This window comes from Larkinella sp. C7, from assembly GCF_006149005.1.
Lineage (GTDB): Bacteria > Bacteroidota > Bacteroidia > Cytophagales > Spirosomataceae > Larkinella.
The window spans coordinates 1-40,426 of sequence record NZ_VBSL01000026.1 but is presented as its reverse complement, the minus strand read 5'-3'; the positions used below and the strand labels follow the sequence as shown (position 1 = coordinate 40,426).

Annotated in this window: 33 protein-coding genes and 1 pseudogene; 7 read left to right on the top strand and 27 right to left on the bottom strand. The window is 47.4% G+C overall.

Annotated features, from left to right (window positions below; genetic code table 11):
* Window positions 1–1,792 (top strand): multicopper oxidase domain-containing protein (locus FH871_RS30395; protein WP_171063007.1); only part of this gene is annotated, 1,792 nt, incomplete at its 5' end.
* 610 nt (window positions 1,793–2,402) lie between these two features.
* On the top strand, window positions 2,403–2,555 hold the full coding sequence (locus FH871_RS33330) for a hypothetical protein (protein ID WP_165841019.1): 153 nt from the start codon (window positions 2,403–2,405) through the stop codon (window positions 2,553–2,555).
* 71 nt (window positions 2,556–2,626) lie between these two features.
* Here FH871_RS33330 and FH871_RS30390 read toward each other — a convergent pair whose 3' ends face one another.
* Window positions 2,627–3,238: a DUF305 domain-containing protein gene (locus FH871_RS30390; protein ID WP_114408576.1), complete on the bottom strand. Its 612-nt coding sequence runs from the start codon at window positions 3,236–3,238 to the stop codon at window positions 2,627–2,629.
* Between the two features lie 164 nt (window positions 3,239–3,402).
* Complete coding sequence (locus FH871_RS30385) at window positions 3,403–4,107, bottom strand: hypothetical protein (protein ID WP_229312284.1); 705 nt, start codon at window positions 4,105–4,107, stop codon at window positions 3,403–3,405.
* Window positions 4,108–5,201: 1,094 nt separating this feature from the next.
* On the opposite strand from FH871_RS30385, the gene FH871_RS30380 reads away from it, so the two are divergent.
* Both FH871_RS30380 and FH871_RS34240 read left to right on the top strand, forming a co-directional pair.
* A complete protein-coding gene (locus FH871_RS30380) occupies window positions 5,202–5,843 on the top strand; it encodes a DUF305 domain-containing protein (RefSeq protein WP_114408577.1) in 642 nt (213 codons plus the stop codon).
* Between the two features lie 34 nt (window positions 5,844–5,877).
* A complete protein-coding gene (locus FH871_RS34240) occupies window positions 5,878–6,219 on the top strand; it encodes a four-helix bundle copper-binding protein (RefSeq protein WP_114408578.1) in 342 nt (113 codons plus the stop codon).
* Between the two features lie 1,166 nt (window positions 6,220–7,385).
* Here FH871_RS34240 and FH871_RS30370 read toward each other — a convergent pair.
* From FH871_RS30370 to FH871_RS30360, 3 genes are all read right to left on the bottom strand, one after another.
* The gene (locus FH871_RS30370) at window positions 7,386–9,581 is read right to left on the bottom strand and encodes a heavy metal translocating P-type ATPase (protein WP_138995094.1); all 2,196 of its coding nucleotides are present in this window, start codon (window positions 9,579–9,581) and stop codon (window positions 7,386–7,388) included.
* 326 nt (window positions 9,582–9,907) lie between these two features.
* A complete protein-coding gene (locus FH871_RS30365; protein ID WP_138995092.1) occupies window positions 9,908–10,300 on the bottom strand; it encodes a hypothetical protein in 393 nt (130 codons plus the stop codon).
* A gap of 56 nt (window positions 10,301–10,356) precedes the next feature.
* Window positions 10,357–10,941, bottom strand: coding sequence for an AraC family transcriptional regulator (locus tag FH871_RS30360; protein WP_138995091.1), 585 nt, complete (start codon window positions 10,939–10,941; stop codon window positions 10,357–10,359).
* A 942-nt stretch (window positions 10,942–11,883) separates the two neighbouring features.
* Between FH871_RS30360 and FH871_RS30355 the strand changes: the two genes are divergently transcribed.
* Window positions 11,884–13,812 carry a copper-translocating P-type ATPase gene (locus tag FH871_RS30355; protein WP_229317723.1) on the top strand — a complete coding sequence of 643 codons (1,929 nt, stop codon included), beginning with the start codon at window positions 11,884–11,886 and terminating at the stop codon, window positions 13,810–13,812.
* Between the two features lie 412 nt (window positions 13,813–14,224).
* Here FH871_RS30355 and FH871_RS30350 read toward each other — a convergent pair whose 3' ends face one another.
* From FH871_RS30350 to FH871_RS34040, 4 genes are read right to left on the bottom strand one after another with little or no spacing between them, the layout of a single operon-like run.
* Window positions 14,225–15,400 (bottom strand): efflux RND transporter periplasmic adaptor subunit, encoded by a 1,176-nt coding sequence (locus FH871_RS30350; RefSeq protein WP_138995090.1) that lies wholly within the window; start codon window positions 15,398–15,400, stop codon window positions 14,225–14,227.
* A 17-nt stretch (window positions 15,401–15,417) separates the two neighbouring features.
* On the bottom strand, window positions 15,418–16,671 hold the full coding sequence (locus FH871_RS30345; protein WP_138995089.1) for an efflux RND transporter periplasmic adaptor subunit: 1,254 nt from the start codon (window positions 16,669–16,671) through the stop codon (window positions 15,418–15,420).
* Window positions 16,672–16,720: 49 nt separating this feature from the next.
* Window positions 16,721–18,652 (bottom strand): efflux RND transporter permease subunit, encoded by a 1,932-nt coding sequence (locus FH871_RS34045; RefSeq protein WP_138995088.1) that lies wholly within the window; start codon window positions 18,650–18,652, stop codon window positions 16,721–16,723.
* A gap of 17 nt (window positions 18,653–18,669) precedes the next feature.
* The gene (locus FH871_RS34040; RefSeq protein WP_138995087.1) at window positions 18,670–19,959 is read right to left on the bottom strand and encodes an efflux RND transporter permease subunit; all 1,290 of its coding nucleotides are present in this window, start codon (window positions 19,957–19,959) and stop codon (window positions 18,670–18,672) included.
* 611 nt (window positions 19,960–20,570) lie between these two features.
* Between FH871_RS34040 and FH871_RS33325 the strand changes: the two genes are divergently transcribed.
* Window positions 20,571–20,747: a hypothetical protein gene (locus tag FH871_RS33325; protein WP_171063005.1), complete on the top strand. Its 177-nt coding sequence runs from the start codon at window positions 20,571–20,573 to the stop codon at window positions 20,745–20,747.
* A gap of 125 nt (window positions 20,748–20,872) precedes the next feature.
* On the opposite strand, the gene FH871_RS30330 is transcribed toward FH871_RS33325, so the two are convergent.
* The 8 genes from FH871_RS30330 to FH871_RS30295 all read right to left on the bottom strand — a co-directional run bounded on the left by FH871_RS30330 (window position 20,873) and on the right by FH871_RS30295 (window position 32,195).
* A complete protein-coding gene (locus FH871_RS30330; protein ID WP_138995086.1) occupies window positions 20,873–21,304 on the bottom strand; it encodes a 5-fold beta-flower protein in 432 nt (143 codons plus the stop codon).
* Window positions 21,305–21,538: 234 nt separating this feature from the next.
* On the bottom strand, window positions 21,539–22,615 hold the full coding sequence (locus FH871_RS30325; protein ID WP_138995085.1) for a class I fructose-bisphosphate aldolase: 1,077 nt from the start codon (window positions 22,613–22,615) through the stop codon (window positions 21,539–21,541).
* 65 nt (window positions 22,616–22,680) lie between these two features.
* Window positions 22,681–24,504 (bottom strand): efflux RND transporter periplasmic adaptor subunit, encoded by a 1,824-nt coding sequence (locus FH871_RS30320; RefSeq protein WP_138995084.1) that lies wholly within the window; start codon window positions 24,502–24,504, stop codon window positions 22,681–22,683.
* 2 nt (window positions 24,505–24,506) lie between these two features.
* Complete coding sequence (locus tag FH871_RS30315; protein ID WP_229317722.1) at window positions 24,507–25,871, bottom strand: efflux RND transporter periplasmic adaptor subunit; 1,365 nt, start codon at window positions 25,869–25,871, stop codon at window positions 24,507–24,509.
* A gap of 19 nt (window positions 25,872–25,890) precedes the next feature.
* Complete coding sequence (locus FH871_RS30310) at window positions 25,891–27,228, bottom strand: TolC family protein (protein ID WP_114408591.1); 1,338 nt, start codon at window positions 27,226–27,228, stop codon at window positions 25,891–25,893.
* Window positions 27,215–29,158 carry an efflux RND transporter permease subunit gene (locus tag FH871_RS30305; RefSeq protein ID WP_114408592.1) on the bottom strand — a complete coding sequence of 648 codons (1,944 nt, stop codon included), beginning with the start codon at window positions 29,156–29,158 and terminating at the stop codon, window positions 27,215–27,217. Before FH871_RS30305 ends, FH871_RS30310 begins: the two co-directional genes overlap by 14 nt.
* 2 nt (window positions 29,159–29,160) lie before the next feature.
* Window positions 29,161–30,513, bottom strand: coding sequence for an efflux RND transporter permease subunit (locus FH871_RS30300; RefSeq protein ID WP_229312286.1), 1,353 nt, complete (start codon window positions 30,511–30,513; stop codon window positions 29,161–29,163).
* Between the two features lie 605 nt (window positions 30,514–31,118).
* A complete protein-coding gene (locus FH871_RS30295) occupies window positions 31,119–32,195 on the bottom strand; it encodes a ferredoxin--NADP reductase (protein WP_114408593.1) in 1,077 nt (358 codons plus the stop codon).
* A gap of 163 nt (window positions 32,196–32,358) precedes the next feature.
* Between FH871_RS30295 and FH871_RS30290 the strand changes: the two genes are divergently transcribed.
* On the top strand, window positions 32,359–33,414 hold the full coding sequence (locus tag FH871_RS30290; protein WP_229312287.1) for a sialidase family protein: 1,056 nt from the start codon (window positions 32,359–32,361) through the stop codon (window positions 33,412–33,414).
* Between the two features lie 98 nt (window positions 33,415–33,512).
* Here FH871_RS30290 and FH871_RS30285 read toward each other — a convergent pair whose 3' ends face one another.
* The 10 genes and pseudogenes from FH871_RS30285 to FH871_RS30240 all read right to left on the bottom strand — a co-directional run.
* Window positions 33,513–33,725 carry a heavy-metal-associated domain-containing protein gene (locus FH871_RS30285; protein ID WP_114408594.1) on the bottom strand — a complete coding sequence of 71 codons (213 nt, stop codon included), beginning with the start codon at window positions 33,723–33,725 and terminating at the stop codon, window positions 33,513–33,515.
* Window positions 33,726–33,912: 187 nt separating this feature from the next.
* Window positions 33,913–34,515, bottom strand: a complete 603-nt coding sequence (locus FH871_RS30280) for an AraC family transcriptional regulator (protein ID WP_114408595.1) — start codon at window positions 34,513–34,515, stop codon at window positions 33,913–33,915.
* Window positions 34,516–34,835: 320 nt separating this feature from the next.
* Entirely contained in the window at window positions 34,836–35,402 is a 567-nt protein-coding gene (locus FH871_RS30275) for an AraC family transcriptional regulator (protein WP_114408596.1), read from the bottom strand.
* 62 nt (window positions 35,403–35,464) lie between these two features.
* Window positions 35,465–35,929: a DUF3347 domain-containing protein gene (locus tag FH871_RS30270; protein WP_114408597.1), complete on the bottom strand. Its 465-nt coding sequence runs from the start codon at window positions 35,927–35,929 to the stop codon at window positions 35,465–35,467.
* A gap of 74 nt (window positions 35,930–36,003) precedes the next feature.
* Window positions 36,004–36,873: a DUF2911 domain-containing protein gene (locus FH871_RS30265; RefSeq protein WP_114408598.1), complete on the bottom strand. Its 870-nt coding sequence runs from the start codon at window positions 36,871–36,873 to the stop codon at window positions 36,004–36,006.
* A 10-nt stretch (window positions 36,874–36,883) separates the two neighbouring features.
* Window positions 36,884–37,960 (bottom strand): YncE family protein, encoded by a 1,077-nt coding sequence (locus tag FH871_RS30260; protein WP_114408599.1) that lies wholly within the window; start codon window positions 37,958–37,960, stop codon window positions 36,884–36,886.
* Window positions 37,961–38,125: 165 nt separating this feature from the next.
* A complete protein-coding gene (locus FH871_RS30255) occupies window positions 38,126–38,572 on the bottom strand; it encodes a hypothetical protein (RefSeq protein WP_133299932.1) in 447 nt (148 codons plus the stop codon).
* Window positions 38,573–38,826: 254 nt separating this feature from the next.
* Window positions 38,827–39,042, bottom strand: a complete 216-nt coding sequence (locus FH871_RS30250; protein ID WP_114408601.1) for a hypothetical protein — start codon at window positions 39,040–39,042, stop codon at window positions 38,827–38,829.
* A 30-nt stretch (window positions 39,043–39,072) separates the two neighbouring features.
* Window positions 39,073–39,261: a hypothetical protein gene (locus FH871_RS30245; RefSeq protein WP_133299933.1), complete on the bottom strand. Its 189-nt coding sequence runs from the start codon at window positions 39,259–39,261 to the stop codon at window positions 39,073–39,075.
* 375 nt (window positions 39,262–39,636) lie between these two features.
* Window positions 39,637–40,426: pseudogene (locus FH871_RS30240) on the bottom strand (hypothetical protein); the annotation flags it as partial.

The following is a 40,426-nucleotide window of genomic DNA, read 5'->3' as shown; positions in this document are numbered from 1 at the left end:
CTTTATTATCACTGTCCCAAACGGTGGCGCTTTTGAAGTTCGGGCGTCGGCACAAGACGGTTCTGGTTACGCAACGGCTTTGCTGGGAAAGGGCAAGGCGAAGTACGCTCCCACTGTTCCCCGCCCCGATCTGTATAAGTTAACCGCCAACATGAGTCGAATGGGTGGGATGGGCATGGGTACGATGAATATGGGCAAAACCGACACAACTGCTCAGACTAACTCCGACATGAACGGCCCTATGTTGCACAATATGGCCGGGATGAATCATGGGGCTAGCCAGCAACCCGTAAATCCAGCAAAACCGAACACGAAAGAACCGACCACGGGGACCATGGACCATAGTCAGATGCAGATGGGACAGGATAAGCCAGCACATGCCGTATCTATCAAACCAAAAAAGCAGGATTCGATGGCTGGGATGGACCACAGCCAGATGGATATGGGTGGAAAGCCGACTGCCAAGCAGCCGATTCCGGCAAAAAAGGCCTCAAAGCCGTCCAAACCGGTGGGATCAATGGCTGGGATGGATCATCGTGGTATGAACATGGATGGCATGAAAACGGCCAAAGATGGTAAGATGGACATGACGGAGCTGGACCATGGACAGATGGACCACTCCTCCATGCCGGGCATGGATCATAGTAAAATGGGCATGAAAATGGATTCGATGCCCAATACGAAAACGGACGGCAACAAGCCGGATAACATGGCTGCCATGGATCACAGCAAAATGAACATGGACAGTAAATCCGGTACTATGGCCGGTATGAGTATGATGGACGAGCAGAATACCATCGACTATAGCATTCTCAAATCTCCCGAACCCATTGTGTTTCCGGCAAATCATCCGGTTCGGGAAATACCACTCACGTTGACGGGAAATATGTTTCGCTACATCTGGGGCTTCAATGGGCAGCCTCTGTCACGGGCGGATATGATTCAGATTCGGCGGGGCGAAATTGTGCGTATCCGCATGATGAACAACACCATGATGATGCACCCGATTCACCTGCACGGGCATTACTTCCGGGTGCTGAGCGGGCAGGGCCAGTATTCACCCCTGAAGCACACGGTGAACGTATCGCCGATGGAGAACATCACAATTGAGTTTATGGCTGATGACGAGAAAGACTGGTTTTTTCACTGCCACCTGCTCTATCATATGCTTAGTGGCATGGCTCGCGTGGTTAGCTATGGCGATAAGCCAGATTCATCCATTGCTAACATTCAAAAGCAGCACCTGCGCGATATGCGCGACAACCAGCCGTTTGTCTGGGGCTTTCTGCAACCCGGTTATCCGATCAATTACTTTAATCTGAATGTCTCCAATAATAAAAACGCCATCGTTGCCGGGGGCGATCACGACTGGCGCACGAATCGGTTCGAGTTCGACCTAGACTATGAACGCTACCTCGGCGACTGGTTTCGGGTGTTTGCCGGGGTTGACGGCGGTAATGAGGAATTCCTGCGCCGGATACGGCCCGAAGAAGCACAGCCAACGGGAGATCGGCGCATCGTCCGGGCCGTGGCGGGTATTCGGTATATGCTGCCGTTTTTGATTCAGTCAGAGGTAAAACTCGACACACGCGGCAACGTTCGTTTCCAACTTACCGGGCAGCAGATGTTGTTTCCCCGTTTAGATTTCCAGTATCAGACTCAGTGGCTGGTAGGAGGCTATGTGCGGGCGCACATTGAGCTGCAATATACGGTAAGCAAGAACCTTTTTCTACACACAGATTATGACACGCGGTACCGCACTGTCGGGGGTGGGCTGGGGTATAATTTCTGATCGGACAATTTCGCAAGTAGCCGAATGACCAACGTCAGCATTAGCAGGTTGGGTAGTCGTGTCGGTGGCCAAGCTAGCATAGACAGTGGGCTCGTACAATAATAGTTTTATGCCCTTTAGCCGCCCATTTCCTGTTGTTTCCTGCTGGACTGCCCGGTTGAGCGGGACACCAAATCGGTGCTCCTTTTTCAGTATTGTAGTTGCAACCCGCGAGGGCCACGCACACAATGGCGAGGCAGCCTACGATGCCGGACTACAGGGTAATCCCGGTTTTTAGTGTGGCAGGTTGCAGGCAGGGGAGCTACTACCGTTTGCTGCTAAGAAAAAAGATTCGTTCATGATCGCCTGAGTTTATACCTGACCGACTGAGGACTCTGCTACATGAACTCGACTTCCGAACAATCGGGCGAAATGGGGCTTGTAATAGTTAGTAATATCGTTACAGAACTTCCAGAATATCAGACAAATAGCCATCTCATGCTTCTGGAACGTGTATTATTTTACGGGCCTTGCCCGATTTTCCTCCCAGACAGGCTGTTGCTAAACTATTCACCTTACCCGCTGTTTTGATATTGTTGGTTCATATGAGCGACGGAAAACTCAACTAATAATGAAAAAGTCACTGATTACCCTGGCTCTCTCACTACTGCTACTTGGTGGAGTTTTTGCTCAGGACGCCAAACAGGTGAAAACTCCAAAAAAGTCAACGAAGGCGGCTAAAAAAATGGATCACAGCAAAATGAAGACGAAAAAAGATTCGTAATCAAACCGTTGGCTACCGCATCAAATAGCATCAGCTGACCGGAGCATTTGCTGGTTGATGCGGCTTAATTATTAACGTAGGCTTGCTTCCAGCCGCTTTAATTCGTCAATCTCTTTGGTCTGCATCTTAACAACGTTGCTGGCCATCGTCTGCATTTTCTCTGTCTTCCCTTCTTTCAGGAATGCACGGGCCATGTCAACGCCCTGCTGGTGATGTTGCGCCATCATACTAGCAAAGTCATGATCGACTTTGCCGTTCATCGTGTGATTACCGCTGTGCATAATTTTCATCGCGTCCTTTCCGAATGCCGAGGAAGCTGATTGGGGTTTATGGCTACCAATGAATTGGGTCAGATTCTCGATCTCTTTTTGATTGGCAGCTTTTATTTTACTGGCCAACATTTTAACCTGCGTGTTCTGGCCCTTCTTAAGCTCCAAATCTGCCATGTCAACCGCCGATTGATGGTGCAACAACATCATCATAGCGAAATCGTGATCGGGATCGCCCGTCATTTTCATGCTCATCATTTTATCCATTCCCGATTGCATCGCCTTCATCAGAGTGTTGCCACTCGCCGGGCTAGTTGTTTTATGACCAGCATGTTGTCCCTGTTGGGCCACCGCTGGATGCGCTAGCACCAAGGCCAAGCTAATACCCGCTGCCGCAAAAAATCTTTTTTTCATCTGTTTCGTAATTGATTAGACTTCAGTATAACTACGGACCTAAACCGAGGGTTATTACAAGATTTTCCAGAAATGTTATAGAATTTTTGGGTATTATCTTGCTCAAATATTGATGAAACTCTAAAAGCCGTTTTTATTTAAAACTTTCCGTCTTTTCCTAGTGGCTACTGCGTTGCTTTTGGGTGCGCGTGTTCATGACCATTTGCGTGGCCTTCCCCGTGTTGTTCCAGGTAAGCCCCCCGAGGACCGATACCATACTGATAAGTTAAAACACCTCCCTGATGACCGGCTAGCCCAACGGCTATTCCGGCGCACACCAGAGCAGCCGCTGTCACCGTTTCAAGCCACTTTAGCGGTTGCCAGAACGTGATTGCTTTGAACAGTGTTCCGAATCCCCCCAACCAGAGGGAATAGTCGGCATACATCTCATGGGCTTCCAGAACCAGTTGCGCGGCCTGGCTGATGCCTGATGTATGGGGATGAACTAATGTACTGGCAACGTAGGCTCCAACCGTTCCCCCGGCAGCCAGCAAGAGCGTCAACACATGCACAGGGCGCGATGGTTTGACCAGAGCGATCAGCTGTAATAGCCCCGCCAGGATTAGTAACATGATGGGGACATGGACCACCATGGGGTGATAAGTCGGGTAGTCGGCTAAGGGAGCGGGCATCGAAGCGATTGACTGAACCTGCTTTCTGGTGATCGTGTCGGTAACTCGATCACCAGCCGGATAGGCTGGATTCATGTCCGAATTTAGGCGGGTTGTATCTGGTTGTGGTTTCTTTTTAGGATGACCCGGATGAGCGTAACTTATGTGAAAGCTTACCAGCAAGAAAACCAATAATCCTAGGGCTTGGAGTTGTTTCATGATAGAGCACTATAAAGGACCAGTATGCCCAATGGCGAGTTAATCCGGTCAGTCTGAAAAATACGTTTAAGTCTAATTTAAATGCAGGTAAGGGATGTGTCCCTACAGGGGTCGAAGAGCTGAAGTCCGTAGAACAACAGACATATCAGCCTATTTCCAAACTGCGACCAGACGCTGGTAGTAATAGCCTTACAGCCTCCAGTGGGTCGTTCTTGGCAAGATGGCTCAAACCAGCCAAATACTGAGGAATATTAACCTGAAACGCGCGGAATGGATAAGCGGATCATCCAGCAGGGGTGCCGCAAAAGCGATTCCATTCATGGGAAACAACACGGCCAACCACCGCCTAAAATCATAAGGTAATACGTTGACCTTCTTTGGGCATCAGCTGAACTTTCACTTGCTCCCCATGCATCAAACACCAATGGTCAACCACAACAAATCCACTACTCCCCAGCAGCACTGACACCGCCAGCCATAAACACAGCTGGCGGGTTAAAAAGGAGAGATGAGTAGCGGAACTTTTCACATTACAAACTTAATAGAATACGATTGCTTAGGTATTGTAATATTTTTCAGCGGGTTTATAAAACTTTTCGTTTCCGCATATTCTGCTTCCATCCTTCCCTAGGGCCGCCCTTTCTTTTGGTGACTTCGCCCGAAAAGAAAGGAGGTTTACTTCCCAACCCATTCGAGGCTTCTCTTTTCCTACGTAATCCCCAAAAGTCCGTCGTTCGGAAAAACACCCGTGTTACGGTGCTTTAGTGAGAAGCGGTAGAAAAAAGGGGGACCAAAATTTTGTAACTTCCTGGATGAATATTGCAAAAACACGATCGGGTTTTAGGAGTTATACTCTTTACAGGCTGTCGTTTCACAAACTGTATGCAAAGCACGCTCTTCCGTATGAGCCTCTGATCCAGATTTATAGCCAATCTTTGGTAATAGTATAGGGATGGTTAACGGAAAAAGTAGTTTTCATGGCGACCTCAGGTGCAGTTGGAATGAATCGAATGGCTAACTAGCCCTGCAGAACGATTGATAAAAGCCATTCATTATCCGTAGCAGTAACACATCCTTTATAATAAATTTTAATCATGAATAAAATCTATCGTAGGCTGTATCCGTACACCTTTCTGGGCGCTTTTTTCTTTTTAGTAAGTTGTTCCGATCACCGCGATGATGCGGTCTGTCTGGAAATCCAACCGCATGATGAGAACGTACTGATGCAAATCAACCACCGCATGATGGAGGAAATGGACCAGATGACACACACCAACGATCCGGATCACGATTTCGCCATGATGATGTCCATGCACCATCAAAGTGCCATTGATATGTCCCAGGAGGAACTCAAGAGCGGAGATGATCCCCAGATGAAAGAGATGGCGCAGCAGGTAATTAACGCCCAACAGGCGGAAAAGGCCATGCTCCAGCAATACCTGCAGTCCCACACCCCGGTCGTGGAGCCCGATGGTCCCACGTTTAATTCCGAATCGATGATGTCCATGGACAAAATGATGAAGGCCCAGGACATCCGGGTGCTCTCCGAAGATAGCGACGTAACGTATGCGCAGCTACTGATCGATCACCACCAAAGTGCTCTGGAGATGGCCATGGCCGAATTGGCCTACGGGGATGATCCAATGATACGGGAGATGGCCAGCAAAATGATTGAAGACCAGCGAAAAGAGATCATGGAACTTCAGGATTGGCTCATCAAAAACAAACCATTCTAATAGACTTTTTCATCTTAATTCGAAAACCAAATCCATGTCACACGAAAAATTTCTAGGCTGCATCGAAGCCTGCCAGGCCTGCGCCGTTGCCTGTGACCATTGCGCCAATGCCTGTCTGATGGAACCCAACGTTCAAATGCTGGTGGAGTGCATTCGCCTGGATCGGGCCTGCGCCCTCATTTGCCAGACTGCCGTAACCTTTATGGCTTCCAATAGCCCCTTGACTACGCAGGTTTGTGAACTTTGTGCCCGTATTTGTGAAGCCTGTGCGGCCGAGTGTGAAAAGCACGCCCACCATCATGAACACTGCCGCCAGTGCGCTGAAGCTTGCCGCAGGTGCGCTGAAGCTTGCCGGAACCTAAGCATAGCGGTGTAATGCAAAACAACGAATCCTTATAACATCGTCTGTCGGGAAGTAAGTGGGCTCAGAAAGATCCCTTTCCTCGGTAGGAAAGGTTAATCTGTAAAAGTGGTACAAAACTTTTACCTTCACTAATTAACTACCTAATCATCAGGTACTTGTTTTCGTATTTTTGTTCCCTTTAATTAGATTGAGGAGTTTATAGACCGTAGCGGAGGAAGGAATGGAGAAAGCCTACATGTTGTCCCGAATGGTCAGGCCTTCCTGATAAGCACTAAAAACCATCGGTGCGATTTTGGGTATATTTGCAGAAACGTAGGCCATGGCGCGATAAATCATCACCAGTTGCTATTGCTGAGTCTGACAGTGGCTTTTACGTGGATAGTATCCAACTACATAGGGGCAAAAATCCAAATCATTTTGTAAGAGCTACTTTTGCTTTTCGTTAACATTGTTTTATAAGCCCCGAACCAGATTCCAGCAAAAAAACGTGTAGGTTTGTTGAAATCCTTTGGTGACAAAAAGAAAAAATGATGAAACACATACCTGCATCCGCTTTATTGATTTTTCTTTTTTGCACTTCCCTTTTCTTCTGACTTGTCAGAAGAAAAGGGAAGTGAATCATAAATAATAGCTGCCGGGCAACCAAAACTGATAAAAACTCAAGGCTCACAACCCGCTGACAATGTTCTTTGTAGTCTACAGGACTAAGCAGGTAACCTTTGGTTCGGCACAAAGGACGACGGTGTTTATAAATATGACGTGAAATCGTTTAGCCAATTTAATTTGATCCATCACACCGTGTTGGTTTGAATGACCCATATCTGCCGAACTCGTATCCCGGGGCAGATTTTCCACGGTCTGTTCTTCCTTTTATTGAGCGGGTCGTGTCGGTTGGAGCGGTACCCTGTGGGTGATGCTGATACTGCCCAAAAGAGAAGTTGACCAAACCTCACTGAGTCAGAATAAGGAGTAAGATTATTTTCATCATGCCAATTCAAACTATAAAATAAAAAAGCAGCACAGGCTTCTTGTGATCAGCCCGTGCCGCTTCTATGTAGTAAATAAGCCGGTTGATTCGTACCCTACCTAATCAGAACAGTAGGATAACCCAGCTGATTAAAAAGTGTCCTGCTAAACGGCTTGTAATATTTAGCGTTAAAGATTACAAAATTACTCCCTTATAACTTAGTTACCTTAAGTCTTAGACTGTTGGTAACCACCGAAACGGAGCTTAAAGCCATAGCTGCCCCGGCAATCATGGGGTTGAGCAAAAAGCCATTAAACGGAAAAAGGAGACCAGCCGCGATAGGAATGCCAATCACGTTATAGATAAAGGCCCAAAATAGATTTTGCCGAATGGTCTGCACGGTTTTTTTCGAGAGTTGTAATGCCTTTGGGATACTTCCTAAATCGGACGTAATCAACGTCATCTTGGCGACATCCATGGCAATATCTGATCCGCGTCCCATCGCGATACTCACATCCGCTTGCGCCAGTGCCTGGGAGTCATTAATGCCATCCCCAACCATCGCCACCACTTTTCCTTGGCTTTGTAGCTGTTTGACAAATTCGGCTTTATCATTCGGTAAGGCTTCAGCACGGAAGTCTGTAACACCTACTTCCTGCGCCACAGCCGATGCCGTTTGCCGATTATCACCCGTCATCATATAGACCTCGATACCACGGCGTTGCAAGGTCTGAATGGCTAACCGGGAAGTCTCTTTGATGGGATCGGCGATCGCAATGATGGCTTTGACGGAGGTTTTATCGAAGAAATAAACGACCGTTTTTGCCTGATTCTGCCAGCGATCAGCCAACTCATTCGCCTGCGGAATCGTCTTAATTCCTTCCTCTGCCAGCAAGCGGGGATTGCCAACGAAGTATTTCTCTCCCTGATAATAACCCGTGACACCGCGACCCGTTAGGCTCTCAAAGCCATCCAACTGAGCTCCTTTGATGCCATCCGCTTTCAATCTTTCCAGTACCGCTTCCGCAAGCGGGTGTTCCGATTGAGCTTCCAGGGCGAACAATACTTCATGAAGGTAAGTAGTGGTTGTTTTGGGCATAAACCATTCCAGATCGGTTACTTTTGGTCGGCCTTCCGTGATGGTTCCCGTCTTATCTAGAATCACGGCATTTACTTTATAGCCTAGTTCGAGGCTTTCTGCATCTTTAATGAGGATGTTGTTTTCGGCTCCTTTGCCAACACCAACCATGATGGCCGTTGGAGTAGCCAGCCCCAGGGCACATGGGCAGGCAATCACCAGGACCGTGACTGACGTTAGTAAAGCATGGGTAAACGCATTATCACCACCAACAATCATCCAGGTGACAAATGTTAGGAGCGCAATTCCAATCACCACCGGAACAAAGATGCCTGCGATTCGGTCTACCAACTTCTGGACCGGGGCTTTACTACCTTGCGCTTCCTGAACCATTCGAATGATTTGGGCCAGTATGGTATCGCCACCTACCTTTTCGGCTTGGAATCGGAAAGCCCCTTTTTGATTGATGGTTCCGGCAAAAACCTTTTCACCTTCCTTTTTTTCGACGGGTACCGGCTCGCCGGAAATCATGCTTTCGTCAACATACGAGTAACCTGAATAAACGACGCCATCCACCGGAATTTTTTCGCCGGGTCTCACAATTACGATTTGTCCAACCCGGACCTGGGCAATCGGTATTTCGCGCTCGGTCCCCTCTTCGATAATACGTATCGTTTTAGGTTGCAGGCCCATGAGTTTCTTCAAGGCCGATGATGTATTGGATTTGGCTTGTTCCTCCAGTAACTTTCCCAGTGAGATAAAGGCAATGACGACCGCTGCCGCTTCATAATAGACGTGTGGATGGACTCCGCGGCTATGCCAGAAATCAGGATTGACAGTGTTAAAAACACTAAACAGAAAAGCGATTCCGGTTGAAAGGGCGACCAGCGTATCCATATTGGCCTTTCCGTGACGAGCCTGTTTCCAGGCATTGACAAAAAACGGGCGGCCCAGGTAGAATACCACTGGTGCTGATAAGGCCATCATGATCCAGTTGGCATAGGGCAGCGATCCGGAGTCCCCGTCCATAAAGAACATACCAATAACGACAACCGGAATCGAGAGGATAACCGCCCAAAGAGTTCGTTTTTTTAAGGCTTTATAGTTTCGCTGCTGGGCTTCTTGTTGTACCTGCTGGGGATTTTCCTCATCAATAATAAGATCATAACCGATTGATCGAATGGCATTCTGTAACGTCTGCTGAGTCACCGCTTTGGGGTCATACTCCACTGTCGTTGACTGGTTAGCATAGTTTACCGATGCATCAACGACGCCTGGCGTATTTTTAAGCATCGATTCCACACTGATGGCGCAGGCGGCACAGGTCATTTCAAGTACCGGATAGTTTTTTTTCACAACTCGACCCCCTCGGTTTTTGACCGGTGAGGGAGCTATATCTTCAGGATTGACTTTCATAGCTGTTCACTTTTAACCTTTATGAGGCAAAATTACTAAGCTGGCCAAGTGGGGACGTTATATAATACCGGGAGATATTTTGTAATATTTAAGTATTGATCGAGGCATTTATCCAAAATTGAGATGAGCCCTTCCAGGTATTTTAGTCACCGGCTTACGTTTTCGACAAATAAGTATGAATGGTATCATAATCGAAAGTGTGAGATTAAATACAGGTTGCCCGGTTTATAGAATAGGTTTCATTTGCCAACCAGTTGTAAGAATTGTGCTAAATCAGCTCCGGTCATATCGGCAACTTTCATTGAAAAAAACTTCTCTTTGACCGCATTTCGTTCGGCAAGCCTGTATTGGCTGACTAGCTCCTGAATCATTTGTGGGTTATTAATAGCAAGGCCAAGTAGTAACATGGGGTTGCTTTCGCCATTGGTGCGATACAATTTATAATCATCGGCCCTGTTTTTTATCTGCTTCTCACCAAATTCCAGCAGTTTTCGAATAGCGGATAGAACCGAATCACTATCTGCTTGCGAATAATGGCCTTTTTGAACCTGTTGTTGCAATTCGCCATGGTTAACTTTAACAATAAATTTTTCAATACCTTCTAATTCTTCTCTGCTGATCTGAGGTTCCATTTTATTTTCAGTACGGTTGGTCTGTATTGGATAGTAAGCTCTTATTGGTGATAATCCTAAGAGTTCATGTGTTCCGCTATTCGATGGCGAATTTCATCGCGTTCTGCTTTAATCATTTTAAAGTGAGAAGGAGACAATCCCGTGAGTTGTTTAAATTGGTTTGACAAATGCTGGAGACTACTGAAACCGGTTCGATAGGCAATTTCCGATAGGGTCAGGTCAGAGTAAACCAGCCATTCTTTTACTTTGTCAAGTCTTTTTTCAATGGTGTATTTTTCAATTGTAATCCCCTCATACCCAGAAAATAGCGAGCTTAATGTGTCGTAGTCCACACCCGCTTTCTCTTCAAGCAGGTCGGAATAACGGACTTTATTGTCACCTAAATCATATCGTTGCAAGGTTTCTTGGATGAGGTCTTTTACCAGTTGAATGAGTTCAGCCTTCCGATCAACCAATAAGGAAAATCCCAAGGTCTCTAATCGCTTACTGAGTTCGTGTAACTGCTTCGTATTGATAGAGGAGACGGTTGCCACACCTAGTTGAACGTCGGTTGGTACCAACCCCAAGGCCTTCAATTCCCCTTCGACGGCTTGGATGCATCGTCCGCAAACCATACCCCGTATCCGCAATTCTGTATTCATCCCCTTTAATTTTAAGCCAAGTCTACGTTGAAGAACTGCACATTAATCGGTAATAAGAGTTGCCATCTGGCATAGCTATTATCAAGCAATTGTCTGATCTTGAAATTGGGCCATAGAACTCATTCAAAATGCTTATATCAAGGGCAACAGTGGCTGATATGCTGCATGGTTTTGAAGCTGGTTTGCCACTACAAATGTATACCGACCTAGTTTATGTACTGTTGTAAAATTTTGTGTGTAACTTATAAGATTATAGCTACTTGATACGATAAGCTATTTTGAATTACAAGGATGTAGGTCGTCGAAATAAAAAACATAGGCAAAAATTTTATAAGTGAGAGCCCGAACCTTGTAAAGCAATTGGCCCCTCTTTCGAGTTACTTTGTATATCGAATCATTGTCATACTCGATTCCAAGATGAAACTTCAACATCACTATTGGTTGCATGGCTTGTCCAAACCCCATGAAGTGGAAGCAGTTCGGGTTGCTCTCCAAAAACACCCCGACATACTGGATGCGGAGGTTACGTTAAATCCGCCCCAGGTATTCGTTACCGTTGAAAAACATCCCATCTTGGCGGAACTTCAGCAGGTAGTTTCTACTGTAGGGTCATTTCATCTGATGGAAGTCGAAAAGGGGAATGAAACGACCACGCACCCCCATCATGGCTCGCATCACCAGGCCGCGGAGGGAGAAGCACCAGTTGCCCACGATACTCGGAAAAATAATCCAAACCAAACACCCGATCACCTCAAGGAGCCGCCCGCTGTGCAGCAGTCCCAACAGCATATTGGGCATGATGATCACAGCGGTCCGATGGACACGGACCCTGGTAGCGTAGGGAAAGTCGACGTGATGAATCATGATCACCACCAGAGTCATTCCCATTCCCATGGGAGTTCAATGAATCATGAGGGACATACCGGCCATGATCACGGTGCCATGATCGCCGATTTTCTGCGTCGATTTTGGGTATGCCTGGTTCTTTCTGTACCCGTCATTGCCTTTTCCATGATGTTTCAGGAAGTGGCGGGCTATCACCTGGATTTTCTCTATCGCGACTGGATCGTCATGAGCTTGGCAACGATCATTTATTTTTACGGTGGCTGGCCGTTTCTGACCGGTTTGATCAGTGAGATCCGCAGGCGTCAACCCGGAATGATGACCCTGGTAGCGGTCGCTATAACCGCAGCCTACACCTACAGCATGGTGGTCGCCCTGGGTATTCTGCCGGGCATGGATTTCTTTTGGGAGCTGGCTACCCTGATTGATATTATGTTACTGGGCCATTACCTGGAAATGAAATCCGTTGCCGGAGCCTCACGCTCACTGGAATTGATTGTTAAAATGCTTCCTTCCGATGCCCATTTAGTGAATGGCGATGGAATTCGTGACGTCAAAGTTGACCAGCTTACCATTGGTGATATTGTTTTGGTACGTCCCGGTGAGCGGATTCCGACCGATGGTGAGGTGGTTGAAGGGAACAGCTTTGTCAATGAAAGTATGCTGACGGGTGAGAGTGTGCCGGTGCAGAAAGAGCAACAAGATACCGTCATAGCCGGGGGCATCAATGGCGAAGGCGCTCTAAAAGTGAAAGTAACCCACCAAGGGGCAGACAGTTACCTCAACAAGGTTGTTAAGCTGATTCAGGAGGCTCAGGGTGCGAAATCCCAAACTCAAACGCTGGCCGACCGGGCTGCCGGATGGTTAACCCTAATTTCTTTAACCGTAGGGGTCATTACACTATTGTTCTGGCTGTTCAGCGGCAAGGATATGGCATTTGCTGTCGAACGAATGGTGACCGTCATGGTTACGTCCTGTCCGCATGCCCTGGGAGTGGCGATTCCCCTGGTCGTGGCAATTTCCACCGCTATTTCCGCGCAAAAAGGTTTGTTGATCCGAAACCGAACAGCTTTTGAAGAGTCCCGTAAAATAACAGCGATGGTTTTCGATAAAACAGGCACCTTAACGGAAGGGCAATTCGGTGTGACCCGCGTCGTTTCATTCGTGGATCAGGTAGATGAAACGGCATTGCTTCGCACAGCCACAGCCCTGGAGCAACAATCGCAACACCCCATCGCCCAGGGTATTGTACGGGAAGCAAAGACCCGTAACCTGGCACCACTTTCCATTAGTGACTTTCAGTCGATTACGGGGAAGGGCATTTCAGCCACCGTGGATGGAAAAAAAGTGGCCGTAGTTAGTCCCGGCTACTTAAAAGAACATGGGATCGAATTGCCCAAAGACGCCAATAGCAGCGAAGCGGAAACTGTGGTTTTTGTACTCCAAGATCAAAAAGTAACCGGATTCATTGCACTGGCTGATACGATTCGATCAAACTCTAAAGAAGCCGTACAACGTTTGCAGGAAGCGGGTATCAAGGTCTATATGGCGACGGGTGATAATCAAAAAGTGGCCGATGCCGTGGCAAAGGAATTGGGTCTGGATGGGGTTTTTGCTGAGGTGTTGCCGGATCAAAAAGTTCGAATTGTAAAAGACTTACAGCAAAAAGGTCAATTTGTGGCAATGACGGGTGATGGGGTCAATGATGCACCGGCCCTGGCACAAGCCAATGTGGGCATCGCCGTTGGGTCGGGAACGGATGTAGCGGCAGAAACCGCCGACATTATATTGGTCAACAGCAATCCTACCGATATTACCAATCTGGTTGAGTTCGGCAAAGCCACTTACCGAAAAATGATTCAAAATCTTATTTGGGCCACCGGGTATAATGTGGTCGCTATTCCATTGGCTGCCGGGGTTTTATACCCCAATTTTGTCCTAAGCCCGGCGCTGGGTGCTGTCCTGATGAGCGCCAGCACGGTGATTGTGGCGTTGAACGCCCAATTATTAAAACGTGAGATAAATTAATAATCGTAAGAGTGAGTTTAAAATTAGGTTAACTGTTTTTGTGACTTTGCCAATCGTCGCACTAAAAAGTGGGTATTGGCGGTAGATTTAGCGTGGCAAACCGATCCGTGTCGAATCTGAATCTCACCTCTCATGTGGACTTGCTACATTTGACTGGAGACTTTTTTTAGGCAGATTTGGGACAAATCTAAAAGTAGCCATGAAAAAAAGGCGTGTATTTGACCGCACCGGCGGACCGGAAGTATTTAAAGAAATGGCACCGGGCCGGCGGACCGGTCGAGTTATCCTATGCAAAAAACTCCTTTCAGGAAGCGGCTCGTGAACTCGGTATCGACTTGGACCTGTTGATTATTTTAGGTACAGTTGAGGCAGGTCATTACGTTGTCATAGAAGTAGAGCAGGTTAGAGTTGACTATTGAGAGTGAGAATGTCCTTTCAATCCACCTTGTCGGAGCGTAAGTTCACCACTGAGCAAGTATCCTCCCGAAGTAACCACTATTTCTCCATCATGAATACCTTTAACTACTTCTACTTCTTGCTTATTCTCAATCCCCGTTTGAAGCATTCGGCGTTCAAACATTCCCTCGCCGGTTTTTACCCATGCCACGGTCATCGTGCCAATAACTAACGAGGACTTCGGAATGACCAACGCCCTTCTTCCGTTTCGATTAAAATTCACGTAGGCCATCATCCCAGGCTTTATTTTTAAGTCAGTATTGACGATCCGGAAACGGGCCAGGTTTATTTTTTGATTTTCCTCCAATTTGGGATTGTTAAACACCAACTTGCCAACGTAGATCCGGGAGGGGGAAGCTTCGAAATGGAGCGTTACTTTTGGCTGTTGATCCATATACTGCACCTCGTTGGAATAGAGTTGAGTTTCAATCCACAGTGTCTGCAAATCGGCCAGTGTGAAAAGGGGAGATCCAATTTCTACGTACTGTCCTTCTTTCACCTGTAAATCTATCAGGTAGCCCGAAGCAGGACTATAATAAGTAATAATAGCAGGTGGCGTATTTGTGCTGGCAATTTGGTGGACTTGGTATTCGGTGAGGCCCCACAATAGTAATTTTCGTTTAGCTCCTTCCTGAATTCGCCTACTTACCAGTTGGCTAGTAGGTGCAACATTAGCCAACTGCTGAAGGGCGAAACGGTATTCATTGATGTAAATCAATAACTCCTCACTATATATTTGGTAGAGTGCCTGACCTTTCATCACAGCTATCCCCGGGTTTCGCACAAAAAGTTTTTCAATTCTTCCTTTCACCCGGGCACTTACGACGGTTATGGCTTCCTGATCCACAGCAGCTATGCCCACCAAGTTGTCGAACTGAGAAATAGACTTCTGTTTCGCCGTATCTAATTTTAAAGCAGCCAATAAGCTTGGCAAGGCTTCCAAATGTAACGTATCACCTTCTATGGCTGGATGAGTTTCCGGTCCAATCTTATGGGTTTTGTGGCCAGTGTGAGGTGCTGATGCATTTTGCTTAGGTTGCCCTTCTGGGGAGGTGGATATACCGCAACCGATGGCCCACCACAACAGGCCGCAAATGATAAGCAAGGAACGGTATTTAATAGTTTTATACATCTGCCGGGAAATAAAGGCTAGAAAGGATAAACCGAAGGCTCAATATAACTTTCACTATCTACCAGATAGCCAGCTTCCTGGGCAATCTCTTCTTGTCCATTTAGCCCTTGAAGTATGGGTATGTAGCCGTCTTGCGGTACACCTGTTAATACCTGGCGGGCTTCAAAACGCTTCTTGCCGCTTGGTGTTTTACCCACATATACCCAAATAATCTTTCGTCGTCCAAGGTCATACACGCTTGATACAGGCACAACGAAGAGGCTTGAGGATCGCGGAATAAGTATCCCGCTCACCAGAGCGTTTATCTTTAACCGGTGGCTGGAATTGTTTAGATAAATCCTTACTTGCGCAAACTTTTGGTTTTTTTGAAAAATTGGCTCAATAAAGTTAACTCTTCCGGCTAACTTCTGATTAGGCACCAGATCGCTGTATAATATCACTGGATCGTTTAATCGGACATCAAAGGACATTCGGGTTTCGTAGGATCCAATTGCCCAAAGAGTGTTCAAATCATTTACAGAAAATAAGGTTTGCCCGGTATTTACATAGTTTCCCTCCCGTAGTTCATCGTTCCTATAAGTGCTGTATGAGGTCACCTCCTCAGTAGTACTATTCATCTTTTTCATGCCATTGGGTTCTGTTTCGGAGCCACTATCGCCCATGGCGGTTGCTGCATCTAATGCGGTTTCAAAAAGGATATACCCCTGATAAGGACTATGAACAGCAATCGTTTCAGTAAATTTCCCCGTTTTTTCTAAATGACCTATTTGGTCATCTGATAGCCCTAACAGCCGGAGTTTTTCCCGTCCTTTCTCAATAAGGTTAGGATCGTTATCGGATTGCAAAAGGTACAGAAACTCGGCTTGGTAGGTGTTAAGTTCTGGACTATAAAGATCCATGATTTTATCGCCTTTGTGAATAAACTGATAATTGTATTTATAGTAGAGTTTTTCTATCCGACCTCCTACCCGAATGGCTACTTTATTGTTCCGACGACTATCGTAAGTGAGGTATCCCTTAATAGGAACACGGAGATTGTGTGGCACAAACTTTGGTTTAACCAGCGTCTGGTTGGAAATAACAATGTGATTAGTGGATTGAGCGATGTCTTCCATTAACTGCACTTCCTGCGGATTCAATAGATCTAAAGACGAAGGATGCTCGCCAGACAAGTGTTCTTTTTGAGTGCAACCTACTAGGTAAGATAGCATCAATAGGAACAGAATTGTCTGTTTCCAGGAAAAAGGAGAAAAGCAACCTATGGAAAACATTTGTTTTTATTTTTTGAATAATCGTGTTTATATCGGGTTCTTGAACCGGTTAATTCTCCACAGTGAGAAAAGAAAGCCTACCCTGCCGTCGAAACTCCCAGATTTTTACAAGTGAAAAGACCACGGGTAAGATAATTAAGGCATATATTGTTGCCGTAACCAGACCAAAAACATACGGGTACGTTATGGGCTTCATGATGTCGCTACCTACCCCCGTTGAAATCAAAACCGGGAATAAACCAATCATGTCTACCACTACCGTCATCAGTACGGGCCGAATTCGTAAAACAGCTCCTGCAAAAATTGCATTTTCAATATCGGTTTCGGATAGCGTTTCCTGGCGCTGCCCCTTCTGCCGAACTAAGTTTCCCAAGGATTGATTCATGTAGACCAGAATTAATACACCCGTCTCTACGGCTACCCCAAAGAGGGCTATAAAGCCGACCGCTACCGCCACTGAAAAATTTACCTGAAAGAAATGCAACGAGTATACGCCCCCCATTAAGGCAATAGGTACACTGCTTAGCACAATTAATACTTCTCGTAATGATTTGAACGTAAGGTATAGGACCAAAGTGATGATAAGGAGCACGATGGGAATAATGAAAGTCAGTCGTTGTTGGGCTCTGACTTGATTTTCATATTGCCCGCTCCACTGGATGAAGTACCCTTGCGGTAGTGTTTTAAACTGCTCTTCAACGCGAAGTTTAGCCTCTTTCACCACACTACCCATGTCCCTGCCTCTTACATTAAAGAGTACCGTTCCCCGTAGCAATGCGTTTTCAGAATTAATCATTGGTGGCCCTTCGGTCACTCGGATATCCACAACGGAGGAAAGGGGAATGGTACCATATTGCGCCGTAAGTATTGGAATTCGTTTAATTTCAGCAATATCGTTCCTATAGTCCTGCCCAAGGCGCAGATTTACATTGAAGCGACGGCGACCCTCCACGGTACTGGTTAAATTCGCCCCGCCCAGGGCGGTTTCTATGATCATTCCTACATCTTCCTCATCAAGGCCGTACCGGGCGATCTCCTTGCGTTTCATGGCTAATTCAAGGTATTTTCCACCCATCAACTGCTCGACGTATAAATCCTGTAATCCCTCCACGCCTTTGATGACTTTTTCTATCTGTAAAGAAAGGGCATAGATGGAATCAAGGCGCTGCCCGTACACCTTGATTCCCACATCAGTGCGGATACCTGTTGACAGCATATTAATTCGGTTGATGATGGGCTGCGTCCAGCCCACTGAGACCCCCGGAATTCTTATTTTATTGTTCATTTCCTGGATTAACTTCTCCTTTGTCATTCCTTCCCGCCACTGGTCACGGGGTTTAAGGATGATAATGCTTTCAATCATGCTGATGGGAGAGTTGTCTGTAGCCGTGGAGGCACGTCCGGCCTTACCTAAGATGTTTTCCACCTCCGGAAAACTTTTAATAATCCGGTCCTGCACTTGTACGATTCGCTTGGCTTCTGAGTTGGAAACATCGGGCAGAGCAACTGGCATTAATAGCAAGGAGCCTTCATCCAAAGGGGGCATGAATTCAGAACCGGTATTTATCAGGATAGGAATACTTCCCAACAGCGTCAGTAGAACCAAGGCAAGTGTAGTTTTTTTCCACTTCAGACCTAAATGCACGGCGGGGCTGGCAAGGTGAATAAAAAAGTTAGAAACCGGATTACGACTTTCTGGAATTAATCTTCCTTTTAGGAAAATCCGTAGTAACATGGGGATAATCAGCAAAGTGACAACTGCCGAACCGCCCATGGTAAACGTTTTGGTCAACACAAGAGGGCTAAATAGCTTTTTTTCTTGCCCGGTTAGAAACAGAATGGGGGAGAATGAAATTAAGGTGACAAGTATGGAGGAAAATACAGCTCTGCCAATCGTTCGGCTCGATTTTTCAATGATATCAATTCTATCTTGTTCTTTGAGTTCCTTCGTATGACCGATACGATGCTTTGGATTAGCCATGGTAGTCATTCTTTGCTTTAGTAATCCAGCTTTTGCTCATCAATGTCGAGTACCTCATTTGTTAATTGCTTATAAGCGTTCTCTACCATCACAATGCCTGAATCGACTAAATCACCCACCGCTAATGCTACCCCTCCCAATGACATAATATTGGAAGTTATCCCAAATGTTTTCATGAGTATAAATCCGATCAGGATGGAAAATATAATGCTGAGAATTGCTACCAGGCCTCCTCCCCAATGGAAGAGAAACAACAATACAATGACCGATACCACCACGATTTCTTCCGTAATAGTCTCTCGTAACGTATCAATGGCGGCCAGAATGAGGTTGCTTCTGTCATAGGCCACTTGAAAGGATACTCCTGGTGGAAGCCCTTTTTCCACTTCCTGAAGTCTTGACTTGACCCGTTCAATTACATCTTTGGCATTCTCGCCGTACCGCATTACGACAATGCCACCGACGACTTCTCCCTCGCCATTCTCTTCGATAACTCCAAGCCGGATATCTCCGCCCATTTGCACAGAGGCTACGTCTTTCACTGTGATGGGAATGGATTTATACATTCCCAACCGGATATCTTCAATGTCCTCCATGCTTTTCAGATACCCCAGCCCTTTCACCATATATCCGGCCCGGTTCATTTCAAAAAGACTTCCCCCCACATCCCGGTTATTCCGGGTTATGGCTTGAATGAGGGACATAAAGGAAATATTATAATAGACTAACTTATTAGGGTCTATAGTCACCTGGTATTGCTTCTGGAATCCTCCGAATGAGGCAATTTCTGCTACCCCCGGAACGTTTTGAAGAGCAAATTTGACATACCAATCCTGGACCGCTCGAAGTTCACCCAAATCATAGCCTGGAGCCTTCAGCGTGTACCAGAAGACATGCCCGATCCCCGTGCCATCCGGGCCGAGCGTTGGGGTGATACCGGGAGGCAGTAAGCGAGCAGCATAATTGAGCCTTTCTAATACCCGTGAGCGTGCCCAGTAGATTTCTACATCGTCATTGAAAATGACAAAAACGAAACTCATTCCGAACATGGACGACGCCCTTATATTTTTTATGTTTGGAATACCCTGCAGATTGGCTACCAAAGGATACGTAATCTGGTCTTCCATTATCTGCGGGTTACGCCCCATCCATTCGGTATAAATGATCACCTGATTCTCAGAAAGATCCGGAATGGCATCCACGGGGGTCTCCCAGATAGCATATACACCACCTGACAGGATAGCGATAATCAGTAGCAGCACCATGAACCGATTGTGGATAGACCAGGTAATAATTTTTTCGATCATATCATGAGCACAATTAGGCAATGAAAGCGATAGATATTCACTGACTGGTAGGTTCAATTTTGAAGGTCAGCTCTAATAAACATTAGTCATTATCAATTGAACCTTTTAAGGAAAAAGCTGCATTGATAGCTTTCCTTTGAAATGAAATGGAGAATTTGCCTGCCATGCCATGACGTTGATAAACTATTTGTGTAAGGGCGAATTCTAGAGAGTGCTGAAAATCAAAAAGTGGTGGGTGCAATCGAACCTTAATGGAAATATTCTGCTTTTAGAAATCGCAAACACGGCTTGGGTAGAATTATGCTTCATTTCCCTTCAGACATAATAGGTGTTTCCCAACTTGCCAGCTCATCGGCAAAATCTACCTCCTCTCAAGCCGTCAATACAAGCAACAAAAACATCGGATACACCACGTTGCCGGAAGTCGGTCATTACCGGAAGCCGCACGTGCTGCCCTGCAAAATTTAGTCTCTTTACTTTCTGTCAGGTAGATACCGAGCACTTCTCATTTCCCTTTCAAACTTAAGCCAATGACGCTATACAATACGCGGGAAACTACGCTGCCTTTCAGCTGAATTTTAAACAGAGCCTCCACATTTTAGCTATTAACGATGGCAGCACTTATTTTTCTTGCAAGCGCAGGTGCATTTTACCTTGAGAAGCCGTTATTAAAAAATGCTTCAGTAAAGGAGCAAATACGCATTTCCATCGGTGAGAGACTTCCCCGCGTACAGGGCTTTAATGGTCTGAGACTGAAACTGGTCGAACTTGATCGCCCACGCGGTTAAATTGCTCGGCCATGATACAACTGAATTGGAGTTAAGTTTCTGGTATTTGTTAACTTTTACTCCTGCTGCCGTTTAATGAACAGAATCTATTGCCTCGAAGCTAAAAAATGATGCAGATAGATTTATTATGGCTTTTTGACATGTTGCTCCTGAAAGCAAACCAAGGCACAGGCAGAACCTTTTAAGCTGCTGTGCACATTACCAATTTTCTTTCCTTTAGCGTCGTAAACATCACAGGTTTTTCCATTGTCTTTAATCGTTAACTCAATATCTCCATTGACATTATAGTACGTTTTGCCATCCTTACCCATACGGCCCATTTTTTTGTTGGTTTTGGCATCAATGAGATTGCCCTGGTTGTCGATAAAAGCAATTTTCTGGCCATGACTGTCCTGAATAATTTGGTCCTTCGTCACTTTGCCTATGGTGACTCCTCGTTCGTCTTTAATTTCCCCGTTATGCCCAATATGTTTGTAGTTCTGGCTTTGTGCAGTTGAAGAAATGGAAACGGAAATAAAACCCAAAAGCAGCAGAATAAAAAAAGTGAATGATTTCATAGTTGTATAATGATAAAATTGGTTTCAGATGAAGGTCCTAAAAATCCGTATAGTGAGCACTTCTAGAGAATTAATCCCTGACTTACATACGTTGTTTGGCCTGGTACAAAGGTGTATAGTTTTCTAAATCAATTAGCTGATCCTAATCATACAGAAATATGAGATAGATTTTAGGCATAACCCTATAAAGGTTGTTAGACTGAATAGTTTCAGTACCCTAATATACGACATGAATTAGGCTACTGATACTTCCGGATCCAAATACACATCCTGGATTGCATTCAAAAGCTTCACTCCTTCTTCAAAGGGCCGCTGAAACGCTTTGCGACCCGAAATCAAACCGGTTCCGCCCGCCCGCTTGTTGATGACAGCCGTGCGGATAGCGTCTCTTAGATCCGAGGCCCCGAGGGAGCCTCCTCCGGAATTAATAAGTCCTACGCGGCCCATATAACAATTGGCCACTTGATACCGGCATAGATCAATGGGGTGTTTACTGCTGAGCTGGGTGTAAATCCGCTCATCCAGTTTACCGTAACTACTCCCACCGGTATTGAGAGCTTGAAAGCCTCCGTTGATTTCCGGAAGTTTTTGTTTAATCAGGTCTGCCTGTAGCGTAACGCCAAGATGGTTAGCCTGACCCGTCAAGTCCGCGGCTACATGGTAATCCTCTCCTTTCCCTTTATTAAACGCGTTGTTTCTAAGGTAGCACCATAAGATAGTAGCCATTCCCAGGGTGTGCGCTTCTTCAAACGCCCGGGCAATTTCAACAATCTGCCGACCTGATTCCTCGGAGCCAAAATAGATCGTTGCCCCAATGGCAACTGCCCCCAGATTCCAGGCTTCCTTCACGGATCCGAAAGGGATCTGGTCGTACTTGTTGGGATAGGTTAGCAATTCATTGTGGTTGATTTTAACGATAAAAGGAATTTTGTGTGCATACTTCCGGGCCACAATACCCAGTGCTCCGAATGTGGTGGCGACCGCATTACAGCCGCCCTCCAGCGCCAAACGGATAATATTTTCGGGATCAAAATAGAGGGGGTTTCCGGCAAAAGAAGCCCCGGCACTGTGTTCAACGCCCTGATCAATGGGAAGAATCGACAGATAACCAGTTCCGGACAATTGGCCATGATTGAAGAGGTGACCTAAACTTCGCAGCACTTGAGGAGACCGATCAGACGGTACAAATATCCGGTCAATAAAATCAGGCCCCGGAAGGTGGAGTTGTTCTTTTGAAATGGTTTGGGACACGTGGGTCAACAGGCTTTCGGCCTCTTCGCCCAATAAATTGGTTATTTCTGATGTATTCATGGCTTCGCTAGTTAAAATAGAAAATTCAGCTTGCGGATGGATCGGTTCGATCCATCCTTCGAAACTTATTGAATAACCTCTTTGGTTTCCCCGCAGCTGAGCATTGCTTCCCCAAAATAAGGGTTTCGAATGGTTTTTTGATCACTCAGCCAATAGCCTCCCTTGTTGTTTTGGGCCATGGGGCAGTACTGCCGGTAAGCAGGCTTATCAGTAATGCCAAACGCTTTGACACTACGGTATAACCCATCCTCAAACCCGGCAAAAGCCGTACGCTGTTTTTCCAGATTATTCGTGGTGCGAATAATTTTCAGGGCCGCCTTCATGGTGCTTTCATGTTTCATCCATTCCTGATGCGTCGCGCCGGAAAGTAAATTCATATCAACGCTGGAAATGGCCTTCTCCGCCCCGCCCGCTGCGGTTTGGGCTTGCCGGGCATCCGACCGAATCAAGGCTTCGGTCAGTTTTAGTGAAGCCTCGTACACCAGGGTCAGTTGTTTTTTAAAGGCGTCAGGCGTCTGTTGAACGTTGGGTGAAGCCGCTTGTTCTGCGACAGGAGTTTCTTTCTGATTGGAAGCCGTTTGAACGTCCTCCTCATCGATTTTGGCCGTGATCGGATTAATCCCTTTTTTCAGAATCAGTTCGCTGTAGAGCAGGTACGCTCCCGACATGGCAATCTTTTCGGTACCGATTAAACCCTTCGTGATGGCCACGCGCTGGTCGGTTTCGGTGCCGGTTTCTACCTTACGGGGCCGAAAGGTGCCCGTACCCGTCTGAATGAACACAACCGCTCCGTCGCCCGCCCGTACGACCGCATCCGTCGGCAGAGTCAACCCACGCTGGATACCATGCCGGATGAATACCCGCGCCTGCTGGCCGGGCTGAAATTTACTGCCCGGATTAGCCAAAATCGCCCGCATCGTCAGCACCTGGCTTCCGGTTCGGTATTCCGGATTAATGAACGCAACCCGTGCCGTCAGATTCAGCCTTTCTTCGCTGCCGACCACCTCAACCCCAACCTGATCCCCGACTTTTATATAATTCGATTCGCCGGCGTAGAGATCAGCCTCCACCCAAAGTTGCCCCAGGTTCACCAAACGGTACAGCAAGGCCCCTTCACTCACGTACTGGCCTTCACTGGCCGCTACCTCCGTCACCGTTCCGCCAGCCGGAGCCACGAACGGGATGCGCGGTTGCACCTTTCGGGTGCGGGCCAACTGACGGATTTGATCGGGTGTCATGCCTGAAAGCCGTAGTTTTTGTTCGGCCGCTTTGCGAAACTGTTCATAACGAGGTTCCTTGAGTTCATTTTCCTGCTGAAGAGCCACCAGATATTCCTGCTGGTCGGTCAAGAGTTGTTCGCTATAAATTTCGTAAAGTACCTGCCCTTTGCGAACGAACTGGCCGGATTCCTTGACAACCAACCGCTCGATTCGTCCGGATACGCGACTGCTGATGACCTCAGTTTGCTCCTGATTGGCTGCCAATCGGGCGTTGAGCACCGTTGCGTTGCTAATGCTACCCGCCGAGACCGGTTGTACGGTTACGTGAGCGAGTTGCATTTGACTTTCACTCAGAATAATCGCGACGGCTGAACGGTCAGCCCCTTTTCCACCGGTTTTGGTAACCGGTACTAAATCCATCGCACAGATGGGACACGTTCCCGGGGCACTCTGCATAACCTGCGGGTGCATCGGGCAGGTATATGTGGTTCCACCTTCCTGCTCAGGACCATGAGAATGTCCATCCGATCCACCAACCAGGTGCGGGTGGGTATCGGCCTGAAGTTGAGTTGTATCCTTTGATTTAGTCGCGGTTGATCCGCCCGACTGGCAGGCTGCATTCAGCAGCACCAGCAGAGCGGCTGATCCATATATCCATTGCCTGAGCATAGTTATTCGGTTGAATTAGAAACGTTGATAAAACTTTCACTATCAATCAAAAATTGGGCATTTCGGGCTACCTCCTGATCTTCCCTCAATCCGCCCCTAATGGCAATCCGATGACCAGAAACGCCACCGGTTTGTACACGTACCGGCTTAAAACTTCCATTCTGGCGAATAAATACCACCCGTTCGTTTCCTAAATCCAGCACGGCTGTCGCTGGAAGCCATAGCCCTTCCCGGGCCGGTTGTCGGATAATGGCGCGGGCTAATTGGCCCACGCGCTTATTTTTTCCTCCTGGAAGGTAAGCGCGGATTGTCACGAAGCTTGACGACGCCCCGGTGCCCCCATTCTCAAAAAAAGGCACAATGAAACTCACCCGGGCTGACTGTGAAGGCTGGCCAGCCTGGTCGAAGGACATGGTTAGCGGATCGCCTGGTTTGACCCCGGTCGCATCCCGGGCGTATAGCCGGAATTCTGCCCAAAGTCGGCTGGGGTCTACCACCCGAAATAGGGTTTGACCAGTCTGTACATACTGCCCCTGACGCAACAACAGCGGAGAAACTCGATCATTACCCATGCCAGCTGACGCGGGAGCGGGTTGGGTGAAGGTGATTTCATCCGAACCGCTACTCATGCCATTAGCACTCATACCACCGGCAGCTTCGCCCGGTGGTGTCGATGCGGCTGGTACAGGCGCTGATTCTTCTACCACATACCCGTCGTAGGGACTAAATACCGCCAGCGAATAGCTAGGCTTGCCGGTCCTGATCAAGTCAGCAATCTGGTTATCGGTGACACCGAGCAACCTGAGTTTTTGTTTGGCGGAGCTTATCAAAGGCTGGTTATCTGCGTCGGCACTCACTAGGAAAAGTAGCTCCCTTTGGGCCGTAACGATATCGGGGCTGTAGATTTCCAGCAGCTTCTGCCCTTTTCGAATGGGCTGGTAGTTATAGCGCACGAATAACTTTTCAACCCGACCGCCAAATCGGGTGGGAATGGTAAAAAGTCGCCGGGTATCGTAGGTAACCATGCCGTTAGCCTTCAACTCGACGGTTTCACGGCGTCGTTCGGGATGTACGGTCGATATCGTGGCCACCACAGCGGAGTTCGTGGGCTTGAGCAGGTTTTTTAAGTCCGCATCAATCACTACGCTGTCACCTGCACTGGCTTTCTTTACCAAATCCATTCCACAGATTGGGCAGCTACCGGGCTTGTCCTGGACAATCTGCGGGTGCATCGGGCAGGTGTATTCCTCTTCCACGGACTGATGAGCGTGCCCCTGGTGTGTACCTTCGTTCAATTTGCGGGAATCACCTTCAAGTAATTTCTGCCCGTTCTTCGACTGGCAACCTCCTAACAGCAGCCAGGTCATTAGCAGGAGGGAAATTCCTCTATTTTTCCAATTCACGTTCATAAGCGACAATCATTCGGTAATAGTCTTGCAAGCGATTCAGGTAATCCATTTGGCTCATATTGAGCGTTTCCCAGCCATCGATCACGACCGGTAACTGCTCTTTATTTTGCTCGTACGCAATCATCAGCGTTTGATAATTCTTCTGGAAGGTCGGAATGACCCGCTCCCGGTAATTGTCCAGCTGCTGCTTCATGTTGCGTAACTCCGTCTGCATGGCGGCAACCATGCCCTGCGTTTCATTGAGCATCGCTTCCCGCTCTTTCTGCATAGCCTGGATCTCATACTTCATACCTTTAATCTCTGCTTTGTACATCCGCGAAGACCAGGGAGCGATAGGAATTGTCACCATCCCCATTGCCGTGAACTGATTGGGCATCCCTTTATCGAGGGGAGACATATGGTCGAAACGAATCCGAAATTCGGGTCTGCGCTCCGCTTTCTGGGCTTCGATGCCAAAGTACATGGAACGAATGGTCTGATCCATGCGTCGAATGTCGCTTCGATTGCCGGCAATCAGCGCCGTGTCGATCAAGGTTACCTCCGACAGGGACAGGTCTTTCGGAATGATTAAGGTCGTATCAATCGTAAAAAGCTCCGTTTTGGGTCGGTTCATCAACGTATTCAACCCAATTCGTTTCTGGTCAATCTCCGCTTTAACCATCAACAGCATATTATCCAATTCGTAAAGCCGGGCCTGGGCTTTGTAGATATTTCCCAGGCTACCCTTCGAATAGGGATAGCGGATGTCCGCCAGTTTCTTCATCGTTTGCAAAATTTGCTGATTTTCGATCAGGACCGCCTGCTTCTGCTCGCCTACCAGCCATTCGTAGTAAAGTTGCTTGGCCTGCGCCCGTAGCTGATTGAAACTAACCGCCCTCCCGGCTTCTTCGACGGAGGCCCGGGAGCGTTGATAAGCTACCTGTGCCCGTTGTTTGGCCTGATTGGGAACGGCCTGTTCGCCGGAAATCATTACCGAACCTTTGTCGCGTTCTTCCATGATATAGCTTCGTGGGTAGGCCATCATGAATGTTCCGGCGCCCACCATCGGGGCCATCCAGCTCCTGGCGCCCTCCGCCGTCGCCCGCAGGGAAGCCGCGCGATTCCCATATGTTTGGAGTTGGGGATTGCCGGCGTCAATGACCGCCAGAATGCTATCGAGCCGTAGAACCGGGCCGCGATCATTCGGGTTACGATTTGCTGGGCTGGAAAGGATGGCTGGTTCGGCAACCGTATTGCCTGGAGCGGTTTGTGCAAACCCGGTCAGGCAAAGGAGATAGGTTAAACCCAGAAAATAGGGGGATTTAATGCGTAACATCGGATACGTCCAGTTTACCGTATTTTTTTAATTCATACTCCTTGGTCATCAAAAAGATGAGTGGAGTTACCAGCAGAATATGCGTCGAGGAAGTTAAAACACCACCAATCATCGGCAGGACGATGGGTAGCATCACATCGCTGCCTACGCCTGACGCCCACAGAACGGGCACGAGGCCAAACAGGGCCACCGAAACCGTCATGATTTTGGGCCGCAACCGTTTGGCAGCCCCATCGATGACGGACTCTTTTAAATCTTGCGGGCTTATGGTTTCTCTGGAATTGCCTTTCCGCTCGACCAGTTTTCGCATGGCATCATTGAGATAGATGACCATCACCACCCCCGTCTCCACGGCGATGCCGAACAGGGCAATAAAGCCAACGGCCACCGCTACCGATAGATTGACCCCGTAGAAGTAAACCATGTAGGCACCACCGATTAAGGCAAAGGGAATGGTGATCAGACTTAAAAATGCTTCCCGGGCCGAATGAAAAGCCAAATAGAGCGACAGAAAAATAATGACCAGCACAATCGGTGCGATCAGCAGCAGGGTTTGCTTACCCCGAATCAGGTTTTCGTACTGCCCACTCCATTCCAGAAAGTAACCACCCGGCAGTTTAAGCTCCCCATTTACTTTGGCGATGGCTTCCTCAACCGTGCTGCCTAAGTCGCGGTCGCGCACGTTGAACATCACCGCCCCACGCAACAGAGCATTATCCGAGGTAATCATCGGGGGGCCATCCTCAAATTTCAAGGTTGCTACTGCGGATAGCGGAATGGTCCCGAAAGCGGCTGTCGCAATGGGGATGCGCCGAAGGCGCTCCACGCTGTTTCGGTAATCCTGCGCCAGTCGGACGTTAATGGCAAACCGCCGACGCCCTTCGATGGTCTGACCGATCGGCGAGCCGCCAATGGCCGATTCAACTACCCCATTGACATCATCGACGCTCAGTCCGTAGCGCCCCAAGGCATCGCGATTGATGTCCACCGTTAAGTATTTGCCGCCCGTGACGGGTTCTACGTACAGGTCTTTTACCCCCGCTATGCCTTCGAGAGCGGCTTTGACCTGTTCAGACACCGCATAAATGCTATCCAGCGATTGACCGTGAACCTTGATTCCCACGTCCGTGCGAATACCGGTGGACAGCATGTTGATGCGGTTAATAATGGGTTGCGTCCAACCGTTGATTACACCCGGAATTTGTAGCTTGGCGTCTAATTCGTTGATAATCGCTTTCTTGGTAATGCCTTCCCGCCACTCCGACTTGGGTTTGAGCATGATAATGGTCTCAATCATGCTAATGGGGGAGTTGTCGGTTGCGGTTGAAGCCCGACCGGCCTTGCCCAGAACTTTGTCCACCTCCGGCACCGACTTAATGATCTTGTCCTGAACCTGCAAAATTCGCTTGGCTTCGGCGTTGGAAATGTCCGGTAGCGTGACGGGCATAAACAGGATGCTTTGTTCATCAAGGGGGGGCATAAACTCCGACCCTAAACTCAGCAGCATGGGGATACTGATGGCCAGAGCCAGCAGATTAATGGCCAGGGTGGTTTTTCGCCAGCGCAACACGCCCCGGATGAGGGGCTCATAGACCCGCTCCAGGAAGCGGTTAATGGGATTGGCGTGATCGTCCTTGAAGCGACCTTTCAAAAACAGGGACAGCATCACGGGGGCCAGCGTGACGACGAGGACCGCATCCACTAGCAAGATAAACGTTTTAGTCCAGGCCAGCGGGTGAAACAGCTTGCCTTCCTGCCCGGTAAGAAGAAACACGGGCAGAAACGACGTGATGATGATAATGGTCGAGTAGAACACCCCTCGGGAGACTTGAATACTGGATTTTTCAATAATCGCCAGCCGCTCTTCTTCGGGAACTTCGATGTAGTTCTTGGGTCCAAATCCGAACCCGCGTTTTATTTTCGTCCACATAATTACGGTTGCGTTTGGGGATGGGGAGTAGACTCCGGTTTATTTTCATTCGTTTTCTCGTACGCCCCCACCTTCCTGCTTTCCGCCGTCAGTTCAGCCTGGCGGACGGCCAGGTTTTTATAGGCGTTTTCAGCCATGATAATCCCGTTGTCGACAATGACCCCGATGGCCAGGGCAATTCCCGTTAGGGACATGATGTTGGACGAAATATCGAAGGCGTTCAGCAGAATAAAACTGGTAGCGATGGTGATCGGAATCTGAACAATGATGCTGATGGCACTCCGCCAGTGCAATAGAAAAAGAATCACCACCAGCGAGACGACAATCATTTCCTCCATGAGGGTGTGCTGAATGCTACTGACCGACTCCTGAATCAGCCCGCTACGGTCATAGACGATATTAAACTTGACGCCCTGGGGTAATCCCCTGGCAACTTCCTCCATCTTCTTTTTAACATTGCCGATGACCTCGTCAGCGTTTTCTCCGTAGCGCATCACCACGATACCGCCTACCGCTTCGCCAGCTCCATTCAAATCGAAGATGCCCAGCCGGGTAGCTCCCGTCATCTGAACTGTAGCCACATCGGCTACGCGAATCGGAACCGTGTTTAGGGTTTTGATCGGAATATTTTGAATCTGCTCGACTGAGCCTAAATACCCCGTCGTCTTGATGATGTAGCCAATGCCGCTTAATTCAAATTTACGCCCTCCGGCTTCATTATTATTGGTGCGGATCGCCGTTATCACCTGGGGTACAGACAGACCATAGTACGTTAATTTGTTCGGATCAACAGTGACCTGGTATTGTTTCTGAAAGCCGCCAAATGAGGCAATTTCAGCTACTCCCGGTACGTTTTGCAAGCCGAAAGCAACGTACCAGTCCTGGATGGCCCGCTGCTCGCCCAGGTCCATACCCGGTGCGTCAAGGGTGTACCATAGGATGTGACCGACGCCGGTACCGTCGGGTCCAAGTGTCGGTGAGACTCCGCCTGGCAAGAGCCTGGATGCATAGTTAAGCCGCTCCAGGACCCGCTCCCGGGCCCAATAAACGTCGGTGTCGTCATTAAAGATGACATAGACGAAACTCATGCCAAACATGGACGTGCCACGTACGTATTTTACCTGCGGGAGGCCCTGTAAGTTCGTTACCAGCGGGTAGGTAATCTGATCTTCGATCAGTTGAGGGCTGCGCCCCATCCACTCGGTAAAGACGATGACCTGATTTTCGGAAAGGTCAGGGATGGCGTCTATTTTACTAGTTTTTACGGAGTAAATGCCCCATCCAAATAGCCCACCGGCAATCAGTAGCACGACAAAGCGGTTTCTTAGCGAGAACCGGATCAGTTGCTCAATCATAAAAAGAATACGTTATTGCAAAATAGATAGCGCTGAACCTACCAATTGGTAGATATCATTGAGTTACGCGCTTTTGTTTTAGGGGAATAACCGAAAGACCACAAGGTCAATGGTATGTAGTTGCCTGGCTTATAGTCTGAACGTTTCGACAAGCAGGAGAATATCCCGGACGGGAGATGTAGGAAGGTAAGAAAAACTACGCCGGGTTGCCAAATCCGACTGGGCCAGCAAATAGCAATACAGCAGCGCAAAGTTAGGTCGAGGTTTTAAAACGGGTTGATGATCCGCTGGTGGGGCAACGACCTGAATTGTGCTCAGAAGAAGTGCGGGACGCTCAATTGAGGAAAGACAGGTCATATCCTGGCACTCCGACACGGGTACCTCGCAGCAGGGACAGGCTGACGCTTGCATAGCCACACAGGCCGGTGCTGCTACTAGACCGGTGCTTACCGTCACGAGCCAGAGAATCCAACTCAATAAGGATATGTGTTTGAGTGATCGCATACGTAACTATTCTTCTACTAGGCAAAAATAGGGCTTTGCGGATTTATGCGTGTTACAAAATTAAGTGTCGGTCTTACAAAATTTCGAAATATATCCTTGCATCAGAGCTGATTCTGAAGTGGTTGGACGATTACATCCGGTGTAAGTGGAAATCCGCGGCATAGTAATACTTGGCCAGCCCCTATTTCGTCCACCGTTAAACTATGATTTCGTTCCATGTCTACTTTTCCCCGGAGTAACTGAGCCCGACAACTACCGCACTGCGCTTCCCGACACAAATAAGGTAGTTTTAGATCAGCGGCCAAGGCCGCATCCAGAATACTTTGACCGCTGGGAACCGTGAAGGATTGAGTAAGACCGTTGTGAAGGACCTGAACGGTTTGCGTTGGAAGGTTAGAATAATCGCGTTGGGGATTCATTTCTTGAGCAGGTACGAAAAATTGCTCTTTAAAGCGTTGGTTGGCTGGGATATTCAGGGATTCGAGTGCTTGTTCGATGAGTTGCATAAATCCAAAGGGCCCGCACATATAAAATTCGGTTGGCAAGGGAATCAGAGTCTGGAGCCGGGCAATAAATTTCTTAACCAATAGGCGACTGAGGCTTCCTTTAAAATAGACCCGTTTAAGTTCCGTATCGGATAAATCCGAGTATTGATCGAGGGCGTGATAGACCGAAAACCGATCTGGATGGGCAATCTGCAACTTGTTTAATTCTTCCCGGAATACGACGCTTTCCCAGGATCGATTCGCATAAATTAAAGAAATAACGGAATTGGTCTCGGCATACAGTATCGACCGGATCATCGAATACAATGGGGTAATGCCGCTACCTCCAGCGAATAGAACCAAATGACGCTGGTTAACCGGGTCAGGAACCGTATAAAACTGGCCTAGAGGTCCCTCGATGGTCAACGGCATTTCCGGTTTGGCGTAATCAACCAGGTAATTCGACAGAACTCCATCGGGGATACGTTTCACGGTGATGGCTAATTCGGAATCCATTACAGGAGATGTACTCAATGAGTACGTCCTTGTAATGGGTTTTTGGCCCACAATCGCCGTCACGGCCAGGTGTTGACCTGGATAATAGGTAAACCCATTTTCCGGGGTATCAAAATAAAGCGTTACTGAATCAGTCGTAGGGTGTACGACTCGTTTAATGGAAAGGCTCGTTTTCATGGTATTCTTTAGACAACCGCACAAAACTAGAGGTCGGCAGTAGCCAGTCCGTTACAAAATTGCCGGGAAGCTTTGTAGTTTTTTGTTAAAGGGGCTCAACCGGGTAAGGCCCGTTGGTAACCTCGAATTCTTCTATTTATTTAGGCTTTAAATCGTATTAGCTATGAGAACCCTGTTTCGTTTTTGCTTTTTCTTCCTTTTTCTACTGTCTTTTTGGGCGGCTAAACCGATTGAAACGGATCAGACGCTGGCCGCCGGGAAAATGCCCGTTATTATCGCAGACCGAAAGGGGGCCATTCACCTGGTATTTGGTCGGAATGATACGGTATTTTATGCTTCGTCAGTGGACAAGGGTAAATCATTCTCCCGGCCCGTACCGGTTGCCCATCTCCCCAAATTGGTCTTGGGCGCTACCCGTGGCCCCCAAATTGCGGTCACTGATAAAACGGTACTCATTACGGCGATGAACCAGACTGGAAATGTCATGGCCTATTCCATGACTCGCGCCAGCCGCAAGTGGTCACCAGCGGTCCAGATCAACGACCAGCCGGAAATTGCCAAAGAGGGTTTTCATGCGATCGCCGGATCGGACGATGGGCCCTTTTATGCGGTCTGGCTTGATCTTCGGGGGGATAATCATAATAAAATTGTGGGTTCCCGCTCAACGGACGGGGGGCGTACGTGGACAGCAAACCAAGTGATTTACCAGTCGCCCGACCAAACCGTGTGCGAATGCTGCCGGGTGTCGGTGGCTGCGAAGGGTAATCATGTATACGTCATGTTTCGAAATTCGGTCAATGGCTCGCGGGACCTGTATATAGCTGGATCAAAAGATGGAGGCAAGAAATTCCTGCCGTCGCAAAAACTTGGGACGGGAACGTGGAAGCTGAAAGCTTGTCCCATGGATGGTGGAGGAATAGCCCTAACCAAGGACGGCCAGCCTATTACGGTATGGAGACGTGAAAGTTCGCTGTATCAGTGTCGGCCTGGTGAATCCGAGCTATTGCTGGGTCAGGGAAAGAATGTGGCCATAGCGGCTGTAGCCGATCATTGGGCAACCACCTGGCAAAAAGATGGGGTTATTTTTATTCAGCCGGTCAATCAAAAGCCGATTGAGGTAGGGAAAGGGCAGACACCCAGTATCGCCTTCGCGGGCTCCGTTATGGTTTGTACCTGGGAAAGTGAAAAGCAGGTTAAAGTAGCTTCGATTGCTTTGTAGGTTCTCGGTTTTTACCGGATCGTACATACGCGTATAAACGACAAAGACGGTTCCAAGGGCCGTCTTTGTCGTTTAAATTGGTGTGGGATTGTTACCGGTCAGTTCAGTTGTTCCGCTTTATAACCGGCGTTCTCTACGGCTTTTTTAACCTGTTCCGCCGAAATTCCTTCGGCCACAACGGTTAATACCTTATCGGGACTCTCCGTATCGACTTCCCAATTTTCTGCCCCAACCGCTTCATTGAGGAATGGTGTTGCTTTGGCAATGCAACCACTACACTTGATATTGGTTTTGAATTTTACCGCTTCCATAATGGACATTTTTTAATAAAACAAATTACTGATGCAAAGGTCGTCGTAGAACGTAAAGGGGATGTTACAAAATTCCGGAACCGATTTGTAACATTGTTGAAACCTGCCTCACGTGTTGTGTAAATTATCGAATGTCTGCACTATTAGAATGGTTTTATTTAAAAAGTGAAATGAAGGATCGAGAAAATTACCGGGTAGATAGTGCTTGAATTGCTTTTACCTCCTGCCTTAATCGTTGACGGTCCTGGTGAAGGGCTCTGAAGTGAGTAACCGGTAGCCCTGTTTCCCTGATCAAATGGCCGGCCATTTGTTGGACCGACTCGTAACCCATTCGTTCGGCTAGAAAAGGGAGAGGCCAGTCGGTATAAACCAGGAGTTCTTTTACTTTATCTACGCGCTGAAGGTTAAGGTATTTTTCAAAGCTCACGCCTTCTACGATTAGAAATAGGGCGTCTAATTGGTTTGCGGATGTTCCTAATTCAGTGGAACACAATTTCAACTCATTCCAGGCGATAGGTTGTTGTATTAATTTGTCCAACTCCAGCTCAATCCAGGATTGCGTCCGATATATAAGAATTTGGGAAGCTTCGTCCAGCCGAGTCATATTCAAAGCATGTAATGCTTCGTCCAGTAAGTATTTGGCATTAATTTGGGATAATCCGGAAAGGGTAAGCCAATTACCATGGCTGGTTTTAATTTGAATTCCTATTGTAGCTAATTTATGCTGTAGAATTTCTTGTCTGCCGGACCCTTTCAGTCCTTTAATGGCAATGGTCTGCACATCTTCCATGTTTAATCAATCTTACTTGTAGAGAACGGACAAATCTCGCTTAGAATTGAAGGATTTCTATTACAAAATTGGCGTACAATTTTACAGAATTGTTGGTCCGAAACCCCTTGATGCCATTGACCAATGTTAAGACCCAAGTTCGTCGAGTTGGTTTAAAAAATAGGACAGGGCGGAACAGGGGCAAACTTGCTGGAAGGGAAAATTGAAGAAAGAAGCGAGTAAGGGGAATTTTAGAGTAAGGATCAGTTCGTGCCGTAAACAGTCCAATATGCTGGTAAAAATAAGTATTTATAGGAATTAACTTGAGTTAGATAAGCGATTTAAATCCAATCAAGAGGGTTACGATCTGAAGAACTGCGATTCCGATAGGCAGCTGGAGTGAGACCTGTAATTTGCTTAAATTGGTTTGTCAAGTAAGCCACACTGCTATATCCCAATCGAATGGCAATTTCATGGATCGATAGTTCACGGTAACTGAGGAGTTCCTTAGCTTTTTCGACTCGTTGGAAAATCCAGTATTTTTCAATCGTCACATGTTCCGATGTGGAAAAGAGGTGGCTCAGGTGGGCGTAATCCATTCCCATATGTAGTGCTAAATAGTCGGATAAGGTGGTCTTCAATTGCATGATGCGGCCACTTTGAATCAGCTCGATGATGAGCGTTTTAAGTTGATTAACCAGGCGTGTATTGCGATCAGTTAATAACTCGAAGCCTTGCTCTTCCAAGGCATTGGCTATGGCCAGCAAATCAATGTGAGGGGCTTCCACCGTTACTTTACCTAACTCGATACGATGAACCTGGTATCCCTGCTTTTCCAGGTCTTGCCGTACTGCCCGAATGCAACGGTCACAGACCATATTTTTGATAAACAGATCTTGTATCGCCATTTCGATGATTATTAATTTGGTTAAAATATGGAGAGTGGCATGCACCACTCTCCATTCTAGACTTAAATTTCGTCTGTCACTTTCCCACACTTGAGCATTTTGCTTCCATAATACGGGTTAGCGACTTCTTTTTTGTCGCTCAGCCAGGAAGCATCTTTCATGGGGCAAAATTGAACATAGGCTTTACCGGGCTTGGTAGATTTAGCCAAAACGATCATATTTTTCGATAACGTTTCGAACTGTTCCCGTTGGACTTCTATTTCACTTGTTTTGCTGATGCTTGCAGCACTCGCTTTCGCGGCAGTCAGCGCTTTCTGATCCGTTGCTGAGAGGGCACTGGCTGCTACTTTATTAAAAGCGGAAACCAGTTCTTCGGCTTTGGCTTTCGCTTTATCCCCATCGGTTGCCACCAAGGCATCTTTAACACTTAAATAAGCTATCAAGGCAGGTTTTGTGGCTTGAGCAGAAGCTGCCTGACCGAATAAACTCAGGCCTATGGCCGCAATTATCATTCGCATCGTTTTCATGTTATAAATTGGAGTTTGAAGGTAATTTATTGATTGTCAGTTTAATGTTTGGAAATCGGGACATTGTCCTGCCTTTACTGTTTTTTCTCCCACTCAGCGATGAATTGGTTATTGATGATTACATAATCGATTATTTTTTCAGCCTTTGCCATTTCTGCGGATTGCTTAGCCGCAACAACGGCAGCTTTGTAGTCGCCATGCCGAGCGAGAAGCTTCGCTTGCAAGTGCAGATAATTAAATGCAGGCTTCAATTGAACCGCTTTAGTTGCCCAGGATAGCGCCTGTTTCGTGTCCTTCTCATTATCGAAGTAATAGAGTGCCGCTTGATAGTAAAGCCCAGGGCGATCTTCCTTTTTTACATTTATACGGTCTAGAATCTCGGCAGTGATACGACGGTCGGCGGTACTTTCCAAGGGGATTGCCAAGGAAGTATTTGCCCAGTGCAGATAAATACAGCCGTTGTTGCGGGTCAGATCCTGGACTTCGATGGTGAAAGACTCATAAAACCGCGTTGAAGGTTGGGGTTTTACCCGGAGTCGGAGTAAATCGTTCTTTTCACTATACCCTTCAGTACCATGCCCTTCTACAAAAGTGTTGAGAATAACGGTCCAATGCTGATCTTCTGGGATTGTAAAAAGGGAGTATGCTCCTTTAGGGACCCAAGTCCCCGCCACGCGCATTGAGTCTGAAAAGGTAATAATTGTAGCATCAGAGGCACCGGTGCGCCATAACTTTCCGAAAGGAACCAGGCCACCGAAAATGATCCGTCCTTTTACTCCCGGCCGGGAGTAACGAAGGGTGACATCCGTAAAGCCGATTTTTTGATGAATAGTCGTGGAAGGGCTTGGTTCTGGAAGATTCAACTGAGCCCGAATGGCGCTGGAGACTAAAGACAAAAGTCCAACTGCTATGAGAGTTCGTGTGTTCTTTTTTAATTGATTCATGAATAAGATTTTAATTTTTTAGTACAATTCCGTTTGGTTTTTTACCGACAACAATATCTTTGATCTTGGAGCGAGTTTTTGTGTCAATAATGGAAACTGAACCTGCTCCCTGATTGGTCACATAAGCCAACGATCCATCCTTTGTAAAGGCAATGGCATGAGCATCAAGGCCTGTAACTATTTCACCCGCTTTCATCCAGACATCGTTCATGCGGTGAAAAACCACTACTTTATTGCCGCTTGCCGCCTGACTAACCCATAATTCATTCAAAACCGGATTAAAGGCCGCATAGCCCGGTATAAATCCAAGAGAGATGGTTTCTGTAACCGCAAGTGTACCAACATCGATGATGGATATACTCTGGCCCTTTTCATTATCGACGTACATTTTTCCATCGGCACCCGGCCAGGCGCCAACCGGATCTTCACCAACCGGAATCGTTTTTACTACGGTTTTAGTAGCTACCCGGATGACCGTAATGCTGTTGCTATGACCATTGGCTACAAAAGCATATTGCCCATTGGATGAGAAGGTCACTTCCGCCGGTTCTTCGCCAACCGGAATGCTTTGTTTTAAGGAGAGCGTCGTCGCATCGTACACCAACGCTTTCCCGGCTTCATCCATCTCAACAGTCCATAATTCGGTGCCGTCTGGAGAGAAAGCAGCATTGTGATTCATTGCGGGAGTCTCCTGGTTGGCCAGCAATTTACCGGTGCGGCTGTCCAGAAGGACAACGCGGCCTTTCATGCCAGCCATGCTGCCACTGTGCCCTCCACTTAAGTCTGTTCCTGGTACGCCGAGGCTGAGCCGGGTACCATCCGGAGAAAGATAAATGTGATGCGGCCACATAATTTGATCAGTCGTGCCGCCCATCGAATGACCGCCCATGGAAGCATCTCCCAGAGAAATAGTTTCCTTTAGCTGTTGGGTAGTAAGATCGATAATGGAAACGGAGTTACTCTCTCCATTGACGACATAGGCCGCTGGGTAATTAATGTTTAATTGTGGGGTTGTGTCTTGCATTCTCCAACAGCCTGATAAAATCAGGAGGGGTATAGCCAGCAAGAAACGCGAAGCGATTTTCATAGCCAGGGTTAATTTCGAAATTATGAAGAGATAGAATAAACTTGTGCCTTATTACCTATATCCATATAGGTACGGATAGTAGCTAAGGTTCTTTGCCACAACGGAACGTGCCAGAAACAAAAAGTAAGGCATGCAGGCGGGGAGCCTACAACGAGTGAAGGTGGCTTAAATTAGCCAAATACAGTAGTTAGTCAATCGAAAGCGTACAGAGCGGGATGGAGGATCATCAGCCCTATAAAGCGTCGGATGGTACGATTCGATTGGCAATAGGGTAGTCAGCCAATGAAATAACCCAAAATGCTCTGCCCAGTCAGTAACAGGCGGATTCAGGTCAGTCGCTTTAATTGAAAACTGGCTTTTGGGTTCCAATCGCTCGAACCGCTCAGCATCTTTGCAACAGGGTGATTTATAGATGATAGGCCCGGTTTCATTAGAAGCAAATTTTGGTTTATCCGGGCACTGCTTTTTGCACTCTTTCTTAGTGAACAGCAATTCCATCGACTTTCCCCTCATCTTACACCAATGCTCCGCGACGATATGCCCGCTGCTGCCGATCAGCACAAAGGCTGCCAGCCACAAGCAGATAAGTCGGTGATACCAGGTCAGTTTCATGAGGAGAGTCTTACGGGTACAAACTTAGGGGGTCTAGTCAATAAATCAGTTACAGGATTTAGGCAGGAATTTACAAAATTTATAGATTGAGGGAAATAACCGAATTCTTTCGCAAAGTTGTAGGATAATCACGGAATAGTAGAAACTAATATGTTCATTATCAGTATAAATAAACTTGGCCGGCGCAAGTGGCCAAGTTTAAATAGAATAATTGTAGGGACGCGCTTTCTCCTTGCAGTCAGCATCCCCGAAATTCAAACTAAAATTTTCTTCGACAAATAGACGATACACTTTCCTTCGGAGCTTATGTGAAAGTTAGAACTAAAACTGAGTTCGTTGTCTTTCCCATTTTCCTCCAAATACTCTTCGACTGCACACCAAACTTCCTCATCGATTGATACCTCTTCTACTAAGAGGAATCCGTGGGCTAAAACTCTTCTTTGGGGATCGAGATTGGTAATAATTGCCATTGGTAAGGGGAGTAAAAAGTTGAAAACATATTAACAGGTCAAGCGGTCTAAAACTTCTTGTAAAATCCGGGCAAACTCCTTGTCATTTGGCGTTGTAAATAAGTTGAAATGATCGCCTGGTACTTCATAAATAGTTACCCCTTTTAACGCAAATGGCTTCCAGCCAAGAAACTCGAAATCATCTAGATAATAACTTCGTTTTTTGGCACGAAATAACATAACAGTGATTTGCTGAGGGATTAATAAAATGCATCCCGTGGCGGATATACCCGAACTGTGTCAGCTTCCCCTTTACTATCGGCGATTTTGGTTTACAGTCGCTCTTCTACTAGTAAAGCTCAGTCTTCGGAAACACTACCATTCAAGTAAACCAAAAAAATTCAATCAAGCGCCTTCAAAGGCCTCTTCTTCATATCACGTTTTCACAATGGTCGTTGCTATAACAGTAAATGAACATTTCAAAAATCCATAAACTAAAATGTTTCACCTTGCCGGGTCGCCCCGATAAACCTTCACGACCGGGCAAGGTGAAACATTTTAGTTCTTTGGTGACTTTTAACTCGCGAATACTTTTTAAATTCAAACAGGATTCTCTTATAAAACCCCTTCCATCTTCAACTTTTTGGTGTTATTTCCCGGGTTTAAATCAATCAGCAGGTGATTCGGATCAAGGCCGGCACGCCCGGGCTTTTCTGGAACCGTGAGAATGATGGTCTGCTTACCCGTGCCAATGCGATGCTTTCGAAGGTAGAGCACTTTTTCCGATGGCTGGTCTTTGGCAGTCGGTGCGTAGACGCCAATTTCTATCCAATCCTTCATTAGAACGTTGGTCTCCATGCCGATGCTGTCGACGGTCATCTTCCGGGCTTCCAGTTCCAGGATTACTTGCCAGGTGCCCTCCTTGAGTTGTTTCGCGGTGGCTCGTTGGGTCTCCAGTTCCCAAAAGGTGTTTGCCGCAAAGAGATCATGGACCATAACGTGCAGCGAGTCGGGCGTCACCGTCTGCAACTCCCGGTAGAAATCGAGCGTCGTTGGCAAGGGAGGATTTGGTGTATAATCGCGAAGCATCCGCCGAAGCGCATCATTGACCCGATCCTTTCCAATGTACTTTCTCAGGACGTACAGCGCGAAGGGTCCCTTGCGGTAATTCATGAACTGGTTGTTGGCGCGCAGCAGGGGTGGAGCTGCCCGGGAGCGCGGCACTTCATACTCCAGTCGCATCTGGGATAAATACCGCAGCAGGTGCTCATAACCCAGTGTTTCCTCCACCACCTGCATTGCCGAATACGTCGCCAGGCTTTCAACGAGTACACCGGCGCCTTCGACCGCTGCGGGTGAAAGAAAAAGGCCCCACCACTGGTGCGCCACTTCGTGGGCCATGATG

Coding starts and splice junctions, on each gene's coding strand:
- FH871_RS30280 (WP_114408595.1), bottom strand. CDS start 34,515: ATGGAAGATGTGCAGACCATTGCCATTAAAGGACTGAAAGGGTCCGGC.
- FH871_RS30390 (WP_114408576.1), bottom strand. CDS start 3,238: ATGAAAAAAAGATTTTTTGCGGCAGCGGGTATTAGCTTGGCCTTGGTG.
- FH871_RS30260 (WP_114408599.1), bottom strand. CDS start 37,960: ATGAAAATCGCTTCGCGTTTCTTGCTGGCTATACCCCTCCTGATTTTA.
- FH871_RS30300 (WP_229312286.1), bottom strand. CDS start 30,513: ATGATTGAGCAACTGATCCGGTTCTCGCTAAGAAACCGCTTTGTCGTG.
- FH871_RS34240 (WP_114408578.1), top strand. CDS start 5,878: ATGTCACACGAAAAATTTCTAGGCTGCATCGAAGCCTGCCAGGCCTGC.
- FH871_RS33330 (WP_165841019.1), top strand. CDS start 2,403: ATGAAAAAGTCACTGATTACCCTGGCTCTCTCACTACTGCTACTTGGT.
- FH871_RS30310 (WP_114408591.1), bottom strand. CDS start 27,228: ATGTTACGCATTAAATCCCCCTATTTTCTGGGTTTAACCTATCTCCTT.
- FH871_RS30350 (WP_138995090.1), bottom strand. CDS start 15,400: ATGTATAAAACTATTAAATACCGTTCCTTGCTTATCATTTGCGGCCTG.
- FH871_RS30315 (WP_229317722.1), bottom strand. CDS start 25,871: ATGACCTGGCTGCTGTTAGGAGGTTGCCAGTCGAAGAACGGGCAGAAA.
- FH871_RS30270 (WP_114408597.1), bottom strand. CDS start 35,929: ATGAAAACGATGCGAATGATAATTGCGGCCATAGGCCTGAGTTTATTC.
- FH871_RS30325 (WP_138995085.1), bottom strand. CDS start 22,615: ATGAATACATCAGAAATAACCAATTTATTGGGCGAAGAGGCCGAAAGC.
- FH871_RS30275 (WP_114408596.1), bottom strand. CDS start 35,402: ATGGCGATACAAGATCTGTTTATCAAAAATATGGTCTGTGACCGTTGC.
- FH871_RS30380 (WP_114408577.1), top strand. CDS start 5,202: ATGAATAAAATCTATCGTAGGCTGTATCCGTACACCTTTCTGGGCGCT.
- FH871_RS30305 (WP_114408592.1), bottom strand. CDS start 29,158: ATGTGGACGAAAATAAAACGCGGGTTCGGATTTGGACCCAAGAACTAC.
- FH871_RS30385 (WP_229312284.1), bottom strand. CDS start 4,107: ATGAAACAACTCCAAGCCCTAGGATTATTGGTTTTCTTGCTGGTAAGC.
- FH871_RS30330 (WP_138995086.1), bottom strand. CDS start 21,304: ATGAAATCATTCACTTTTTTTATTCTGCTGCTTTTGGGTTTTATTTCC.
- FH871_RS30355 (WP_229317723.1), top strand. CDS start 11,884: ATGATCGCCGATTTTCTGCGTCGATTTTGGGTATGCCTGGTTCTTTCT.
- FH871_RS30255 (WP_133299932.1), bottom strand. CDS start 38,572: ATGAAACTGACCTGGTATCACCGACTTATCTGCTTGTGGCTGGCAGCC.
- FH871_RS30285 (WP_114408594.1), bottom strand. CDS start 33,725: ATGGAAGCGGTAAAATTCAAAACCAATATCAAGTGTAGTGGTTGCATT.
- FH871_RS30365 (WP_138995092.1), bottom strand. CDS start 10,300: ATGGAACCTCAGATCAGCAGAGAAGAATTAGAAGGTATTGAAAAATTT.
- FH871_RS30345 (WP_138995089.1), bottom strand. CDS start 16,671: ATGTTTTCCATAGGTTGCTTTTCTCCTTTTTCCTGGAAACAGACAATT.
- FH871_RS34040 (WP_138995087.1), bottom strand. CDS start 19,959: ATGATCGAAAAAATTATTACCTGGTCTATCCACAATCGGTTCATGGTG.
- FH871_RS30320 (WP_138995084.1), bottom strand. CDS start 24,504: ATGCTCAGGCAATGGATATATGGATCAGCCGCTCTGCTGGTGCTGCTG.
- FH871_RS30265 (WP_114408598.1), bottom strand. CDS start 36,873: ATGAATCAATTAAAAAAGAACACACGAACTCTCATAGCAGTTGGACTT.
- FH871_RS30245 (WP_133299933.1), bottom strand. CDS start 39,261: ATGTTATTTCGTGCCAAAAAACGAAGTTATTATCTAGATGATTTCGAG.
- FH871_RS30295 (WP_114408593.1), bottom strand. CDS start 32,195: ATGAAAACGAGCCTTTCCATTAAACGAGTCGTACACCCTACGACTGAT.
- FH871_RS34045 (WP_138995088.1), bottom strand. CDS start 18,652: ATGGCTAATCCAAAGCATCGTATCGGTCATACGAAGGAACTCAAAGAA.
- FH871_RS33325 (WP_171063005.1), top strand. CDS start 20,571: ATGGCAGCACTTATTTTTCTTGCAAGCGCAGGTGCATTTTACCTTGAG.
- FH871_RS30370 (WP_138995094.1), bottom strand. CDS start 9,581: ATGACCTGTGCCGCCTGCGCCATCAGTGTGGAATCGATGCTTAAAAAT.
- FH871_RS30250 (WP_114408601.1), bottom strand. CDS start 39,042: ATGGCAATTATTACCAATCTCGATCCCCAAAGAAGAGTTTTAGCCCAC.
- FH871_RS30360 (WP_138995091.1), bottom strand. CDS start 10,941: ATGAATACAGAATTGCGGATACGGGGTATGGTTTGCGGACGATGCATC.
- FH871_RS30290 (WP_229312287.1), top strand. CDS start 32,359: ATGAGAACCCTGTTTCGTTTTTGCTTTTTCTTCCTTTTTCTACTGTCT.